This window comes from Micromonospora sp. WMMD1155, assembly GCF_029581275.1.
Classification (GTDB): domain Bacteria; phylum Actinomycetota; class Actinomycetes; order Mycobacteriales; family Micromonosporaceae; genus Micromonospora.
In genome coordinates this window covers 1,592,144-1,649,814 of sequence record NZ_CP120742.1, presented here as the reverse complement: position 1 = coordinate 1,649,814, position 57,671 = coordinate 1,592,144, and the positions used below count along the sequence as shown (strand labels likewise).

General features: G+C 70.3%; 47 protein-coding genes and 1 pseudogene (2 of these 48 running past the window's edge). 31 read left to right on the top strand and 17 right to left on the bottom strand.

Annotation, left to right across the window (positions count from 1 at the left end; genetic code table 11):
• The 6 genes from O7617_RS07235 to O7617_RS07210 form a co-directional block, all read left to right on the top strand.
• On the top strand, positions 1-889 hold the 3' portion of the coding sequence (locus O7617_RS07235) for a histidine kinase (RefSeq protein WP_282262379.1). The gene continues 356 nt to the left of window position 1, outside the view; only the last 889 of its 1,245 coding nucleotides appear in the window; its start codon lies off the left edge, out of view; its stop codon occupies positions 887-889.
• Positions 886-1,536, top strand: coding sequence for a response regulator transcription factor (locus O7617_RS07230; protein WP_282262378.1), 651 nt, complete (start codon positions 886-888; stop codon positions 1,534-1,536). Before O7617_RS07235 ends, O7617_RS07230 begins: the two co-directional genes overlap by 4 nt.
• Positions 1,537-1,612: 76 nt before the next feature.
• Positions 1,613-2,689, top strand: a complete 1,077-nt coding sequence (locus tag O7617_RS07225; protein WP_282262377.1) for a hypothetical protein — start codon at positions 1,613-1,615, stop codon at positions 2,687-2,689.
• A 272-nt stretch (positions 2,690-2,961) separates the two neighbouring features.
• A complete protein-coding gene (fxsA, locus tag O7617_RS07220) occupies positions 2,962-3,135 on the top strand; it encodes an FxSxx-COOH cyclophane-containing RiPP peptide (RefSeq protein ID WP_088986195.1) in 174 nt (57 codons plus the stop codon).
• On the top strand, positions 3,117-4,337 hold the full coding sequence (locus O7617_RS07215; protein ID WP_282262374.1) for an FxsB family cyclophane-forming radical SAM/SPASM peptide maturase: 1,221 nt from the start codon (positions 3,117-3,119) through the stop codon (positions 4,335-4,337). The genes fxsA and O7617_RS07215 overlap by 19 nt, the downstream gene beginning before the upstream one ends.
• A complete protein-coding gene (locus O7617_RS07210) occupies positions 4,334-6,244 on the top strand; it encodes an HEXXH motif domain-containing protein (RefSeq protein WP_282262372.1) in 1,911 nt (636 codons plus the stop codon). The genes O7617_RS07215 and O7617_RS07210 overlap by 4 nt, the downstream gene beginning before the upstream one ends.
• Here O7617_RS07210 and fxsT read toward each other — a convergent pair.
• Together fxsT and O7617_RS07200 are read right to left on the bottom strand one after the other, a co-directional pair.
• The gene (gene fxsT, locus O7617_RS07205; protein ID WP_282262370.1) at positions 6,213-10,256 is read right to left on the bottom strand and encodes an FxSxx-COOH system tetratricopeptide repeat protein; all 4,044 of its coding nucleotides are present in this window, start codon (positions 10,254-10,256) and stop codon (positions 6,213-6,215) included. The genes O7617_RS07210 and fxsT overlap by 32 nt on opposite strands.
• On the bottom strand, positions 10,240-11,520 hold the full coding sequence (locus tag O7617_RS07200; RefSeq protein ID WP_282262368.1) for a TIR-like protein FxsC: 1,281 nt from the start codon (positions 11,518-11,520) through the stop codon (positions 10,240-10,242). The genes fxsT and O7617_RS07200 overlap by 17 nt, the downstream gene beginning before the upstream one ends.
• 208 nt (positions 11,521-11,728) lie before the next feature.
• Here O7617_RS07200 and O7617_RS07195 point away from each other — a divergent pair, with 208 nt between their 5' ends.
• Genes O7617_RS07195 through O7617_RS07185 form a run of 3 tightly spaced genes read left to right on the top strand, consistent with a single transcriptional unit; the run spans position 11,729 to position 15,640 of the window.
• Positions 11,729-13,189 carry a sigma 54-interacting transcriptional regulator gene (locus O7617_RS07195; RefSeq protein ID WP_282262366.1) on the top strand — a complete coding sequence of 487 codons (1,461 nt, stop codon included), beginning with the start codon at positions 11,729-11,731 and terminating at the stop codon, positions 13,187-13,189.
• Between the two features lie 2 nt (positions 13,190-13,191).
• On the top strand, positions 13,192-15,144 hold the full coding sequence (locus tag O7617_RS07190) for a VWA domain-containing protein (RefSeq protein ID WP_282262364.1): 1,953 nt from the start codon (positions 13,192-13,194) through the stop codon (positions 15,142-15,144).
• A 28-nt stretch (positions 15,145-15,172) separates the two neighbouring features.
• The gene (locus O7617_RS07185) at positions 15,173-15,640 is read left to right on the top strand and encodes a hypothetical protein (RefSeq protein WP_282262363.1); all 468 of its coding nucleotides are present in this window, start codon (positions 15,173-15,175) and stop codon (positions 15,638-15,640) included.
• A 307-nt stretch (positions 15,641-15,947) separates the two neighbouring features.
• Here the strand turns inward: O7617_RS07185 and O7617_RS07180 are convergent, their stop codons facing one another.
• Positions 15,948-16,955 (bottom strand): helix-turn-helix domain-containing protein, encoded by a 1,008-nt coding sequence (locus O7617_RS07180; RefSeq protein ID WP_282262361.1) that lies wholly within the window; start codon positions 16,953-16,955, stop codon positions 15,948-15,950.
• 1 nt (position 16,956) lies between these two features.
• On the opposite strand from O7617_RS07180, the gene O7617_RS07175 reads away from it, so the two are divergent.
• A complete protein-coding gene (locus tag O7617_RS07175; protein WP_282264663.1) occupies positions 16,957-18,312 on the top strand; it encodes an MFS transporter in 1,356 nt (451 codons plus the stop codon).
• A 10-nt stretch (positions 18,313-18,322) separates the two neighbouring features.
• On the opposite strand, the gene O7617_RS07170 is transcribed toward O7617_RS07175, so the two are convergent.
• Both O7617_RS07170 and O7617_RS07165 read right to left on the bottom strand, forming a co-directional pair.
• Positions 18,323-19,024, bottom strand: a complete 702-nt coding sequence (locus O7617_RS07170) for an RICIN domain-containing protein (RefSeq protein ID WP_282262360.1) — start codon at positions 19,022-19,024, stop codon at positions 18,323-18,325.
• A gap of 58 nt (positions 19,025-19,082) precedes the next feature.
• Positions 19,083-19,553 carry a YbaK/EbsC family protein gene (locus O7617_RS07165; RefSeq protein ID WP_282262359.1) on the bottom strand — a complete coding sequence of 157 codons (471 nt, stop codon included), beginning with the start codon at positions 19,551-19,553 and terminating at the stop codon, positions 19,083-19,085.
• A 93-nt stretch (positions 19,554-19,646) separates the two neighbouring features.
• On the opposite strand from O7617_RS07165, the gene O7617_RS07160 reads away from it, so the two are divergent.
• From O7617_RS07160 to O7617_RS07145, 4 genes are all read left to right on the top strand, one after another.
• The gene (locus O7617_RS07160) at positions 19,647-21,044 is read left to right on the top strand and encodes an FAD-binding oxidoreductase (RefSeq protein WP_282262358.1); all 1,398 of its coding nucleotides are present in this window, start codon (positions 19,647-19,649) and stop codon (positions 21,042-21,044) included.
• On the top strand, positions 21,041-22,384 hold the full coding sequence (locus O7617_RS07155; RefSeq protein WP_282262357.1) for a class I SAM-dependent methyltransferase: 1,344 nt from the start codon (positions 21,041-21,043) through the stop codon (positions 22,382-22,384). The genes O7617_RS07160 and O7617_RS07155 overlap by 4 nt, the downstream gene beginning before the upstream one ends.
• Before the next feature lie 100 nt (positions 22,385-22,484).
• Entirely contained in the window at positions 22,485-23,042 is a 558-nt protein-coding gene (locus tag O7617_RS07150) for a helix-turn-helix domain-containing protein (protein WP_269680981.1), read from the top strand.
• Positions 23,035-23,904, top strand: a complete 870-nt coding sequence (locus tag O7617_RS07145) for an SRPBCC family protein (protein WP_282262350.1) — start codon at positions 23,035-23,037, stop codon at positions 23,902-23,904. The genes O7617_RS07150 and O7617_RS07145 overlap by 8 nt, the downstream gene beginning before the upstream one ends.
• 102 nt (positions 23,905-24,006) lie before the next feature.
• Here the strand turns inward: O7617_RS07145 and O7617_RS07140 are convergent, their stop codons facing one another.
• Together O7617_RS07140 and O7617_RS07135 are read right to left on the bottom strand one after the other, a co-directional pair.
• The gene (locus O7617_RS07140) at positions 24,007-24,324 is read right to left on the bottom strand and encodes a helix-turn-helix transcriptional regulator (RefSeq protein ID WP_282262348.1); all 318 of its coding nucleotides are present in this window, start codon (positions 24,322-24,324) and stop codon (positions 24,007-24,009) included.
• A gap of 10 nt (positions 24,325-24,334) precedes the next feature.
• A pseudogene (locus tag O7617_RS07135) lies at positions 24,335-24,682 on the bottom strand (type II toxin-antitoxin system RelE/ParE family toxin); the annotation flags it as partial.
• 98 nt (positions 24,683-24,780) lie between these two features.
• On the opposite strand from O7617_RS07135, the gene O7617_RS07130 reads away from it, so the two are divergent.
• The 5 genes from O7617_RS07130 (at position 24,781) to O7617_RS07110 (ending at position 31,751) form a co-directional block, all read left to right on the top strand.
• The gene (locus O7617_RS07130) at positions 24,781-25,014 is read left to right on the top strand and encodes a zinc-ribbon domain-containing protein (RefSeq protein ID WP_282262346.1); all 234 of its coding nucleotides are present in this window, start codon (positions 24,781-24,783) and stop codon (positions 25,012-25,014) included.
• Positions 25,015-25,298: 284 nt separating this feature from the next.
• Complete coding sequence (locus O7617_RS07125) at positions 25,299-27,497, top strand: tachylectin-related carbohydrate-binding protein (protein WP_282262344.1); 2,199 nt, start codon at positions 25,299-25,301, stop codon at positions 27,495-27,497.
• A gap of 189 nt (positions 27,498-27,686) precedes the next feature.
• Positions 27,687-30,008 carry an EAL domain-containing protein gene (locus tag O7617_RS07120; RefSeq protein ID WP_282262342.1) on the top strand — a complete coding sequence of 774 codons (2,322 nt, stop codon included), beginning with the start codon at positions 27,687-27,689 and terminating at the stop codon, positions 30,006-30,008.
• Positions 30,009-30,058: 50 nt separating this feature from the next.
• Positions 30,059-30,817 carry a MerR family transcriptional regulator gene (locus O7617_RS07115; protein WP_282262340.1) on the top strand — a complete coding sequence of 253 codons (759 nt, stop codon included), beginning with the start codon at positions 30,059-30,061 and terminating at the stop codon, positions 30,815-30,817.
• Between the two features lie 136 nt (positions 30,818-30,953).
• The gene (locus tag O7617_RS07110; protein WP_282262338.1) at positions 30,954-31,751 is read left to right on the top strand and encodes a hypothetical protein; all 798 of its coding nucleotides are present in this window, start codon (positions 30,954-30,956) and stop codon (positions 31,749-31,751) included.
• A gap of 7 nt (positions 31,752-31,758) precedes the next feature.
• Here O7617_RS07110 and O7617_RS07105 read toward each other — a convergent pair whose 3' ends face one another.
• Positions 31,759-33,114: a serine hydrolase gene (locus O7617_RS07105; protein WP_282262336.1), complete on the bottom strand. Its 1,356-nt coding sequence runs from the start codon at positions 33,112-33,114 to the stop codon at positions 31,759-31,761.
• 158 nt (positions 33,115-33,272) lie between these two features.
• On the opposite strand from O7617_RS07105, the gene O7617_RS07100 reads away from it, so the two are divergent.
• Positions 33,273-33,557: an antibiotic biosynthesis monooxygenase gene (locus O7617_RS07100; RefSeq protein WP_282262333.1), complete on the top strand. Its 285-nt coding sequence runs from the start codon at positions 33,273-33,275 to the stop codon at positions 33,555-33,557.
• Positions 33,558-33,579: 22 nt separating this feature from the next.
• Here the strand turns inward: O7617_RS07100 and O7617_RS07095 are convergent, their stop codons facing one another.
• A complete protein-coding gene (locus O7617_RS07095) occupies positions 33,580-35,133 on the bottom strand; it encodes a gluconokinase (RefSeq protein ID WP_282262331.1) in 1,554 nt (517 codons plus the stop codon).
• Between the two features lie 170 nt (positions 35,134-35,303).
• Here O7617_RS07095 and O7617_RS07090 point away from each other — a divergent pair, with 170 nt between their 5' ends.
• The 3 genes from O7617_RS07090 (at position 35,304) to O7617_RS07080 (ending at position 38,334) form a co-directional block, all read left to right on the top strand.
• Positions 35,304-36,449, top strand: a complete 1,146-nt coding sequence (locus O7617_RS07090) for a hypothetical protein (RefSeq protein WP_282262329.1) — start codon at positions 35,304-35,306, stop codon at positions 36,447-36,449.
• Positions 36,450-36,494: 45 nt separating this feature from the next.
• Positions 36,495-37,028, top strand: a complete 534-nt coding sequence (locus tag O7617_RS07085) for a hypothetical protein (RefSeq protein WP_282262327.1) — start codon at positions 36,495-36,497, stop codon at positions 37,026-37,028.
• A gap of 94 nt (positions 37,029-37,122) precedes the next feature.
• Positions 37,123-38,334, top strand: coding sequence for a hypothetical protein (locus O7617_RS07080; protein WP_282262325.1), 1,212 nt, complete (start codon positions 37,123-37,125; stop codon positions 38,332-38,334).
• A gap of 22 nt (positions 38,335-38,356) precedes the next feature.
• Here O7617_RS07080 and O7617_RS07075 read toward each other — a convergent pair whose 3' ends face one another.
• Entirely contained in the window at positions 38,357-38,794 is a 438-nt protein-coding gene (locus tag O7617_RS07075) for a VOC family protein (protein WP_282262323.1), read from the bottom strand.
• A 248-nt stretch (positions 38,795-39,042) separates the two neighbouring features.
• Here O7617_RS07075 and O7617_RS07070 point away from each other — a divergent pair, with 248 nt between their 5' ends.
• Positions 39,043-41,169 (top strand): MMPL family transporter, encoded by a 2,127-nt coding sequence (locus O7617_RS07070; RefSeq protein ID WP_282262321.1) that lies wholly within the window; start codon positions 39,043-39,045, stop codon positions 41,167-41,169.
• A 26-nt stretch (positions 41,170-41,195) separates the two neighbouring features.
• Here O7617_RS07070 and O7617_RS07065 read toward each other — a convergent pair whose 3' ends face one another.
• The gene (locus O7617_RS07065) at positions 41,196-44,282 is read right to left on the bottom strand and encodes a DUF3427 domain-containing protein (RefSeq protein WP_282262320.1); all 3,087 of its coding nucleotides are present in this window, start codon (positions 44,280-44,282) and stop codon (positions 41,196-41,198) included.
• A gap of 862 nt (positions 44,283-45,144) precedes the next feature.
• Here O7617_RS07065 and O7617_RS07060 point away from each other — a divergent pair.
• Complete coding sequence (locus O7617_RS07060) at positions 45,145-45,984, top strand: SLATT domain-containing protein (protein ID WP_282262318.1); 840 nt, start codon at positions 45,145-45,147, stop codon at positions 45,982-45,984.
• Positions 45,985-46,041: 57 nt separating this feature from the next.
• Here the strand turns inward: O7617_RS07060 and O7617_RS07055 are convergent, their stop codons facing one another.
• A complete protein-coding gene (locus tag O7617_RS07055) occupies positions 46,042-46,929 on the bottom strand; it encodes an aminoglycoside phosphotransferase family protein (RefSeq protein ID WP_282264662.1) in 888 nt (295 codons plus the stop codon).
• Between the two features lie 23 nt (positions 46,930-46,952).
• A complete protein-coding gene (locus tag O7617_RS07050) occupies positions 46,953-47,837 on the bottom strand; it encodes a hypothetical protein (protein ID WP_282262316.1) in 885 nt (294 codons plus the stop codon).
• 735 nt (positions 47,838-48,572) lie between these two features.
• On the opposite strand from O7617_RS07050, the gene O7617_RS07045 reads away from it, so the two are divergent.
• The 3 genes from O7617_RS07045 to O7617_RS07035 all read left to right on the top strand — a co-directional run bounded on the left by O7617_RS07045 (position 48,573) and on the right by O7617_RS07035 (position 51,400).
• Positions 48,573-49,019, top strand: coding sequence for a hypothetical protein (locus tag O7617_RS07045; protein WP_282262315.1), 447 nt, complete (start codon positions 48,573-48,575; stop codon positions 49,017-49,019).
• Positions 49,020-49,130: 111 nt separating this feature from the next.
• Complete coding sequence (locus O7617_RS07040; RefSeq protein ID WP_282260691.1) at positions 49,131-50,372, top strand: IS701 family transposase; 1,242 nt, start codon at positions 49,131-49,133, stop codon at positions 50,370-50,372.
• A 140-nt stretch (positions 50,373-50,512) separates the two neighbouring features.
• The gene (locus tag O7617_RS07035) at positions 50,513-51,400 is read left to right on the top strand and encodes a hypothetical protein (protein ID WP_282262314.1); all 888 of its coding nucleotides are present in this window, start codon (positions 50,513-50,515) and stop codon (positions 51,398-51,400) included.
• Here O7617_RS07035 and O7617_RS07030 read toward each other — a convergent pair.
• Positions 51,366-51,884, bottom strand: coding sequence for a flavoprotein (locus O7617_RS07030; protein ID WP_282262312.1), 519 nt, complete (start codon positions 51,882-51,884; stop codon positions 51,366-51,368). The genes O7617_RS07035 and O7617_RS07030 overlap by 35 nt on opposite strands.
• Before the next feature lie 223 nt (positions 51,885-52,107).
• On the opposite strand from O7617_RS07030, the gene O7617_RS07025 reads away from it, so the two are divergent.
• A complete protein-coding gene (locus O7617_RS07025) occupies positions 52,108-53,181 on the top strand; it encodes an FAD-binding oxidoreductase (RefSeq protein WP_282262311.1) in 1,074 nt (357 codons plus the stop codon).
• Between the two features lie 63 nt (positions 53,182-53,244).
• Here the strand turns inward: O7617_RS07025 and O7617_RS07020 are convergent, their stop codons facing one another.
• Positions 53,245-53,913 (bottom strand): TetR/AcrR family transcriptional regulator C-terminal domain-containing protein, encoded by a 669-nt coding sequence (locus tag O7617_RS07020; RefSeq protein ID WP_282262310.1) that lies wholly within the window; start codon positions 53,911-53,913, stop codon positions 53,245-53,247.
• A gap of 98 nt (positions 53,914-54,011) precedes the next feature.
• On the opposite strand from O7617_RS07020, the gene O7617_RS07015 reads away from it, so the two are divergent.
• On the top strand, positions 54,012-54,242 hold the full coding sequence (locus O7617_RS07015; protein WP_282262309.1) for a hypothetical protein: 231 nt from the start codon (positions 54,012-54,014) through the stop codon (positions 54,240-54,242).
• A 41-nt stretch (positions 54,243-54,283) separates the two neighbouring features.
• Here the strand turns inward: O7617_RS07015 and O7617_RS07010 are convergent, their stop codons facing one another.
• A complete protein-coding gene (locus tag O7617_RS07010; protein ID WP_282262308.1) occupies positions 54,284-55,171 on the bottom strand; it encodes a cellulose binding domain-containing protein in 888 nt (295 codons plus the stop codon).
• 936 nt (positions 55,172-56,107) lie between these two features.
• The gene (locus O7617_RS07005) at positions 56,108-57,415 is read right to left on the bottom strand and encodes a helix-turn-helix domain-containing protein (RefSeq protein ID WP_282262306.1); all 1,308 of its coding nucleotides are present in this window, start codon (positions 57,413-57,415) and stop codon (positions 56,108-56,110) included.
• A 146-nt stretch (positions 57,416-57,561) separates the two neighbouring features.
• Between O7617_RS07005 and O7617_RS07000 the strand changes: the two genes are divergently transcribed.
• Positions 57,562-57,671, top strand: the beginning of a protein-coding gene (locus O7617_RS07000; protein ID WP_282262305.1) for a hypothetical protein. The gene runs 502 nt beyond the window's last position; the window shows 110 of its 612 coding nt (coding positions 1-110); the start codon lies at positions 57,562-57,564; the stop codon falls past the right edge of the window.

Genomic DNA, 57,671 nt, shown 5'->3' with positions numbered 1-57,671 from the left:
GGTGATGATCGCGCTGTTCAGCGCCCTGCCGATGGCGCTCGCCTTCATCGCCCAGCAGTTCGGCATCGGCACCGAACTGATCAGCCGGGAACGGTTCGGGCCGCTGGACGGGCGCGACGGCGGCTGGTTGACGGTCAGCGGGGTGGTCCTGCTGGTCGGCCTCGGCTACGCGGTCGCCGGGCTCGGCGCGCTCGCCGGCTCGATGGCGCCGGTGCTGCTCGGGCCGGCCCCGGCGGAGCGGATCGCCGCCCTGGAGGCGGAGGCCGTCCGGCTCGCCGAACGCAACCGGCTGGCCCGGGAGCTGCACGACTCCGTCGGCCACGCGTTGACAGTCGCCACCCTCCAGGCCGGGGCCGCCCGCGAGGTCCTGCACACCGACCTGGAGTTCGTCCGGCGGGCGCTCACCGCCATCGAGGAGACCGGGCGGACCGCCATGGACGAGCTGGACCACGTGCTCGGGCTGCTCCGGGACACCGGCAACGGACGCCCCGTGGTGGCGCCGCAGCGTACCCTCGCCGACCTGGACCGGTTGGTCACCGACGCCCGCGCGGCCGGGCTGGTGGTGCACGCGCATCGCGTCGGCGACGCGGCGCGAGTCCCTCCGGCGGTCTCCCGGGAGGGTTACCGCATCGTCCAGGAGGGACTGACCAACGCCGCCCGCTACGGCGACGGGCCGGTGGCGCTGCGGCTGGACCTGCACCCGGAGGCACTGGAGTTGGAGCTGGTCAACGCGATGAGCCGCCCCGGTCGGACCCCGCTGGGCCACGGCGGTCGCGGTCTGGACGGCATGCGGGAGCGGGTGCTGCTGCTCGGCGGCCGGATCACCGTGGGACCGGACGGCGACCGGTGGCTGATCCGGGCCCGCCTGCCCTACGAGGAGGCCCGATGACCACCGGCGTGCTCATCGTCGACGACGACGAACTGATCCGGATCGGGCTGCGGGCCATCATCGACGCCCAACCCGACCTGCGCGTCCTCGCCGAAGCCGCCGACGGTGCCGAGGTGCCGCCGCTGGTGGCCCGGCACCGGCCCGACGTGGTGCTGATGGACGTGCGGATGCCCGGCATCGACGGCATCCAGGCCACCCGGCACCTGCTGGCCACCTCCGCCGACCCGCCCCGGGTGCTGGTCGTCACCACGTTCGCCAACGACGAGTACGTCTACGAGGCGCTGCGCGCCGGCGCCTCCGGCTTCCTGCTCAAACGGGCCCGGCCCCCCGAGGTGGTGGAGGCCGTCCGGGTGGTCGCGGCGGGGGAGTCACTGCTCTTCCCGGCCGCGATCCGCCAGTTGGTCGGCGCGTACGGGCCGGTGGGCGGCGACCGACTGCGCGCCGCCCGGCTCACCGAACGGGAGGCCGAGGTGCTGCGCTTGATGACCACCGGCCGGTCCAACCCGGAGATCGCCGCGCACCTGGTGGTCGGTGTGGAGACGGTCAAGACGCACGTCGGCAACGTGCTGGCCAAGCTGGGCGCCCGCGACCGCACGCAGGCGGTGATCGCCGCCTACGAGTCCGGCTTCGTCACCCCGTCCGGCTGACGGGTCCCTCACCCGGGGGAGCGGGTTCACCGCTTGCCGGGAGGGAATCAGGCAGCTGTCCGTCGACGCTGGGAGCATGACGACGATCACTGCGTATCCACCCCGTGCCGACTCCCGCCGGCCGGACCGGCTCGCCCCGCTGGCCGCCGGTTGGCTCGGCCTGTGGGGCGTGCTGGCCCTGGTCAGCATGCTCACCGACGGCGGCTACCCGCTCGGCCCGAACGACAGCAACGGCGGCGACGTCAGCCTGCTGCGCCTGGTCCCGGTCGAGGTGGCCACCCCGATCTTCGCCGCCGTGCTGCTCACCGCCGCGGTGGCCGCCCTGGCGATGAGCCGCCCGGCGGTGCGCCCGCCCGGCCCGCTGCGGGCTCTGCTCGCCGGGTACGGCTGGGCGGTGGCGTTCGCGCTCGTCCTGGTCGTGCCGGACGTCCGAGTACTGATCGTCCTCGGCTACCTGCCGATACTGATCGTCGGGGCGCCGTTCGGCTGGCCGCCGGTCGACTACGCCGACGTCTTCAACTGGGCGCTGTTCGCCCGGTTCGCGGCGCTGGCCGGCGGTCTGCTGCTGGCCGGGGCGGTGCTCACCTGGCAGCGCCGTACCACCGGGGCCTGCGTCGGCTGCGGTCGCGCCGACACCGGCCGACGGTGGACCACCCCGGCCGCCGCCACCCGCTGGGGTCGGTGGGCCGTGGGCATCGCCGCGGCCATCCCCTTCACGTACGCGGTGACCCGGTTCGCCTGGGCGGCCGGGATCCCGCTCGGCATCTCCCGCGAGTTCCTGACCGAGATGCAGGACACCGGGCTGGTCTGGGCCGGGTTCGGGCTGGCCGCGTTCGCCACCGTCGGCGCGATCCTCACCCTCGGGCTGGCGCAGCGCTGGGGCGAGCGGTTCCCGCGCTGGATGCTCGGTCTCGCCGGCCGGCGGGTGCCGGTGAGGCTGGCCGTGCTGCCCGCCGCCCTGGTCGCCATCTCCGTGACCGCGGCCTCGCTCGGGCTGCTCAGCAACCCGAAGTTCTGGGAACTCACCGGCGGGCTCAGCCTGACCGGGGCGCCGATGCTGCTCTGGCCGCTCTGGGGCGTGGCGCTCGGCGCGGCGACCTACGCGTACCACCTGCGCCGCCGTGGCACTTGCCGGCGCTGCGCTCGGAGCTGATCGAACGTGTCGCCGTAGCCGGTCACCGGATCGATGGTCCTTCCCGTCCGGACGCCGGATTTTCCATGGACGGATGGCCGAGAACAATGTCTGCGGGCCGCACTGTGGCGTTGAACCGGATGACCCGCCCGACCCACCGCGCAAACAGCGTGCGGCCGCTAGGATGACCCGGTTCGTCGGCGGGGTCGGCGTTGTGACGGGTCTCGGCCCGGCGGCTTCCGCACAATTCATTGCTCACTCGGGCGCGAGTCCTTTTCGCGGGTGGACGGATCATGATGGATACGACCGATGGCGCACCTCAGGGCACCCTCGTGGACCTCAGCGAGGTGAGCCTCGCCGACCTTCAGGAACTGGACCAGTCGGTGTTCGCCCACTCGCTACGCCGAATTCTCGACGAGATCGATCGCCCGCAGGAGGCGGTCGCCGGGTGGAATTCGGCGATGTGAGGATGCCGGGTGGCGGGCGCGGCTCGATGGGGGCCGCCACGGTAGCCGAGGGCGGCGTGTCCACCCGCCCACGGCCCGTCCCGTTCTCGGAGTTCATCCTCAAGGTGCACAGCCGGTGCAATCTGGCCTGCGACTACTGCTACATGTACGAACTGGCGGACCGCAGCGCCCTCGCCGACCCGCTGCTGATGGCCCCGGACGTCTTCGACCACGTCTGCCGGCGGATCCGCGAACACGTCCACGCCCACCGACAGAGCGCCGTACGGATCGTCCTGCACGGCGGCGAACCGCTCCTGGTCGGCGCTCCCAACCTGGTCCGGATGGCGAGCCGACTCCGGGAGGCACTCGCCCCGTCGCAGGCTCAGATCACCGTGCAGACCAACGGCACCCTCCTGACCCGCCACGCCCTCGCCCTGCTCGCCGACGCCCAGGTGCGGGTCGGCGTCAGCCTCGACGGCGACCGGACGGCGAACGACAGGCACCGGCGGTACGCGTCGGGCCGCAGCAGCTACGACGAGGTCGACCGGGCCCTGCGCCTGCTCGCCGAGCGGCCCGACGCGTACGCCGGTGTGCTCTGCGTCGTGGACCTCGCTGCCGAACCCCGACAGACCTACGAGGCGTTGCTGTCGTACCGGCCGCCGATGGTGGACTTCCTGCTCCCGCACGCCAACTGGGAGGCGCCGCCGCCACGGCGAGGTGCGGACCGGAGCCCCTACGGCACCTGGTTGGCGGCGGCCTTCGACGCCTGGTACGACACCTCGCCCCGACTGACCCGGGTCCGACTCTTCGAGGAACTCATCAACCTGCTGTTCGGCGGGCGCAGCCGAACAGAGTCCCTCGGGCTGAGCCCCGTGGCCGCCGTGGTGATCAACACCGACGGGGCGTACGAGCAGGTGGACACGCTGCGCTCCACCTACCCCGGAGCGGTCGGCACCGACCTGACCGTCTTCACCGACACCTTCGACGACGTACTGCACCACCCCGCTGTCATCGCCCGCCAGATCGGGGTGGACGCGCTCGCCGCCACCTGCCGTACGTGCCCGGTGCACCGGGTCTGCGGTGGCGGCAACTATCCGCACCGGTACCGGGCGGGGAGCTTCACCAACCCCTCCGTCTACTGTGCCGATCTTCTGCACCTCATCGCCCACGTCGAGCGACGCCTCCGAACGGACCTGGCAGCCATGCCCCGGGGGGGCTCGTGACGGGATACCACCGGCTCACCCCAGACGACCTCGCGGCGCTCGCGGCCGGCCTCGGTGACCAGCGGACCATCCGACTGCTGCGCGACGGCCAGGTGAGCAAACGCATGCTCCAGTTGCGCGTCCTGCTCGACACCGTGGATTCGGAGGAGACCCACCGGCACTTCGGGCTCTGGGCGACGGCGGCGGGCCGGTCACCCGAGGCGGGGCCGGCGGTGTTGGCCCTGCCGCACACCGGCGCCTGGTTGGCCGGCGCGCTCCGGCGACTGCGCTCACCGACGCCGTCCGCTCCGGCGCCCGACGCGGCAGCCGGCCGTACGACCGGCGGGTTGGTGGTGCAGACGGCGCCGGAACCGCCCGTCGAAGCCGAGTTGACTGCGCTCGGGTCGCTCGCCGCGGTGGCGGCCCTCCGGGCCGGAATGGATTTCGAGCTCAGCGTCGTGCCGCGCGACGGCGCCGTCTACCTGCCCACGCTCGGGCTGGCGCGGGTCGGGGAAGCGCAGCGGGTGACCATCTCGCGGGTGGGGTCGCGGCTTTTGATCGGGCCGGTCGAGGTGTCACCGGCTGCACCGTCGGACGCGGGGCCGGGCGCGGAGACAGCCGGTTGGTCCGGCCTGCACCGACTGCGCAGCACGGCCGACGGGCTGACGCTGCGGATCACCCTCGACGACCTCGACCCCTACCGGGACCGGCACCGGCTCTGCGCCGCCGAGCGACTCACACCCGCCGAGGTCGCCGAGTGGCAGCGGCTGCTCGACGACGCGTGGCCGATCCTGGTACGCCACCACCGCCGGCACGCCGAGGCGATCGCCGAGGGACTGGGCTGGCTCGTGCCGCTGGTCGCCGACTCGGTCAGCGCCGGGGTCAACGTCACCAGCATGGACGCGTTCGGTTCGGTCTCGATGACCCGTCCGATCGACGGGCAGGCGTTCGCGCTCGGCCTGCTGCACGAGTTCCAGCACGCCAAGCTCGGTGCGACGCTCGACGTCGAACCCCTCTACGACCGCGACGACCGCCGGTACTACTACGCCCCCTGGCGCGACGACCCGCGCCCTCTCGGGGCCGCCCTCCAGGGCGTGTACGCGTTCATCGCGGTGACCGAGTTCTGGCGGGGTCGTCGCGCGCTGCTCAGCGGCGGCCCGGCCCGGATGGCCGAGGTGGAGTTCGCCCGTTGGCGCGACCGGGTGTCCCGCACCTGCGCGGACATCGAGTCGTTCGGCCGCCTGACCCCCGCCGGCCGCGAGTTCGTCGCCGGCCTGCGGCGGGTCATCGACGACTGGCGGGACCCGGTGGACCAGGGAGCGGCCGAACTCGCCCGGGAGGCCGCCGAGGACCACTGGACGGTCTGGCGGCTGCGGAACCGCCGACCCGACCCACACGTCGTCAACCAGCTCGCCGCCGCCCGTGCGGCCGGACTGCCGTGCCCCGCCGTCACCGTCGTGCTGCGGGTGGAGCCGGCCGACGGCCGTTGGCTGAGCCTCAGCCCGCGACTCGACCTGGTCCGGCTGCGGCTGACCGATCCGGAGCGGTTCAGGCGGCTGCGTACCGGCGCGGAACCGCTCGTCGACGCACTGCCCACGGCGTCCGACGGGGACCTCGCCCTCGCCGCCGGGGATGACCTCGCCGCGCGCGAGAGCTATCGCCGGCAGGTGTGCGTCGACCCGGAACTGCTGTCCGCCTGGGTCGGACTGGCCCTCGCCGAACAGCGGTTGGCGGCGGCGCAGAAGACCGGCGGGGCCGACCCCGAGCTGTGCCGCGCGGTCTACCGCCAGCTGCGTACGGACGGGCACCCCGAGGACCCGTTGGAGCTGGCCCGCTGGCTCGCGCCGGTGACCTGCGTGGCGGCACCGGGCATCGAACCCGACGGGCAACCCTCGGTCACGTCGGTGGCGGTTCCAGATCGCAGTTGAGGCGGTTCGCCTCGACCAGAGCGATGGTGTTCGGGTGGTGCTCGCCCAGGACACGGCGGAAGAGCGGCATCACCGAGTCGCGCAGGGCGCGGGCGCCTCGGTGGTCCCCGGCGACACTCAAACTCGTGGCCAGGTTGTTCGCCACCGCCAGAGTGTCCGGGTGCGACGGGCCGAGGATCCGCTGGGCGCGCTCGTAGCAGTCCTGGTCGGTGGCGAGGGCCGCCGCGAACTCCCGACGCCCGTACCAACAGTTGGCGAGGTTGATGTTCGCGGCCAGCGTGTACGGGTGGTCGGCACCGATCTGCTCGGTGAACCGGTTGACGACCTCGTCGGACAACGCGAACGCCGCGTCCAGATCCCCGGCCTTCCGCAGGAAGATGGCCAGGTTGTTGCCGTACGCCAGGGTGAACAGATGGTCCTCGCCCATCGCATCCCGATACCAGCGGTACACCGGGCGCGCCCGGCGAAGCGCCCCCGCGTCGTCCTCCAGGGCGGACTCGTCACAGGCCAGATTCATCGCGGCGGCCTGCACGTCCGGATGATCCGGACCGTGCCGGCGGCGGGACCGGACCAGCACGTCCGCGCTCAACGCGTGGGCCCGCTCGAACTCACCCAGCTTCCGCAGGGTCACCGCGTAGCTCTTGCTCGCCCGTAGGGTCTCGCTGTCCTCCTCCCCGAGCACCTGCCGGTCCGCCTGCACGGCCGCCTCCAGGACCCGTCGGGACTCGCTGAGGTCGCCGGTGTCGCGGAGGTCCCGGCCGTACTGCCCCTCGGAGAAGAGAGTGAACGGATGCATCGGCCCGAGGGTGTCGCGGCGGCGGGTCAACGTGCGCTCGTTGAGCCGCAACGCCCCGCGCAGGTCGCCGACCAGACGCAGCGACAGGGCCAGATTGTGCGCGGCGATGAGCGCCCGCGAGTGCTCCTCGCCGAACACCTCGCGGGCCAACTCCTCCGTCCGGGTGTCCAACTCGCGCGCCCGTTCGAAGAACCCCAGCGCGCGCAGGTCCGCGGCGAGGCTGCCGGCCACGATCACCGTGTACTCGTGGTTCTCGCCGAGCGTGTCGGAGAGCCGCTGGTACACGTCCTGATCGATGTCGTACGCGGCCTGGTACTGCGCTTCGAGGCGCAGCGCGTTGGCGAGGTGGAAGCGCATCATCTGGGTCGGCGGGTCGTCCGCGCCATGCTCCGCCCGCCACGCCTCGATCGCCTTCTCGGCCAGCTCGGAGCAGGTGGCGAAGTCGACCCGGGTCCACATGTACCGGGCCACGTCCAGCAACAGTTGCCGAACCTCCGGCTGCGGTGAGTTGAGGGTCTTCGACGGCAGCAGGTGGGGCCAGAGGTCGGCGTAGATCGGCCAGTTGCGGGGCTGGTCGGGGTCCTTCGGGTTGGCGGCGGCGAGGATCGCGTGCACGTGACGCCGGTTCTCCGCCTTGACCTCGTCGGACAGCGACTCCCGGATCAGCTCCTGCACCAGTGGGTGCATACGAAGGCTGGCCTGGTTGCCGTCGTCACCGCGGTCCGAGGTGCGTCCGCGCACGTTGTCGATGCGGGCCAACGAGTATCGGCCGACATCCCGCAACGCGCGCCCCATGAGCAGGGGATCGCGAACCGAGGGATCGTAGGGGAGCAGCACGTCGATGAAGCTGTCGTCGTAGAGCAGCGACATCGGGATCGGCTCGGCGGCGAAGAACGCGCAGACCTCCAGCAGCTTCGCCGCCGCAGGGTTGCGCTCCCGCAGGCTCTCCAGCGAGACGAGCCACGGCTCCGCGCCGGTCTGCCGGTAGTCGGTGGGCAACTCGTCGGAGAGCATGCCGGGCAGGTAGCGGCGTAGCCGCCGCAGGTACTGGGTGGCCGACTCGCCCGTGGTCGCCAGCCACGCCCCGGCCTGTTCCACGGCGAGCGGCAGGTCGCCCAGGCGCGCGGCGACCATCTCCGCGTCGGCCAGGGGCAGGCGGGGAATCCGCCGACGCAGCAACGTGGTGCTTTCAGCCCGGTCGAAGGCGCCCACCTCGAGGTTGCGGGCATGCCGCGCCCAGACGTGGTTGCGCGTGGTGACGAGCACGTGCCCGGGGCCCTGCGGCATCAGGTCGTGCAACTCGGCGGGGTCGTCGGCGTTGTCCAGCACCAACAGCCACCGCCGGTACGGGTCGCCCCGACGCAGGGCGTCCAGCACCCACTGGACCCGCTCGGCGACGTTGCCTCCGAGTGGCGTGTCCGCCTTGGCGGCCAGCCGGTCGGCGAGCGAGGCCAGGGCGAGCCGCATCACGCTCGGCTGCTGTGCGGAGATCCACCAGACGACGTCGTACTCGGCGCGGAAGCGGTAGGCGTACTCCAGGGCGATCTGGCTCTTGCCGACGCCGCCCAGACCATGCAGCGCGAGCGGGGTGTGCCTGGCCTCGGCCGACGACAGCCAGTCGCGCATCTCCTCCAGGAGCGGGCTACGGCCGACGAACTGGACGTTACGCGGCAACGGCACCCGCCAGACCGGCGGTTCGTTGCCCGGGAAGCGTCGGCGTTGCCCGGCGCCCTCCGGGTCGGTCGCCGGGCGGGCGGGGTGGTCCAGCGCTTCGAGCAACCGGCTGGCGGCCTCCTCCTCGGTGGCGCCCACCAGGTCCACCGGGACCCGCTCCAGGAACACCGCCGGCGCGCGGGAGTTGTCCAGCCGGACGGGCACCAGGAAGTTGCCGCCGCTGCCCGCCTCGAAGGTGGTGGCCTGGGACCACAACTCGCCGGCGTTCGGCGACTGCATGTATTCCTGGGACAGCAGCACCACCAGCCGGGCGGCGTCCTTGAAACCGACGGCCGCCGCCGCCCCGCCACCAGGGCTGGCCGGGAAGTCGACCTCCCGCATCACCGTGTGCAGGCCTGCCGAACGGAGCTCGTCGCGGACCCATTCGGCCCAGGACCGGTCGAGGGAGACATAGCTGATGAACACGTCGGGTGTCGCACCGGACATGCGTTGCCGCTCGAACTTGGCCAACCACTGGCGGCGCAGCCGATCCTCTATCGCCGGCAGGCTGTCGACGGCGTTCTCGGTGATCGCCTTGGCGAGTCGCTCGTAGGCGGCGAGCAGGGTGCCCTCGTGGTGGGCCCGGTCGCCGAACCCCGCCAGGATCTCCTCGTACGCGTAGTAGGGCTGGTAGGGAATCTCGATCTCGCCCCAGTATCTGTCGCTCTCCTCGGGTGAGGTGCGCGGCAGCAGCGGCGCGAAGCGGCGGCGCGCGTGGTCACGTCCCGCTTCCAACTTGAGCTGCTCGGCGTTGTCGACCCGCATCGGCACCGGCAGGATCCGGATCGGTCGGTCGCCGCGTTGCCGGATGATGGAGCGGGTGACGCCGGCGGCTCCGTCGATGCTCTGGTCGTTGAGCGTGAACGACGTCACCACGGCATCGGGCAGTCGCACGGTGCAGATGCCGGCGCCGTCGCTGACCCCGGTGCGGCTGTCGATCAGCACGTAGTCGTAGTGCTCCCGCATGCTGGCGGCCAGCGCGTCGAGGAAGCTGTTGCCGCCCAACTTCTCGAAGAACGCCTGCCAGTCGAACGTGCTGACGGCCTTGGTGTACGCCGTGTCCTGTCTGCCGGCCGGCAGGAGGTCCAGACTGCCCCGGGTAGTCGGACCAGCGGAGGGCCGGACGGCCGTGGCGGGAGCCAGGAAGTCCCAGTGCAGCGAGACGGCGTGGTGCAGTACGTCGGCCGCGCTGCCCAGCCAGTCCTCGTCCTCCGTCTCCTCCAACGGTCGAACGACAGCCTCGGCGTAGTCACGGACCATGTCGATGACCCCGGTCGAGGTCCGCAGGTCCTTGTCCAGGAGGAACGGGTGAAAATACTTGTGCAGACCGGGGGATTCCAGGTCCCAGTCGACAGCGAGCACCCGGTAACCGTTGGACGCCAGGATCCAGGCCACGTTGGCGAGCGCCATGGTGCGGCCGGTGCCGCCCTTGTACGAGTAGAACGTGATGATTCGACCCTCGACACCGTCGCCGGTGATGCCCGGATCAGCGCTCGTCGTCACGGCCGTCCTCCGCTGCGGTGTCGTCGCCTTCCGCCCCCCAGGGCCCGTCGATGCGTGGCGGTCGGGAGTCGGTGGCGGGGCCCGGAGGCCGGTGCACCGCTCCTCGGCTGAACACCCGGTTACGGGCGACCTCCAGCACCTCCGGCAGCTCCTCCTGGAAGGCGCGGTGGGTGAGGATGTTGGATCGGTACAGCTCGTCGTCCGAGGCCAACTCGTCGAAGATCTCCCGACAGGCGCGGGACAGCGACTGCCAGTGCTCTCGGGTCTCGGTGTCGTCACGACTGCTCGGGATCAGCACCGCCGTGGTGCCACCGTCGCGCAGGGCGGCCGCGGCATGGGCGGTCAGCGACTGCCGCTGCTCGGGCAGGCGGGTCAGCCAGGCATCGACGATCAGCACCATGATCTGGTTGTAACGGGCCGCCTGCTCGGCGCGGCGGGCCAGCTCGGTCAGGTCCACGACCGTCGACCGATAGCTGTGGTCGGCGGCGATCTCACGCGCGTAGTCGACGACCGGGTCGGGGAACGGCGGTCCGTACGGCGCCCATGCCAATGCGCGGTCGCCGTAGGTGTTCACGTGTTGGCGTACCGTGCTCATCTCGTCCCGGTGTGAAGCCGCCACGATGAAGTGGACCAGCATCGGTGCGAACTGGTCGACGTCCGCGGTGAGTTGCCCGGCACCCGCGGGGCGGTGGAAGGCGCTGACGACGGACCGGAGATCGATGGAGCGTTGGACGTCCGGCAGCGGATGCTCCTCCACGCTGGACACGATCTGGTTGGCCAGCTCGAAGAGGAACGTGCGGTAGTCGTCGCTGTGCCGCTGGAGCCGCATCAACTGCCGGACTCCCAGCCGCTGATAGAGGTCGCCGAGGCTGTGGGAGGAGTATTGCAACGGGGACGCGACCGGATGGATGCGGCCGGGTCGGGCCGGAATCCACATCAGCGGTTTGAGGAGCGAGCTGTCCACGCCGTTCTGCTGGTCGAAGCGGGCAGTGCGGTCGGCGAAGATCTGCCATTCCTGGCCGCAGGCCTCGCTCTGGAAATACCTCGGGGTCATCAGGGCGAGGAAGGACCGGCACGTGCTCAGCGCCTCGACCAGCCGCTGCGGCCATCGCTCGCCCAGGAGGATGGTCCGATCCACGAAACCGACCCGCTCGTCGCGGGGTAGACCCGCGATCAGCCGTACCTCTGCGCTGAGGTCCTCGTAAAGACGTTGGACCAGTGCGTCCTCGTCGCCCCTCGCGTAACTGAGGAAGAAGTACAGCACCGCACCTCCGCGCCGGGAGAGGTTGACCATCGGATGGCCGGGCCGTGACCCCGTCGGTCACGACCATTGTGCGGCGGCCGTAGCGGCGGAGCTAACCGTGAGTATAGGGGCGGAGACCACGTGCCACAGCCCGCCGATCGGCGCATCCAGAGGGCGTCTCGGATATCACTTTCCGTATTGGCGTGGGTCGACTCCGGCGTGAGCTAGCGTGGGGCGGGTGACTGCGCCTAACCCGGTAAACCCGGTTCCACCGGCCGACCTGCCCGGCACGCTCGGCGCGCTGCGGGCGGCCGGTCACCAGTACCGCACCGTCAAGCAGGAACTCCGTGACAATCTGCTCGCCCGGATGCGCTCCGGCGAGGTTCGTTTCCCCGGCATCGTCGGCTACGACGACAGCGTGCTGCCCGAGGTCGAGCGGGCCCTGCTCGCCGGGCACGACATGGTGCTGCTCGGCGAGCGCGGCCAGGGCAAGACCCGACTGATCCGCTCGCTCGGCGCGCTCCTCGACGAGTGGACCCCGGTCATCCCCGGCTCGGTGCTCAACGAGCACCCGATGCACCCGCTCACGCCGGCGTCCCGTGCCCGGGTCGCCGAGGCCGGCGACGAGCTGCCGGTCGGTTGGCTGCACCGCTCGATGCGCTACGGCGAGAAGCTCGCCACCCCGGACACCAGCGTCGGCGACCTGATCGGCGACGTCGACCCGATCCGGATCGCGCAGGGTCGCACCCTCGGCGACCCGGAGACGATCCACTTCGGGTTGGTGCCTCGCACCAACCGGGGCATCTTCGCCGTCAACGAGCTGCCCGACCTGGCCGAACGGATTCAGGTCGCCCTGCTCAACGTGCTGGAGGAGCGGGACATCCAGGTCCGCGGCTACCAGTTGCGGCTTCCGCTGGACCTGCTCCTGGTCGCCAGCGCGAACCCGGAGGACTACACCAACCGGGGCCGGATCATCACTCCGCTCAAGGACCGGTTCGGCGCGGAGATCCGTACCCACTACCCGGTCGACCTGGCCCTCGAGCTGGCACTGATCCGTCAGGAGGCCGACCTGGTCGCCGACGTGCCGGAGCACGTGCTGGAGGTCCTGGCGCGCTTCGCCCGCGCGGTACGGGAGTCGCCGTCGGTGGACCCGCGCTCCGGCGTCTCCGCCCGGTTCGCCATCGCCGCCGCCGAGACCGTCGCCGGTGCCGCGTTGCGCCGCTCCGGCCTGCTCGCCGCCGCCGGTGACCAGGAGGATCGCCCCGAGGCGGCGGTGGCCCGGGTCGGCGACGCGGTGTCGGTGACCAGCACCCTGCGCGGCAAGGTGGAGTTCGAGAGCGGGGAGGAGGGGCGGGAGATCGAGATCCTCGCGCACCTGCTGCGTACCGCGACCGCCGAGACGTTCCGGGCGCACCTGTCCGGCTTGGACCTGTCCGGTTTCACGGCGCTCGTCGATGACGGCGCGGCGATCGAGACCGGCGAGTTGGTCAGCGCCGCCGAGTTGCTGCGGCAGGTCGGCACCGTGCCCGGTCTGGCGAAGGTCCTGGACCGGCTCGGCCTGGGTGACGCGCCCACCCCGGAGGAGGCGGCGGCTGCCGTCGAGTTCGTGCTGGAAGGGCTGCACCTGACCCGCCGGCTCGGCAAGGACGTCACCGACTCCGGGCGCACCGTCTACGGCGGCCGGGGCTGACCGTGGCCGGCAACCGGTTCCGGTACGGGCAGTGGACCGGCGGGCCCGACCCGCTGGCACCCCCGTACGACGTGCGGGAGGCGGTGGACGCGGTCGGCGCCGAGGTGCTGGCCGGCGGCAGCCTCCGGGAGGCGTTGCGCGATCTGCTGCGCCGTGGCCCCAAGGGGCGAGGTGGGTTGGACGACCTGGCCGCCCGGGCCCGGCGGCTGCGCCGGGAGGCGCTTCGTCGCGGTGACCTGGACGGCGCGGTGACCAGGGCGCAGGCCCTGCTCGACCAGGCCCTCGCCGCCGAGCGGGACGAGCTGCGGGGCCGCGACGACGACGGCGCGCGGTTCGCCGAGTCGGTGCTGGACAACCTGCCCCGCTCGACGGCGCGCGCCGTGGAGGAGCTGTCCGGCTACCAGTGGGCCAGCGACGACGCCCGCCGCTCGTACCAGCAGATTCTCGATCAACTCCGCGACGACGTGCTCGGTCAGCGTTTCGCCGGGCTGCGCGACGCCGTGCGGGCGTCCGCCGACCCGGCCGCCCAGCAACGGCTCGCCGAGATGATGGGCGACCTGAACGACCTGCTGGCCCGGCATGCTCGCGCGGAGGACACCACCGACGCGTTCGCCGAGTTCATGCGGCGACACGGCGACTTCTTCCCGGAGAAGCCGGAGACGGTCGACGAGTTGATCGACGTGCTGGCCCGCCGCTCGGCGGCCGGTGAGCGGTTGATGAACTCGCTGTCCGACCGGCAGCGCGCCGAGCTGGCCGGTCTGATGCAGCAGTCGCTCGGTGACCGCCTCGCGGGGGAGTTGTCCGCACTCGACGCGAACCTGCGGGCGCTGCGCCCGGATCTACGGTGGGGGCGCGGTGAGCGGGTCCGCGGCGAGCAGCAGCTGGACTACGCCGACGCGGCCGGAGCCCTGGGCGAGATCGGTGAGCTGGACGACCTGCTGGACCAGCTCGACCAGGAACACCCGGGAGCGACCCTGGACGACGTGGACGTCGAAGCGGTGGCCCGCACCCTGGGACGGGACGCGGCCGACGACGTCCGCCGGCTGCGCGACCTGGAGCGGGAGCTACGCCGGCAGGGTTGGGTGAGCCGGGACGCGGACGGCCTCACCCTGAGCCCGAAGGCGTTGCGCCGGCTCGGCGGGACGGCGCTGCGCCGGGTCTTCGCGGACCTGACCGCCGGGCCACGCGGCCAGCACGACCTGCGCTCCGCAGGAGCCGCCGGCGAGGTCAGCGGCGGATCGAGACCTTGGGAGTATGGCGACGAGCAGCCGTTGGACGTGGTCCGGACGTTGACCCGGGCGGTCCGTCGGGCCGGGCCCACTGTCCCCGTGCAGCTCGCTGTGGACGACTTCGAGGTGGTGGAGACCGAGAAGCGGGCCTCGGCGGCGGTGGTGCTCTGCGTCGACCTGTCGTACTCGATGATCTCGCAGGGTCGTTGGGGGCCGATGAAGCAGACGGCGTTGGCGCTGGCGCACCTGATGGAGACGCGTTTCCCGCAGGACGCCCTGCAGATCGTGGGTTTCGGCCGGGAGGCCATGACGCTCACCCAGCAGGAGCTGGCCGCCGTCGAGCCGGACCTGGAGCAGGGCACCAACCTCCAGCACGCGCTGCGGTTGGCGGGTCGACACCTGCGCCGGCACCCGGACGCCGAGCCGGTGGTGCTGGTGGTCACCGACGGGGAGCCCACCGCGCACCTGGACCCGGACGACGGGGAGGCGCTGTTCCACTGGCCGACGCTCCCGGAGACGATCGAGGCGACGGTCCGTGAGGTGGACCGGCTGAGTCGGTCCGGCGCCACGCTCAACCTGTTCATGCTCGGCGACGACCCGGGTCTGCGGCGCTTCGTCGACGCGGTGGCCCGCCGCAGCCGGGGCCGCATGTTCACGCCGGACACCGACGACCTCGGCGAGTACGTGGTTTCCGACTACCTCCGCTCCCGCCAATCCCGCCGCTAACGTCCCGCGTTGCGGGTTGACTGGGGGCATGGCGGAGAGCGGAGGGTTGCGGCGGGCCTACGGGGCGCTGCTCGCCGAGGTGGACGCCGGCGGTTTCGGTCCGGCGCCGGAGGGGCAGCTCAGTGCCGAGCAGATCGTCGCCCACCTGGTCGCCAACGACGAGCTGATGATCCAGGCCACCGAGGCGCTGCTGGCCGGGTCGCCGTTCGCGTACTACGAGATGGAGGAGGACGTGCACCGCCCGCAGCTCGACGCGTTGGCCGCCGAGCAGGGCGGTCTGCGGGGCCTCACCGCGCTGCTGCACGGCACCAGCGAACGGTTGTGCGGGCTGGTCGACCAGCTTGGCCTGGCGGCGGAGACGCCGGTCGAGACGCACCTGCGTGAGGGCTTCGACCTGATCGTGGACGAGTCGCTGCCGTGGTCCCGCACCCTGGACCTGCACACCCGGGTCCACCTGCCCAAACATCAGGCCCAACTCCAGATGCTCCGCGCCTGAGCGCTCGGCCATGTTCGGCCCCGGCCGGTGGGTGGCCCGGCCCTTGGGCGGCTCCGGCATGTGGGCGGCTCCTGCGTGTGGCGGCTTCAGCCTCTGGGTCGACCGGTCGGGCTCGTCGTCCGGCGGAGCGGGCGGCCCCGGGGTATCGCTCATCGCTGCGATGCCCGCTGCCGCGCCGATGCCAGCAGCATCGGCGGGGGCGGCGTGGCCGGTCGTGCGGTGGGGTGGTGCGGTCGGACGCAGCGGCGGTGGGCGGCTGCTGGTGGTGGTGAGCGGCTGCGCCGGTGGTTTGGCGGCAGGGCTCGGCTCAGGTGTCGATCAGCTCGGGGCGTGGGTGGAAGGTGCGCCGGTAGGTCGACGGCGCGACGCCGATGCGGTGGTGCAGTTGCTGGCGCAGGGCGGCGGTGGTGCCGAAGCCGCAGCGGTGGGCGATCTGGTCGACGGTGAGGTCGGTCGTCTCCAGCAGCAGTCTCGCGTGGTCGGTGCGTTGTTGCAGCAGCCACTGCGCGGGGCTCAGGCCGGTCTCCGACCGGAAGCGCCGGGTGAAGGTGCGCACGCTCATCCGCGCCTGCCCGGCCAGGTCTCGCAGGGCGATCGGCTCGTGCAGTCGCTGCCGCGCCCATTCCCGGACGCCGGCGGTGCTGGTGTCGGTGGCCTTCGGCACCGGCCGCTCGATGTACTGCGCCTGGCCGCCGTCCCGCCACGGTGGCATCACGCAGCGACGGGCCGCCCGGTTGGCCACCTCGCTGCCGTGGTCGAGGCGGATGACGTGCAGGCAGAGGTCGATCCCGGCGGCGACCCCGGCCGAGGTGAGCACCGGACCGTCGGCGATGAACAGCACACCGGGGTCGAGGTCCACCCGGGGGTGCAGGCGGCGGAACCGCTCGGCGTACGCCCAGTGGGTCGTCGCCCGACGACCGTCGAGCAGCCCGGCGGCGGCGAGCACGAACGCTCCCGTGCAGATCGACACGATCCGGACACGCCGCTCGTGCGCCGCGCGCAGCGCCTCGGTCACCTCCGGCTCGATGATGCCCGCTGTCAACGCGTTACCGGCCTGGATGCCCGGCACGATCACCGTGTCGGCGGTGTCGAGCAGCTCCAGGCCGTGGTCGGGGACCACCTGGAAGCCGGCGGTGCTGCGGACCGGCCGCCCGCCCGGGGTGCACACCCGCACGTCGTAGAAGTGCGTCTGGTCGGCGGCCCGGGCGGTGCTGAAGACCTGGGACGGGGTCCCGAGGTCCAGGCCGACGACCTGGTCCAGGGCGAGTACGGCGATCCGGTGCGGGCGAACGGTCATGGCCCGATTATTGCGCATGATGGCTTTCCGGCCACTCGTCGCCGCGGTGGGGCGCGCACAGACTGGTCCGGTGACCACGTACCGCCGTCTGCACCCCGCCTGGCTGGTCGCCGCCGCCGCCTTCGTGGCGCTGGTCGGCGCGGCCGGTTTCCGCGCCACACCCTCGGTGCTGCTGCACCCCCTGCACGAGGAGTTCGGGTGGCCACTGGCCACGATCTCCGCGGCCGTCTCGGTCAACCTGCTGCTCTACGGGTTGACCGCGCCGTTCGCCGCCGCCCTGATGGACCGCTTCGGCATCCGCCGGGTGGTCTCCGCGGCGCTGCTGCTGGTCGCCGCCGGCAGCGGGCTGACCGTCTTCATGAACGCGAGCTGGCAGCTCCTGCTCTGCTGGGGAGTGCTGGTCGGGCTGGGCACCGGCTCGATGGCGCTGGCGTTCGTGGCCACCGTCACCGGGCGCTGGTTCGTCCACCGAAGGGGCCTGGTCACCGGGGTGCTGACCGCCGGCGGGGCCGCCGGGCAGCTGGTGTTCCTGCCACTGATCGCCATCCTGGTACGCGACCACGGGTGGCGGACGGCGGCACTCGTGGTGGCCGGAGCCGCCCTGGCGGTCGTACCCCTGGTGGTGTGGTTCCTGCGCGAGCACCCGGCGGATCTCGGGCTGCCCGCCTACGGCGCGACCGAGGTCGTCGCGGCGCCACCGGCGACCGGCGGCGCGGCCACCCGGGCCCTCGGCGCGTTGGCGACCGCGGCCCGGACCCGTCCGTTCTGGCTGCTGGCCGGCGGGTTCGCGATCTGCGGCGCGACGACGAACGGCCTCGTCGGTACGCACTTCGTGCCGGCCGCGCACGACCACGGCATGCCGCAGACCACCGCCGCCGGGCTGCTCGCCCTGGTGGGGCTCTTCGACATCGTCGGCACCATCGCCTCCGGCTGGCTGACCGACCGGGTGGACAGCCGGTTGCTGCTCGGCATGTACTACGCGCTGCGCGGGCTGTCCCTGCTGGTGTTGCCGAGCCTGTTCACCGGCACCGCCCAGCCGAGCATGCTGGTCTTCATCGTCTTCTACGGGTTGGACTGGGTGGCCACCGTGCCGCCGACCGTGGCGTTGTGCCGGGAGTACTTCGGCGGGGCCGGAGCGGTGGTGTTCGGGTGGGTGTTCGCCGCGCACCAGTTCGGCGCGGCGCTCGCCGCGACCGGCGCGGGACTGGTCCGGGATCGGCTCGGCGACTACGCGATGGCCTGGTACGTGGCGGGCGCGCTGTCGATCGGCGCGGCCGGACTGTCGTTGCTGCTGCGTCGGCGACCCGGCCGTCCGGTCTCGGAGGCCGTGCTCGCGGCCGCGACCGCGCCCAGGGCGTGGAGCTTCCGGGGCTGAGGCCGGGCCGTCAGCCCAGGGTCCACTGCTGGGCCGGTCGGCCGTCGCAGGACCGCTGCCGCACCTCGTCGCCCGCCTCGACGCCGTCGTCGTCGGCCTGCGCGCACCGGCCGCTGTGCACCGCGACCAGCAGCACCGGGCCGGTGCCGGTCGCGGCGAGCCGCCACTGCTGGTTGGCCTCGCCGTGGCAGGGGTACTGCAGGATCTTCGCGCCGTCGTCCCGGCTGCCGCCCTCGACGTCGAGGCACTGCCCGTGGGCGGCGTTGGTGAGCGTCACCACGTCCGCGCCGATCGGGTTGACCACCCACTGCTGTTCCGGGCCGCCACTGCACCCGGCCACCTGCGCCTCGGCCTCCTTGCCGTCGCCGTCCAGCCCGAGGCAGAGCCCGGAGGCGACCCGGAGCACCCTCGGCCCGGTGGGCGGCCCGGCCGGGGTGGTCGGTGACGGCTCGGTCGGCTCGGTCGGGCTCGGCTCGGCTGCCGGTTCGGTCGGCTCCGCCGGGATGGACGGCGTGCCGACCGCCGCCGGAACCTGCTGCTCGTCGTCCCCGTCGAACAGCCCGGTCGCGAAGAGCACCCCCAGGAGCGCGCCGACGACCCCGACCGCCACCGCGACCCGCAGCAGCGGATCGGACAGCGGCCCGGGGCGGGGTGCCGGTCGCCCGCCGTAGACGGTGCCGGCGGGTTCGGGGCGTTCCTGGGGCGCGGACATAGGCGCCATCCTCGCCCACGGCGGCGCGCCGGAGCCAGTCCGGCGGCGACGGCAGCGCTCAGCGGGCGGGCTGCGGGTCGGTCACGTCGGCCACGGTGGCGTCGAGCGCGGCGATGGCGGCGTCGGCGTCGACCGCGACGGCGAGACCACGAACGCCGGCCCCCAGACTGATCTCCCGGCCGCGCAGCCGCTCGTCGGCGATCACCGGCCAGGCCGTGCTCGCGCCGAACGGGGTGATGGTGCCGCGTTCGTAACCGGTGGCGGCCCGTGCCCCCGCCGCGTCGGGCATGGAGAGTCGCTGCACGCCCAGCAGCGCGCGCAGCTTGGGCCAGGAGATGACCCGGTCGCCGGGGGTGAGCACGAACAGGTGATCATCCGCACCCCGACGGACCACGATCGTCTTGACCACGTCGGAGACGGCCACGCCCTGAGCGGCGGCGGCTTCCGCGAGGCTGCCGACCTCACCGTGGCTGACCAGCCGATACGGCAGTCGGGCGGCGTCCAGGGCGGTGATCGCGGGCGATGGCATGCCCGCCACGGTAACCGCCTCACCCGGGGCCGGACGGGAAACTGCCCTCGTCGACATCCCACGGTTTCCGAAACGCGAGCGTAAGGTGATCACATGCGCGCTGAGCGTGTGGATCACCCCATTGACCATGATCAAGCGGTGGACACGCTGCGACGGTCGTACGCCGCGGTGCCCACGGGCGAGCCTGTCCGGCTGGCCAAACGCACCTCCAACCTGTTCCGCCCCCGGTCCGCTCCCCGGACCCCGGGCCTCGACGTGAGTGCCCTGAACGGGGTGCTGTCGGTCGACCCGACCGGCCGTACCGCCGACGTGCAGGGTATGTGCACGTACGAGGACCTGGTCGACGCGACGCTGCCGCACGGGCTGATGCCGCTGGTGGTGCCGCAGTTGCGCACCATCACGCTGGGCGGCGCGGTGACCGGCCTCGGGATCGAGTCGACCTCGTTCCGCAACGGCCTGCCGCACGAGTCGGTCCGCGAGTTGGACATCCTCACCGGCTCCGGCGAGATCGTCACCGCCCGACCCGACGGGGAGCACGCCGACCTGTTCACCGCGTTCCCCAACTCGCTGGGCAGCCTCGGTTACGCCACCCGGCTGCGCATCGAGCTGCAACCGGTCGGGCGGTACATGGCGTTGCGCAACGTCCGGTTCACCCGACTGGAGGCGCTCACCGACGCGATCGCGAAGGTGACCGCGACCCGTTCCTGGGCCGGGGAGCCGGTCGACGCGATGGACGGGGTGATGTTCAGCCCCGGCGAGGCGTACCTGGTGTTCGCCACGTTCACCGACGCCGCCGGTCCGCCCAGCGACTACACCGGTCAGGAGATCTACTACCGGTCGCTGCGCCGGAGCACCCGCGACGTGCTCACCGCGTACGACTATCTGTGGCGCTGGGACACCGACTGGTTCTGGTGCTCGGCGGCGTTCGGTGCGCAGCACCCGGTCGTACGTCGGCTCTGGCCGGCGCGTTACCGGCGCAGCGACTTCTACCACCGGCTCGTCCGACTCGAACACCGACACCAGGTGGCGGCCCGGATCGACCGGCTGCGCGGCCAGCCGGCCCGGGAGCGGGTCGTGCAGGACGTGGAGATCCCGCTGGACGAGACGGCTGACTTCCTGCGCTGGTTCGCCAGCACAGTGGGGATGAACCCGGTGTGGCTGTGTCCGTTGCGCCTGCGTGAGCCGGCGGGGCCCGGTTCGGCGCGGTCCTGGCCGCTGTATCCGCTCCGGCCTGGGCAGGACTACGTCAACATCGGGTTCTGGGGGAGCGTGCCGATCGCGCCGGGCGCCGCCGACGGCGACGTCAACCGCACGATCGAACGCAGGGTGTCGGAGGCGGGCGGGCACAAGTCGCTCTACTCCGACGCGTACTACGACCGGGACGCCTTCGACCGCCTGTACGGCGGCGACACGTGGCGGGCGGTGAAAGACCGCTACGACCCGGACCACCGGCTGACGGGACTGTACGAAAAGGCGGTAGCACGAGCATGAGCCTGACCGACAGAGATCAAGGGGCGGCGAGCGTTCCCGCCACCCCGCCGGCGGGGGGCCGGCGCACGGGTCCGACCGTCGCGGACATCGTCCGCGCGGTCACCACGGGACCACTGCCGATTCGGATCACCGGGTACGACGGCAGTGCCGTCGGCCCGTCCGACGCCGGCATCACCCTGGCGATCCGTTCCGAGCGTGGCCTGTCGTACCTGCTCACCGCCCCTGGCGACCTGGGCATGGCCCGGGCCTACGTCAGTGGCGACCTGGCGTTGCAGGGGGTGCACCCGGGTGACCCGTACGAGGCGTTGCGGGTGCTCAAGGACGAGCTGCGGTTGCGCCCGCCTTCGCTGGCCGAGGGGCTGACGCTGGTCCGTGGGCTGGGCTGGGAGCGGCTGATGCCGCCACCGGCACCTCCGCAGGAGGCGCAGCCTCGGTGGAAGCGGGTGATGAACGGGCTGCGGCACTCCCGGGTTCGGGACAGCACGGCGATCTCGCACCACTACGACGTCTCCAACGCCTTCTACGAGAAGGTGCTCGGCCCGTCGATGACGTACACCTGCGCGGTTTTCCGGTCTCCCGACGACACGCTGGAGCAGGCCCAGGCGGCGAAGTACGACCTGGTCGCCGGCAAGCTGGCGCTGAAAAAGGGGATGCGGCTGCTGGATGTGGGGTGCGGCTGGGGTGGCATGGTGCGGCACGCCGCCCGGGAGTACGGCGTCAAGGCGCTCGGGGTGACCCTGTCGAAGGCGCAGGCGCAGTGGGCGCAGGCGGCGATCGAGCGGGAGGGGTTGACCGGGCTGGCCGAGGTGCGGCACCTGGACTACCGGGACGCGCCGCCGGAGCGGTTCGACGCCATCTCGTCGATCGGGTTGACCGAGCACATCGGGGTGCGCAACTACCCGAGCTACTTCGGGGCGTTGCGCGGTCGGCTGCGCCAGGGTGGGCGGCTGCTCAACCACTGCATCACCCGGGCGGACAATCGGGCGCCGCACCGCTCCGGCGCGTTCATCGACAGGTACGTCTTCCCGGACGGTGAGTTGGCCGGTCCGGGCCGGCTGGTCAGCGAGATCCACGACGCCGGGTTCGAGGTGCACCACGAGGAGAACCTGCGCCGGCACTACGCGCTGACGTTGGCCGCCTGGTGCCGCAACCTGGTCGAGCACTGGGACTTCTGCGTGTCCGAGGTGGGTGCGGGCACCGCTCGGGTGTGGGGGTTGTACATGGCCGGGTCGCGGATGGCGTTCGAGCGCAACGGCATCCAGCTGCACCAGGTGTTGGCCACGCACAACGGCCCGGACGGGGTGAGCGGCTACCCGCTGCGTCCCGACTGGTTGCCCTGACCATCCGCTGAGCGTCGCCGGAGGTCGCGTCGAGAAAGTCGGCGCGGCTTCTCGCGAACCGATTGACAAACAAGTTTTGTACGTACAAACTGATTTTGCCATGAGAGACGTCCTGTACCTGGAGCAGATCGAGCAGGCCGAGGTCCTGCTCAAGCCGCAACGCGTCGAGGTGTTGCGGCAACTGGCCGAACCGCGCACCTGCACCGAGGTCGCGGCCCGACTCGACCAGACGCCGCAGCGCGTCTACTACCACGTCAAGCAGCTCGTCGCGGCCGGCCTGGTCGAGCTGGTCAACGAGCGCAAGGTCCGCGGGATCACCGAGGGCATCTACCAGGCCGCCGCCCGTTCCTACTGGCTGTCCCCCCGGCTGGTCGGCCGGATCGGGCTACGCCGGGCCCGCGACGAGCTCAGCCTGGGCTACCTGCTCGACCTGATGGAGGAGGTCCAGGCCGACGTCGCAGCCCTGGACCGGGCCGCACCCGAGCTGCCCTCGATCGGCGTGTCCGGCGAGATCCGGGTGCCGGCCGAGCTTCGCCCGCAGTTCCTGCACGACCTGCAGACCGCACTTCAGGACCTGTTCACCCGCTACGGCGGCAGCGAGGGAGATGCCTTCAAGCTGGCCGTCGCCTGCTATCCGAAAGGGAACGACAATGAGTGAGCCGATGAAGCTCAAGGCCCGTCTCACCGCGCCCGTCGGGCGTGTCCGCAAGGCCCTCACCGACCCCGCCGAGCTGCGGGTCTGGCTGGCCGAGCACGCCGAGGTCGAGCTGCCCCAGCGGTACGAGTTCTGGGGTCGCTACACGCCCGAGGGTGACGCCCCGCATCAGCGACTGCTGCACGCCGACGACGACACGCTGCGCTTCGGCTGGCTGCTCGACGGGGTGGAGACCACCACCGAGTTCCAGTTGACCGCCGAGAGCGCCGACAGCACCGTGCTGACGCTGACCCAGAGCCACTTCGACTTCGCCGAGGCGATGAGCGGCTCCAGCATCCGGGGCGTGCTCCAGACCTACTGGTCACTGGCCATCGCGAACCTGGCCAGTCACCTGGAGGGCAAGCCGCTGCTGCCCCGCACCGACTTCACCTCCGCCGACCTGCGCGGTGAGCTGGTCATCGCCGCCCCCGCCGACAAGGTGTGGGAGTCGCTCACCGACTCGGAGCAGGCCAGCGCCTGGTTCGGTTACCCGATCGGCATCGAGCCCTGGGTCGGTGGCCGGTACGCCATGGGCGGCTTCGAGACCGGCTACGCGGCCAAGGTCGTCGACCTGGAGCCCGGTCGCCGGATGTCCGTCGACTGGGGGCCGACCGGCGTGACGAGCTGGGAGCTGGCCGAGTCCGACGGCCGGACCACGCTGACCTTCGTGCAGAGCGGCTTCGACGAGGCCAACCCCCCGTACGGGGCGTGGAGCGGGTCGGTGTCCGGCCTTTACGAGCTGCGCCGCTTCCACGAGGTGCCGAACTGGCAGTCGATCTGGCTCGCCGCCGAGGTCCCCGGCCTGGAGCCCCAGCCGACCCTCTGAGCCACCACCCGCGGACCCGAGATCCGAGCACCATCAGGGGAACTGCTGCCTCCAGCCGGCCGGAGGCAGCAGTTCCCCTGTTCTTATGCGGATCTTGCGATCTCAGGCGATGGCTGCGATGTCGCCGTCATCGAAGTAAATGGCCTGGTGTAGCCGACCTCCGAGGGCGGCGGCGTAGCGGGCCACAACGTCTTGACCTGAAATCCGGCCCTGCTCGATCTGGGAGACCCGACCCTTGGTGACGCCCATTCGCTCAGCGATTTGTTGCTGAGTGAAACCGCGAGCGCGTCGCACCTCGGCGAGGCGGTGACCGACGATCTGCGCGAGCAACTCCTGCTTGCCCTCTTCGACAGCCGCCTCGCCGCCGGCGCGCTGCACGTACTCCGCCCGGATATCGGTCCACCGCACGTGACCGCTCACCGCTGTCCCCCTCCTGCTGTGCGCGTTCCTTCAAGTAAATCTCGTAACGTTGCTCCGCGAGCGGGATGGCCTGCCGGTACCAACTCGTCCACTGGCCCGCCTTGTCACCGGCGACGAGCAGAATGCTCGCCCGCCAGGGGTCGAAGACGAAGAGGATGCGAACCGTGCCGGGGCGTAGCTCCTTGAGATTCGCTATGGACGACCCGCTGATCGTGTCTACCAGAGGGCGTCCCAGACCCGGCCCGGCTTCGGCGAGCGCGTCGATCGCCTGGACGACCCGGGCGAGCGTCGCCTTGTCCAGGCTGTCGATCCAGGCTCGCACCTCGTCGACGACGAAGACGTCCCACTCCTCATGCACTCTCGGAGTATATCAATTGCTATACCACCTTCGCGGTTCCACTGAAGGGAGGGTCTGAATTCGGTGACTTCTCGGGTTCGAGTGGGTACTGCCGGGCGATGTTCTTCATCTTCGGTCTGCGTACCAAGGTCGACCGGTCCGGTGTCGTGCAGCAGGTGTGCCGACACTGCGGCAACCACGCCGCGCAGGTGATCACCCGGCGGGTGACCAAGTTCACCCTCTTCTTCATCCCGCTCATCCCGGTCCGCACCCGGTACGCGCAGCAGTGCACGTTCTGCGGGGCGGAGTACGGGATCGCCAAGGCCGACGCCCAGCGCCTCCCGGTCGCCTGATCCGTCGATGGAACGCTTCCTCTGCTGGCTGATCGGTCGACCGACGCCCCCGGTCGACGTGGCACCGCACTCCGTGGCCCGCCCGCCCTGCACCCCGGGTCGGCGCAGACGCCGCCGCGTACGCCGCCCGCTGGCCGGCACCACTTTGCCCCGATCGCCCTGGAACCGTTCCGCCGGCCGCTGAACGAGGGACAACGCGTCGTCCGACGATCGATTACCGTCGTTGCGGTCAGCCTGCTGACCGCCCAACCGAGGCGGTCATGTCGCGACACGGGGGGTCCACTTTGTCAGCACACCGTGGGCGTCGGTGGGGCGCAGCCCTGCTCGGTGCCACCGTCCTCGCCGGCCTGTTGGGCGGCGGATCAGCGCACGCCGTCGCCGGCGCCCAGCCGGTCCCGGACGGCAGCTACCGCTTCAACGTCAAAATCAGCTTCGGTGCCGAGCTGGCCTGCTCCGGCGCGCTCGTCCACCAGGACTGGGTGGTGACGGCGAAGAGCTGCTTCGCCACCGCGACGACGCCGGTCGTCGCGGGTCCGCCGAGCCGGCCGAGCACCGTCCTGGTCGGCCGGACCGACCTCACCGGCACGACCGGTCAGCAGCGCTCCGTGGCGTCGCTCAAGCCGCATCCGGATCGCGACCTCGTGCTGGCCCGCCTCTCGGCGCCGGTGACCGACGTCGCCCCGGTCACGCTGGCCGGCACCGCCCCGGCCACCGCCGACACACTCACGGCGACCGGTTACGGCCGGACGGCGACCGAGTGGGTTCCCGACCGGCTGCACCAGGGCGCCTTCACCGTCGACGCCGTCGCCGCGACCACCGTCGGGCTGAGTGGCGCGTCCAGCGGCGCGACACTGTGCCGGGGCGACGCCGGTGCGCCGGTGTTCCGCGAGACCGCCGACGTCACCACGCTGGTGGCCGTGGTCTCGTCCTCCTGGCAGAAGGGCTGCCTCGGCGAGGTCGAGACGCGCGACGGAGCGACCGCCACCCGGGTCGACGACCTCGCCGCCTGGGTCGCCGAGCAGACCGCGGACGTCCAGATCTTCGGTGTGCAGGCCGACGGGCGGCTGACCTACAGCGTCATCGACTCGGCGACCGGTGACCTGCGCGCCAACCGGATCTCCACCGCCGCCCTCGGCTTCGCGCCGAAGGCGATGGCCACGTTGAACGAGAACACCATCCTGATCACGGACACCGGCGGCACGATGTACCGGGTGGACGTCACCGGCTACGACCCGCTGACCTACACCACCACGAACATCGCCACCGGCTACTCGCCGTACGACCGGTTGACCTACGACGGCTACGGCTCGCTCTACTACATCCACGGCACCACGAACGAGCTGTACCGCCGGACGGTGACCAAGACCAAGCCGGTCGGCGCGGACATCAACCGGTCCACCCTCATCTCCTCCGGCTTCGGGCAAAGGACCATCACCTCGCCGGGGGCCGGCCGCATCATGGGTACGGTCGCGGACGGCCGGCTGCTGTCGTACCGCATCTACGGCAACGGACCCAGCGCGTGGACGGTCGGCGAGCTGGCCAAGACCGGTTGGGCCGCGCCGACGCACCTGCTCTCGCCCGGCGGCGGTGTCTACTACGCCCGCACCTCGGCCGGTCGGCTGGACCGCTACCGCGACGCCAACCCGTTCGACGGCAGCGGCACCGACATCGCGTCCTTCCCCACCGACCCGGTCAGCACCAGCGGGTGGAACCAGGTCCTGCTCTCCGCCCGTCCGTGGACCGGCCTGGTGTCGGTCTTCGGCGCAAAGCCGGACGGACGGCTGTCGTACACGGCCTTCGACCCGGTGACCGGCGAGAAGCGGATCACCACGGTGTCCACGCAGACCCTCGGGTTCGCCCCGAAGGCGATGGCGACGCTGAACTCGGACACGCTGCTGGTGACCAACAACAGCAGTCTGTACCGGGTGGACATCACCGGCACCGACCCGCTGACCTTCACCCGTACGGCCGACCCCATCGGCGGCGGGTGGAGCCACGACCGGCTGGTCTTCGACGGCTTCGGCTCGCTGTTCGGCCAGGCCAACAGTGTTCTGCGGCGATACACGGTGACGAAGGCCAAGCCGGCCAACACGACAACCGACATCACCGCCAACACGGTGGTCATCGAGAGCGGGTTCGGCGTGCCCTCGCTGGCCGCCACCGGCAAGGGTCGGCTGCTCGCCACGACGAACGCGGGCGTCCTCGCCGCGTACACGATCCCGGCGGCGGGCGGTTGGAGCCGCGAGGATCCGGCCGGCAGCGGCTGGGGCGGCGTCACCTCGCTCTTCTCGCCGGGTGGCGGGCACTACTATCGCCGCGACGCCAGCGGCGTGGTGACCGGCTGGTTGGACAACAGCCCCTTCAACGGCAGCGGCACCGACCTCACGGCATACGTCCCCGCCGGCAGTACGAGCACCGGTTGGGATGCGCTGCTCTCCGCACAGCCGTACGACTCGTGGCCGGACAGCACCCGCCGATGGTGAGGCGCTGACAGTCGAAGCGCGGTGACGGTGCGGGCCACCCGGTGACGGGTGGCCCGCACCGTTCGTCATCGACGGGCCTGCCGTTCGGCTCTGGCGGGTCATCCGGGCGCTGGCTAGGCTTTGCCAGGTTTGCCGGGACCGGACCTCAGCGTCGAGGGTGCACCACGAGAGAGAGCCGAAGCGTTCGCCGTGTCACCGCAGGACGTGAGCCAGGCCGTCGTGGTGTCGACCCCGTCGGCACCGCCCACGCGTCCCGACCCCGCCGACCGGCGGGTGCCGGCGACGTCCCGGGCGGGCCGTCTCGGCCTGCTCGTCGCCGGCGCGGTTCTGGTCGCGGAGGCGGTCTGGCTGGTCGCCGCCCTGCCGGGTGCCGCGCTCGTCAGTGACCTGGGCGCGATGCTGGTGGCCGGTTGGGCGACGCTCGCCTGCGTCGGGGTGGCCCGTCGGCATCCGGCGCCGCTGCGGCGTTTCTGGACCCTGCTCGCCGTCACGATGGCGCTGGCCGCGCTGGGCCGGGCGATCTGGACGGCGCAGCGCCTCGTCGGGGGCGACCTGCCGCACACGCCGGTGGTCGGGGTGGTCTTCGGCGCCGGCATCCTCACCGGTACGGCCGCGCTGCTCAGCTCGCCGTCGGCGCCCCGCTCGGCGGTCGGCCGGGCCCGGACCCTGCTGGACGGGATCATCGTCGCCCTGGCCCTGGTGCCGATCGCCTGGGTGCTCGTCTACCGCGGGGTCGCCGCTGCCGAGTTGGCCGACACGGCGCGCACGCTGGGGCTGCTCTACCCGATGTTCGACCTGATGCAGCTCACCATCCTGGTCGCGGTGTCCGGCCCGGTCCGACCGATGTGGCGGCCGATGAGCCTGCTCGCGGCGAGCCTCACCATGCGGGTCGTCGCCGACGTCGTCTACGTGTCGCTGGTCGCCCGCGCCGACTACGCCGCCGGTCATCCGATCGACCTGTGCTGGCCGTTGAGTTACCTGCTGATCGGCCTGGCCACCCGCAAGCCGCCGCCGCCGGACTGCGACGGCACCGACGACACCGCCGAGTCTCCGTTACCGCCCTGGTGGCGGGGTGCGTTGCCGTACCTGCCGGTGGGCGGGGCGATCATCGCGGTGGTGCTGGCCCGTCGACCAACCGGGCAGACCCCGCAGCTGGTCTTCGTGACCATGATGGTGTTGCTGGCCGCGCTCGCCGTTCGGCAGGGCCTGGCGGCCAACGAGAACCTGCGGCTGGTGGCCCGGCTGCGCCGACTCGCGTACGACGACCAGCTGACCGGGCTGCCCAACCGCCTGCTGTTCAACCGGAGGCTGCGCCTGGCCCTGCGTGACGGCCGACCGGTGGCCGTGCTGCTGCTCGACCTGGACGGGTTCAAACAGGTCAACGACCGGTTCGGGCACGCCACCGGTGACACCCTGCTGACCGGGCTGGCGGCCCGGATGCGGGCCGCCGTGGACGGCGACGGGACGATCGCCCGCCTCGGCGGTGACGAGTTCGCCGTACTCGTCGACGGCGACGGTCCGGTCGCACCGGAGCGGCTCGCCGAACGGCTGCTGGACGCGCTGCGACCCTCCGACGACGAAGAGGACGTGGGGGTGCACCCGTCGGCGAGCATCGGTATCGCCGAGTTCGGCCCGCAGCACGCCTCCCACACCGACCTGCTGCGCGACGCCGACATCGCCATGTACGCGGCGAAGGCGGCCGGGAAGTCCGCGTACCGGACGTGCACCCCGGCACTGCGTGAGTCGGCGGTGTCCCGCGCCGAGCTGATCGCCGACCTGCGCCGCGCGGTGGACGAGGACCAACTGCACCTGGAGTTCCAACCCATCGTGGACCTGTCCACGGGTGCGGTCCGCAGCGCCGAGGCGCTGGTGCGGTGGCGGCACCCCCGGCTGGGGACGTTGCCACCGGCGAAGTTCCTGCCGTTGGCCGAGGAGACCGGGCTGATCCTGCCGATCGACAGGTGGGTGATCCACGAGGCGTGCCGGGCCGCCGCGACCTGGCGGGGCCGTGCGCCGGAGGCGACCGTCGCGGTGAACATCGCCGCGGCGCACCTGCGTCGCCCGGATCTGATCGCCACTGTCACCTCGGCCGTCAGCGCCGCCGGGTTGGCGCCCCGGGCGTTGACGTTGGAGCTGACCGAGTCGGCGTTGATCGAGGGCACCGAGACGGTGTTGGAGCGGCTGCACCAGCTCCGCGAGCTGGGCATCAGGATCGCCATCGACGACTTCGGCACCGGCTACTCGTCGCTGAGCTACCTGCACCGCATCCCGGCCACCGAGCTGAAGATCGACCGGTCGTTCGTGGCCCGCCTGGGTTCGGACGACCGGGCGTACGCCACGGTGGAGATGGTCACCCGACTGGCCGGCGCGTTCGACCTGGCGGTGGTCGCCGAGGGGGTGGAGACCGAACGCCAGCACGAGGCGGTCACCGCGATCGGCTGCCCGCGTGGTCAGGGCTATCTGTACGGGCGACCGGACGGCGCCGCCACGGTGGGCCAGAATCGGGCTTGACCCTCACGTAGCGGCAGGCGGGAGCCTGGTTCCCGGAAGGGAGGGAACCCATGGCGTACACGGTGGGTCAGGTGGCGAAGCTGGCCGGCGTGACGGTGCGGACGTTGCACCACTACGACGAGGTCGGGCTGCTCTCGCCGAGCGGGCGGACCCCGGCCGGTTACCGCCGCTACGACGACGCGGACCTGCAACGGCTGCAACTCGTCCGGTACTACCGGGAGCTGGGTTTCCCGCTTGAGGAGATCGCCGCGATCATCGACGACCCGGCGGCCGACCCGGCCGCGCACCTGCGCCGGCAGCACGAGCTGCTGACGGTACGGATCAAGCGGTTGCAGGAGATGGTCACGGCGATCGAGTTCGCGATGGAGGCGAGCAAGTTGAACATCCAACTCACCCCGGAGGAGCGGTTCGAGGTCTTCGGTGACTTCGACCCGGAGGCGCACGAGGCCGAGGCGGAGCAGCGGTGGGGGAACACCGACGCGTACCGGGAGTCGAACCGGCGGGTCTCGCGCTACGGCAAGGAGGACTGGCTGCGGATCAAGGCGGAGAACGAGGACTGGGGCCGACGGATCGTCGCGGTGCTGGCCTCGGGCGCCCCGGCGGACAGCCCGGAGGCGATGGACCTGGCCGAGGAGCACCGGCAGATCATCAGCCGCTGGTTCTACGAGTGCTCGTACGAGATCCACACCGGCCTGGCCGACATGTACCTGGCCGACGAGCGGTTCACCGCGCACTACGAGAACATCGCCCCCGGGCTGGCCGCGTACCTGAACGAGGCGATCCACGCCAACGCGATCAGCCGCGCCTGATCGGCCGGGAGGCCGACCCGGAGCACAGCGGCCGGGAGGCCGACCCGGAGCACAGCGACCGGGAGGCCGACCGGAGCACAGCGGCGTGCGGTCCGGCTAGTCTGGCCGGACCGCACCCGCCCCCGGGGAGATGACAGTGCAGAAACCGAAGCTGATCGCCGCCGGTGCCGTCCTCGCCGTGGCGGTGGCCGCCGGGGTGTGGGCTCTGGTCGCCGCGGGCGACGACCCGGACGTGGCTCTGCCGACGGCGTCGGCGGACGCGGCTCGGCCGACGGCGTCGGCGGACGTGGCCGACCCGGTCGGTGTGCTGAAGGCCGCCGCCGCGAAGGCCGACGACCAGCCGTACAAGCTGACGGTGGGCAGCGGCGGCGTGGACGGCGACGCCACGGTGCTGCTCTGGGACCCGACGGCGAAGCGGGGTCTGGAGACCACCTCGCTGAAGGTGCCCACCGGTGTGGTGAAGATCGAGCGGTTGACCACCGGGGCGGACGTGTACGTGCGGGTCACCGCCCCGGACCGCCGCGTACCGGTGTGGGACGGCAAGACCTGGTGGCACGTCGGCACACCGGGCGCGCCGGCGGTCAAGCAGGGCCTGGACAACACCCGACTGGCCAGCACGCTGGGCGCGCCGTCGGGGGTGCGGCAGACCGCCGCGCGGGAGTACGCCGGCACTCTGGACCTGCGCGAGAGCGGCGCGGTGCTGGGCAGCGGGGTCAGCAAGGTGCTCGGTGACCGGGCCGGGGCCGTGCCGTTCACCGCGGCCGTCGACGAGCAGGGGCGGTTGGTCCGCTACCGCATCGAGTTGGCCAGCGAACAGTCGCAGACCGCGCAACTCGACCTGACGTACTCGGACTTCGGCCTGGCCGTGTCGGCCGACCCGCCGGCGGCCGACCTGGTCGGCGAGGATCCGCCGGCGAACATCCCCGGCGCCTGACGCCGGGTCACTCCTCGACCGCCCCGTCGGTGGGGGTGACCAGGAAGTCGTAGACGGTCCGGGCCATCCGGCGGACCGTCTCGTCGCCGGTGGCCATCGGCCCGGCGGTGAGGAACGCGACGGCGGTCTCGGTGCCGGGGATGAGGTAGTAGCCGACGTCGTGGGAGGCGTCCGGCAGGTCACCGGTCTTGTGGGCCACCGGGACGCCCTGTGGCAACGCGGCCGGGATCTTGGTGTTCAGGGTCTGCTCCCGCATGAATCCGATCATCAGGTCGCGGGAGGCCGGGGTGAGGATCTCGCCGTCCCAGACCGCGCCGAGCAGGGACACCACGTCGTCCGGGCTGGTGTAGTTCTCCTCGCCGCGCTGCGCGGCGGCGCTGTCGAGCATCCGGCGGGCCAGGATGGTGGACCGCTGGTTCATCGAGTCGATCAGCGCGTTGACCGGGGCGAACCCGCCCAGGTAGGTGATCAGCACGTTCGCGGCGACGTTGTCGCTGTATTTGATCAGATACTGGGCGAGCCGGTGCAGGCTGACCACCTGCGGGAACGTCTCGAACTGTAACTGCCCGGTGCCGCCCACGACGTCCTCCGGGGTGACCAGCACCCCGTCGTCGAGGGAAACCTGTCCACAGTCGACCCGGCGGAGCAGCTCGACGAGGATCCACAGTTTGATCACGCTGGCGGCCTTGGGCCGGAGCGAGCCGTTGACGGCGATCTGCTGGTCGCCGTACCGACCGGACAGATCCCGGACGGTGACGCCGGCCGGGTTGAGGCTCGCGTCCGCGACGACCCGGGCGAGCTGCCCACTGAGCGGAAAGAGCCGGGCTCCCGCGACCGGGTCGGTGGGCGGCTGCGGGCTGGTGACCACGACACCGGTCAGCTCCACCGGCGGGCGGTGCCGGGGGATCACCTCAAGGGTGCCCTCGCTGCGCCCGACCAGCGGGACTCGGTAGCGGTAGGCGACGCCCCCGACCACGACCGCGCCGCTCGCCACCCCTGCGGCGACCCGCATGGTCGGGTCGGCGACCCGGCCGGTGTCGCCGTCGCAGGCGCGGTAGCGCACCGTGTGCCCGAGCGAGTCCACAGCGAACACCCCGCCGGGAAACGACAACCAGGACACCTCGCTGGTCGGCGCCCGCTCCTGCGTCGGGTCCAGGCCGGGCTCGTGGCCCTCGCTGTCCGCGTACCCCGGCTCGGTCTGCTGCGCCGGGTCCGCGCCGGGCCCGTGGTCCGGGCCGTCCGCGGTGGCCGGCCCGGTCGTCGCGACCACGGCGAGCGCGACCGCCGCCGCCAGCCACTTCAGGGGTACGCGGACAGGGCCCAGCAGCAGGGAAGATGAGCGCCTCTTGTCGCTTTTTCTCACGTTCGCACGATATGAAGCGGCGGGGGCGGGTGGGGTCGCTGGGACGGGGTGTCATCCGTCCGGGCGGCGATGCGCCCAGGATCGACACACCTCAGCTGTATGAATATGACAGTGCCGTATCAGCCGCATCAGTAGCACCCCCATCCAAGGGAGTGGCCATGTTGATCATCGCCGGCAGTCTGCGCGTCGAACCTGACGCGCGCGACGGCTACCTCGCGGAAAGCGCCCAGGTCATCGCGCAGGCGCGCGACACCGCCGGTTGTCTCGACTTCCTGCTCGCCGCCGACCCGCTCGACCCGGGCCGGATCCACATCTACGAACGCTGGGAGTCCCCGGAACAGTTGGCCGCGTTCCGCGGCGCCGGGCCGAGCGACGCCCAGACGGCGGTCATCCTCGACGCCGACGTCCACCGCTACCTGATCTCCGGCGTCGAGGCACCCTGACCGGGTCACCACCGTCGAACGGTCACCTCGGCTTACCGTCCGACGGTTCGGGCTCGGCGGGCAGGCCGGGCGCCATCCGGCGGATCGAGGTGAAGGCGGGCACCAGGGCGTCGTACAGCTCGGCGAAGAGCGGCAGCAGCGACGCGTAGGTGGCCGAGGCGGCTGGATCGGGGCGGATGGTCTCCTCGATCCGCACCAGGTCAGCGGCGACGTCGATGCTGGGGATCAGCCCGAGCGCCTCCATGCCGAGCAGCGCCGCGCCGAAGCTCGACCCCTCGTGGGCGGCCGGGAAGCTCACCGGCATGCCGAGCACGTCGGCGAGCATCTGCCGCCACAGGCCGCTGCGGGCGAACCCGCCACCGGCCCGGATCTCCCGGACCTCGTTGCCGGCCGCCCGCACCGAGCTGAGCACCAACGCGAGCTGCTGACAGACCCCCTCCAGGGCAGCTCGGACCAGATGTTCACGGCGGTGCCCGTGGGTCAGCCCCACGTACGCGCCGCGCGGCAGGGCGCTCCAGTGTGGGGCCCGTTCGCTGTGCAGGTACGGCAGCATGAGGAGCCCGCCCGAACCGGCCGGCGCGCGCGCGGCGAGGGCCACCAGGTCCTCCTCGGAGTGCTCGCCCAGATCCGGGGCGAGCGCCGCACCGGCCCACTTGAGCACGATGCCGCCGTTGTTGATGGCACCCCCGACCGCCCAGCGTTGCTCGGTCAGCGCGTAGCAGAAGACCCCGCCGAGCGGGTCCACGCCGGGCCGTTCGACCATCACCCGCATCGCCCCGCTGGTGCCGATCGAGCAGGCCACCATGCCGGGGTGCACCGCGCCCAGACCCAGGTTCGCCAGCGGCCCGTCGCCGGCGCCGACCACCACCGGCGTGCGCTGCGGCAGGCCGGTCTCGGAAGCGGCCTGCGGCGTGAGGTCGGGCAGCACGGCGGTGGTGGCGACCAGTCGGGGGAGTTTGTCAGCGGTGATGCCGGCGATGCTCAGCGCCTCGCTGTCCCACTCCAACCTGTGGATGTCCAGCAGGCCGGTGGCCGACGCGATCGAGTGGTCGGTGACCAGCGTGCCGCAGAGTCGCAGCAGCACCCAGTCCTTGATGCCCACCCAGTGCGTGACCTTCTCGAAGAGCTTCGGCTCCTGCTCGGCGAACCAGAGCAGCTTGGGCAGCGGTGACATCGGGTGCATGGGCGTGCCGGTGCGCCGGTGCAGGGCCAGCCCGGACGGCACCGCCCGCAACCGCTCGGCCTGCCGCGTCGAGCGTGAGTCGGCCCATGTCAGCGACGGGGTGAGCGGGTTGCCGTCCGCATCAAGCCCGATCAGGCTGTGCATGGCGGAGCTGAACGACAGCCCGGCCACCGGCTGGACCAGCTCGGCCACGACGATGCTGATCGACCTGAGCACCGCGTCGAGGATGAGCTGCGGGTCCTGCTCGGCGTAGCCGGGTTGCGGGTCGTCCAGCGGGTAGCCGAGCGAGTGACTGCCGAGCTGCTTGCCATCGGTGTCGTACGCGACGGCCTTGGTGCTGGTGGTGCCGATGTCGACCCCGATCACGACCCCCGGCACGGTGACTGGCGGCACGACCGTCACCCCCTCGGAGAACGTGAACGCCGGCAACCAGTATCGCCCTATCGTGCGGGATGCTCCGCCGATCGGGTACTTTGCCCGTTTCGGCGTGTCCGAGCGCCACGCCGCCCCGGTTAGACCTCGTGACAACCCAGATTGGTGGTCTGCGCGGCGAAGGAGTCGGCGTGGCAAAAACTGATTCGACGGGTTCCACATGGCGGTACCGGTGGGCGCACCGGCAGAACGTGCGGCGGGTCAGCACGTACCGCGGTGCCGAGGCGGCGTGGCGGCGACGCGCCGACGAGTTACGGCGACTACGCGCCCTGGCCGCCGACTTCCAGGGCTCGGCAGCGGCCGGTGCCGGGCTGCCCCTGGAGTTGGCCGCCGACGAGGTGGTCCTCTGGGTACTGCCCGCCGCGCAACTGATCGAGGTACGCCACACCACGGTCCTTCCCGCGCCGGACCTCACGATCGCCCGGTCGGCCGGGCCGCTGCGCCCGCGCCGCCCCGACGGCGTACGCGTCATCGACGCCGGCATGGCCGTGATCACCAGCCGACGACTGGTGCTGCTCGGCGGTCGCGGCCGGCGCGACTGGGCGTACGGCCGGATGACCGGTCTCGCCCACGACCCGACGGCGCCGGTCACGCTGATCCAGGTGCTCGACCGGCGGGACACCTCCGGGTTGCTGTTGCCCGTCGACGCCGCGGCGGACTTCCGGTTCAAGCTGACCCTGGCCTTCGCCGACGCGATCGAACAACGCGCGGCGGTGCTCACCCAACTCGACGAGCTGATCGCCGAACACGCCCAGCTCAAGCCGTTCCGCCCGGCGGTGGCCACGCCGGGGCAGGCCCGGCTGTCGTCGTTCGTGCCGGGCGGCCGACGAACCATCGCGGTGGCGGCCGCCGTCGCCTTGCTGGTACCGGCGGCGCTGATCGAGTCGAACCCGTCCGACCCGACGGAGGTCGCCGTCGCCGCCACCCCGGCGCCCACGGTCGGCGTGACGTCCACGCCGAGCCGCCCGGCGACCCCGGGGCTCGCGTTGAAGCCCCCGTCGCCGAAGCCGACGACGTCACCACGCCCGTCGCCCAGCACGACGACCCAGGGGCCGCGCTGCGGGGCGCCGGAGAACCCACTGGGGTACGACTTCTGCGGCGGGACCCGGATCCGCAAACCGGCGGCCGAGGTGTGCGACTGGTTCGACTGCGTACCGCAGTTCTGGGCCGGTCGGGGTTACCTGGTGCAGTGCCGCGACGGTGCGGTCAGCCTCACCGGCGGCCGGTCCAACGCCTGCGCGGAGCACCGAGGCGTTCGGAGAGCGGTTACCAAGTGACCGATTTAGGGGTCTAAGTCCGCTTTGATCGGCCAGAATGATCGAGTGGAGATCCGGTCTGACGATGGCGCACGGGTGCGGATACGCCCCGTCGGCTACCAGCCCGGCATCGATCCACCCGACGACCCCGACGGGGCCACGCCCGGCTGGCACGACTGGCTGCTCATCGAGGTCGACGCCCGTACCTCCGACGGTCAGACCTGGTCACACCACTACCCGAGCCTGATGGTCGAGGAGGCCCGCGCGCTCGGCGGCTGGCTGCACGGCCAGGCCGCCGCCGCCCTCGGGCCGAGCGCGCCACCGGCGCTGGTCCGCTTCACCGAACCCAACCTGGCCCTGCGCACCCGGGTGCTCCGTCGTCGCCGGCTGGAACTGATCGTGGAGTTCTCCGCCGAGTCACTGCCCCCATGGATGCGCCGCCCGTCCAGCGCCATCTACCCGCTGATCCTCACCGTCTCCGCGGACGCCCTCGCCACCGCCGCCGAACACTGGACCGAGCACTGCGAGGCGTACCCGCCACGAACCCGGTCGCGGTTCCCGGTCCGCGACCCGATGACCGACCGCCGCCGGGCCGGCTGATCACCTGCAATTCTCTCCTTTCGGGCGCAACGGGATGCATCGATCCTGCTCGCGTTCCCTGTCACGTACGCGAGCGGTTGTAACGCATGTGAACGTGACCTCTGTGGCCTGCGCCCCCTGGCGGATCGCCTGGGCCGAGCGCGAGAACGAGCGCCGGCAGCGCGCGTACCGCGACGCCACCGCCGCCTGGCGACGCCGCGACGACCACCTGGCCCGGCTCCGCGTCGAAGCCGCCGGCTTCCTCGGGTGTACGCAGCCCCGCACCGGCCTTCCGGTGGACCTCGCCGACGACGAACTCGTCTTCCGCGTCCTCCCCGTCGCCACGCTGGTCGAGGCCGAGGCGCGGCACGTCCCCGGCCTACCCACCCCGGGCGGCTCCTGTTCCTTCGCTGAGGCCTGGTCCGAGGCCCTGCCGCCGGGCCTACGGGCCGTCGACACCGGTATGGCCGTCGTGACCAGTCACCGGGTCGCCTTCGGCGGGCGTGAGCACCGGCGCGAGTGGCGGTACGAGGATCTGGTCGGCCCCGCCCACCACCCCGACACCCCGTTCACCCTGCTGCCCGACCACAGTCGACTCTCCGGGCTGCTCGTCCCCGCCAACGCCGCGGTGAACTTCCGCTTCTACCTCACGCTCGCTGTCGCTACGGATCGCGCGGCCGTCCTGGCGCAGGTCGACGCGCAGCTGGCCGCGCACCGGGCAACCCGGCCTGCGCCTCCCGTACCGGCGGAACCCGACGACGCGCCCCTGACGGCGGTACGCCCCGACCGGCGGGCGCTCGGTGCCGCGGCCATCGCGGCGGTGGTGTTCGCGACGGTCGGCCCCGGCGCCCTCGGCCCGGACCCGCACCTGTCGGGGTCCGAGCCCGTGCCGCTGGCGGAGACCATCGCCCTGAACGTGCCGAGGGCCGGAGTAGTCCTCGTTCCGACCGTTCCCGTCGGGCCGGTGGCGCCCCGGTCGCGGGTCGGTTCGGCCGACAGCGCCGTCTGGAGCCCGCCACGCGCCCCGGCCGCCCGGCCGTCGGCTAGGGCAGCCGTCTCCAGAGTGGTGTCACCTGCCGTCACGGTGGCCGAAGCGCCGGCAGTCACCCCGTCGGTCGCCCCTGCTCCGTCGCCCAGCTCGGTGCCGACCCCTGGGCCCACCACGGAACTGTCCACGTCAGCCGTCCCGACGCCGCCCGTCACGTCGACCTCTCCGACGCCGACCCCCACCGCGACGCCGTCGCCGAACTCGCTGCTGGCGGTCTGCCTGGATCCTCTGCAACTGCCGTTGCTGGACCCGCTGCTCTGCCCGCCTCCGACGCCCTGATCCGTGTTCGCGCCTGCGCAGCTCAGCCCATGGCGCTGAAGTCAGGGACGGTAAGGGTGCCGTCGTCCGCGAGAGCGAAACCGGGATTCCACGCGATCTCCCAGACGTGCCCGTCCAGGTCGGCGAAGTAGCCCGCGTAGCCGCCGTAGAAGGTCTCCCGGGCCGGTTTGGTCACCGTGGCACCAGCCTTGGTCGCCGTGGCGATGATCTCGTCCACCTCTTCGCGCGATCGGACGTTCTGGGCGAGGGCCATCCCGCCGAAGCCATCGGTGCCCGAGTCGGCGATGCCCGCGTCGTCGGCGAGTTTGTCGCGGCCCCAGAGGACGACCGCCAGGCCGCCGGCCTGGATGAAGACCGTCTCCTCGACCTCCTGGCCCCGCCAGCCGAGCTGCTCGTAGAACGCCTTCGCGCGCGCCAGGTCGCTGACGCCGAGGGTGATCAGGCTGATCCGCTGCTCCATGCCCCCAACCTAGTGCGTGATCAGTCGCCGGGTGTGGTACCCGGACGGCTGCCCGGTCATCGGCAGCGAGGCTGAAAAGCACGCGCCTGACACTCCCGTGCGTCCGAAAAGGATTAGGCCGTGACGGTACGCTGCACATCGGTAGCGCAGGGTGGTGATCGGGGCGTCTGTGGGCGCCTCGGCCACCAGACGTCGGTTGTGCCGGAATCACGGGGGGAACCATGTTCGAGCGGCTGGGCAGATTCGTCGTGGGCAGAGCGTGGTGGGTGATCGCCGGTTGGGTGGTCGCGGCAGCCGCCATCATCCTCACCACACCGTCCCTGAGCGACATCACCTCCGCCGACCAGGAGAGCTTCCTGCCTCGCTCCTACGAGTCGGTGCAGGCCACCGAGCTGGGGCAGAAGGCGTTCCCGCAGCAGGCCACCGCGACGGCGACCATCGTGGTCAAGCGCGCCGACGGGCAGAAACTCACGTCGGCGGACGAGGCGAAGGTGGGCCAGCTCGCCCAGTCGCTCAAGGCCAAGAACATCCCGCGCACGTCCGGCTACCTGACCGGCCCGCCCGCGGTCGCACCGGACAAGTCGGTGCAGATCATTAATGTCGGGCTCGACGCCCCCACCCCCGACGACCCGGCACTGCTCGACGCCGTGCGCGACCTGCGCGCGGACATCGGCCCGGAGTTGGCGAACAGTGGGCTGACCGCGGGCGTGGCCGGTGACGTGGCGAGCTTCGTCGACAACGAAGACACCTTCAACGACGCCTTCGCCGTGGTCGGCGTCGCGACGATCATCCTCATCATCGGACTGATCCTCGTCATCTTCCGCAGCCCCATCGCGGCGCTGCTGCCCGTGGTGGTCGTCGGCGTCGTCCTGAGCATCACGACGGGTCTCGTCGCCGCCGCGGGCAAGGCATTCGACCTCAGTGTCAGCCAGGATCTGCAGACGATCTTGTTGATCGTGCTTTTCGGCATCGGCACCGACTACATCCTGTTCCTGCTTTTCCGCTACCGGGAGCGGCTGCGCGCCGGCGACGACAAGCGCACCGCGATGATCGTCACCGTCCAGCGGGTCGGCGAGGTCATCACCTCGGCCGCCGGAGCGGTCATCGTCGCGTTCCTCGTGCTGCTCCTCGCCTCGCTGGGCTTCTTCGGCTCCCTCGGTCCGGCGCTCGCGATCGCGGTCGGCGTCATGCTGGTCACCTCGCTCACCCTCATCCCGGCGGTCGTCTCCCTGCTCGGCCGGTACGTCTTCTGGCCCTCGAAGGCGTGGCAGCGTGCGCCCAAGGCCACCATCTGGCACCGGCTCGGCAACACCGTCGGGCGCCGGCCGGCGCTTGTCGCGGCGGCCTCCGGCGTTCTCCTGGTCGCGCTCGCCGCAGGCGTGCTCGGCTACAAGGCCGACTACGACTTCAGCGCCGGCTTCCCACAGGACACCGAGTCGGCGAAGGCCGCACAGGACCTACAGCGCGGGTTCGCCGCCGGTGCGCTCGCCCCTACCGAGGTCTACCTGACCACCAGCAACGGGTCGCCGCTGAACGAGCAGCAGGTCAACGACTTCGCGGCGGCCGTGGCGAAAGCCCCGGGTGTGGGCCAGGCGCAGCCCCCGGAGCGCAGCACCGACCCGAGTGTGGCCCGGGTCAACCTGCTGCTCAACGAGAACCCGGTCTCCAACGAGGCGATCACCCTCGTCCGCGACGACCTGCGCGGTGTCGTGCACGCGGCGGCCCCGCCGGGCACCCGGGCACTGGTCGGCGGGACCACCGCGATCTTCGCGGACATCAACTCGGCCAACAACCGCGACCTGTCGGTGATCCTGCCGGTCGCGGCCGGCCTGATCGCGCTCATCCTCGCGCTGCTGCTGCGCAGTCTGGTCGCGCCGATCTACCTCGTGATAGCGGTGCTGCTCAACTTCGCCGCCACGCTGGGCGCCACTGTCTACCTCTTCCAAGGGCTGCAGGGCGAGCCCGGTGTCACCTTCCAGCTGCCGATCATCCTCTACCTCTTCGTGGTGGCGATCGGGACCGACTACAACATCCTGATGATCGCCCGACTACGCGAGGAAGCGCGGGAGGGACACGAGCCGCACCAGGCCGCCGCCATCGGGGTCGAACACGCCGGCCCGACGGTCGCGGCGGCAGGCTTGATCCTGGCCGGGACGTTCGCGGTGCTGCTGCTAGCCCCGATCTCGTTCCTGCAGCAGATGGGCTTCGCGGTGGCGATCGGCATCGTACTGTCGGCGTTCGTCATGTCGATGTTCTTCGTGCCGGCGCTGACCGCGCTGATCGGGCACAAGGCGTGGTGGCCGGGCCACGGCGACGAGCGACCGCCAGGCGGGCCGCACGTCCCGCCGGATCCGGAGGCCATGGCGAAGGGGTAGCCGGGCGAGCGGACGGACGGCCGATATCAGGCGGCGATGGCCCGAGCTGCGGCGTACATGTCGGCGGGCAGCGCGTGGTGCAGCTTCCAGAGGATGCGCATGGGTCGGTCGCCGGTGTGCTCCTGGTACGTCATCGGCCCCGCGTAGAGGTACGGCGGCGCGCCCAGGTCGCGGTCGGGGATCCGGGTTTCCCGGACGAAGAGGTGCACTGTCGACCCGCCCGACGTGTAGCGCTGCCCGGTCGCTGACGCCGACGAGGTGGTGCTCTGCGACTCCCACTGGAAGAGGGTGTCGGTGATGGCCCGGTCGGCGTACATGGTGGTGGGGGAGTAGTGCGCCTCCGACTTGACGAGGGTGACGAAGAACAGGTCCGCCCGCTCCGACTCAAGCCACTTCACGCCCTCCCGCAGCGACCCCGGGTTCGGCATTCCGAACGCCGCACATGCCTCGTTGCGGCTGTACCGGGCGTGCACCCGCAACGGCACCGCCCCCGGCGTGAGGGTGGGGGTGACCCGGTGGATGCGGTCCCGCAGCACCTCGGCGACCTGCCGCAACTCGGCACAGCGAGCCGGTTCCTTCCACAGCCGTGCCAGCCGTTCGTCCCGCCCGGCGAGGGGTGCGCTCGGTCCCCAGAGGCTGAAGTGCAACATGTCCAGCAGTCGGCCGCTGCCCGCGTACACCTGCTGAGCTGGCGCGGGCGGTCCGGCCGCGACCCGGGTCAGCAGCTCCAGCCGGTCCACGTCGTCGGTGTGCAGCATGCGCCCGATGGCGCGGCCCAACTCCCGGTCGTCCGGGCCCGGCGTGGACGTCTCGATGCCGGCGAGCCGGCGCAGGCCGGTCCAGCCACCGATGCTGGCCGACCGGTATACGTCCTCGATCTCCAGGCCGGTCTCGCGGAGGAACGTGGCGAGGCTGACATCACCGAGGTGCCGCAGCTCGGACACCAGGCCGGCCTTCGAGGTGGGCAGTGCCGACCGCAGGTTGGCGAGCACGACCTCCTTGGCCACCCGGTCCAGCTCGACGTGGCACCCGCTCGGCAGGTTCGGGAAGTCATCCCGTACCGCCTCGGCGATCGCTCGCCGACTCACCCCGGTCAGGGCACGCCAGCGCAGGTCGAACCGGAAGTTGGCGTTCTGCCCGCCGATGAAGTCCAGAACGGTGAGACAGGGCTTGCCGTCGTCTAGCCGCAGACCACGGCCGAGCTGTTGCAGGAAGATCGTGGCGCTCTCGGTGGGCCGCAGCATCAGGATCGTGTCGACCATCGGCAGGTCGACGCCCTCGTTGAACAGGTCCACTGTGAAGAGGACCCGCAGCTTGCCGGCCTTGAAGTCTCGCAGCATCCCTTTCTGCGTCAGGCGGTCGGCCCCGGAGGTCACCGCTGCGGACGGTACGCCGTGGTCGTTGAACCACCTGGCCATGAACTCGGCGTGCCCGATGCTCACGCAGAACCCGAGCGCCCGCATCCGCCCGACGTCGACCTTGTCGCTGACCGCGCGCAACACCGACCGCGCCCGGGCGTGGTTGCCGGTGTACACGACGTCCAGCTCCGCCGGGTCGTAGCCCTGGCCGCGCTTCCAGGCGAGGTGCGACAGGTCCACGTCGTCGTGCAGCCCGAAGTACTGGAACGGCGACAACAACTGCCGCTCCAACGCGTCCCACAGGTGCAGCTCAACCGCCGCGCGGCCGTCGAACCACCGGCGCACGTCGCCGCCGTCGGCGCGGTCGGGGGTCGCCGTCAATCCGAGGAGTACGCGGGGACGCAGCCGCTCCAACAGCCGCGTGTACGTCGGCGCCTCCGCGTGGTGGAACTCGTCCACGATCACCATGTCGTACGCCTCGGGGTGGACCTCCCGGCGGTGCAGCGACTGGATGGAGGCGAAGACGTGCTTCCAGCCGTTGGGCTTCTCGCCCGCGACAAGCGTCTCGCCGAAGCTGCCGTCGCCCATGACCTGCCGGAACGTCGACAGGCTCTGCCGCAGGATCTGCTCCTGATGGGCCACGAAGAGCAGCGAGTCTGTTCGTCCCGCCTTGTGCAACCGGCGGTAGTCGAGGGCTGCGACCACGGTCTTGCCGGTGCCGGTCGCCATCACGACGAGGTTGTGCCAGCGGCCGTGCACCAGCCGCTCGGCGTCCAGGTCGGCCAGGATCTCCGCCTGATACGGGTACGGGCGCACGTCCAGATTCGAGATCTCGGTAGGCGCGTCGATGCGGCGCTCCCCGGTGAGCGCCTGCCGTAGCCGCTCGGCATCCCTGGCCACGTCGTACGCCTCGAACGCCGGATCGTTCCAGTAGTCCTCGAACGTCGCCGTGAACGTGTCGATGACGTGCGGCTGCTCGATGTTCGAGATGCGGACGTTCCACTCCACGCCGTCGACCAGCGCGGCCTTCGACAGGTTGGACGAGCCGACGTACGCGGTGGTGGTGCCGTTGGTCCGGCGGAACAGCCACGCCTTGGCGTGCAGGCGGGTGGTCCGCGTCTCGTAGGACACCTTGACCTCCGCGCCCAGCTCCTTGAGCCGGTCGAGTGCCCGTTGATCGGTGGCACCGAGGTAGGTGGTGGTGATGACCCGGACCGTGCCACCCCGGGCGATCAACTCCCGGATGGGCTTCTCCACGATGCGCAGGCCGTACCACTTGATGAACGCGCAGAGCAGATCGACGCTCTCGGCCGAGGCCATCTCGTGGTTGACCTCGTGGCCGATGCGGGGCTGGTGGCGGCCGTTGACCAGCAGCGCGCCGGTGGAGAGCGGTGTGCTCGGGCGGTCTGGGAACGCTGGTAGCGCGGGCGGGATTGGCGGGGCGGCGATGGCGTGGAGCAGGTGCTTCGCGTCGGTCACCTGGTCTTGATCCGTTGCGGCCTTCGGGCTCAGCTCGGCGATCGCGTCGGCGATCCGGTTCGCCATCTCGACCTGGTGGTGGAGCTTGTCGTCGCCGTTGGGGAGGGCTTGCAGGGCTCTCGCTGCCAGGGTGGCGATGTGGCGGGCGAGGGTCGTGTGCGCGTCGGCGGGGTCGAGTTTGTGGTGCTGGATCAGGGCGGGATCGACGTGCTGAAGACGATCGGCCAGCTCACGAGTGATCAGATGCTCGTAAAGCCCTCGCTCAAGATCCGTCATCCGAGCAAGATAGCTGCCGCATCGAGTTATGAGCGTTCCTGATCTGGCGGAAGGGTTGTAGGTGTCACATATTAGACAGTCGCATTTACCGACCGGGCAGACTCCGTAATCCCCTCGCAGCAAGTCTCGGGATGAACGGCGATCGCGGTTACTAGGTGCCGCAGCTCTCTTGGCAACAGGCTGCAACGTTGCGTCGGCTCCTGGTGCGAAGGTGATGCGCCGGTAATGACCTTTATGTACCGGTCAGTCACCCAGGACAGTAATGCTTGCCCCTAACCGTTAGCCTCGCGGGGTGCCGGGGTGCTGAGTGACACCGCATGCTCGCCTGGAGAGGCTGGCGACGGTTCACTCTGGAAGACGGTTGAAGGAATTTCCGGTTCGGCGGATGGTCGAAGTTGAAGCTTGTGGAAGAGTTATCACTAGGGATCCTCGTTGTTGCGGCGCTAGTTGCTCTTGTCTTTGCAATGCACCTCGTGGAAATTCGTCGTTCAGCAGTCCGGGTGAGGCGCGCAGATGTAACCCGGGTGTGTCGCCGGGATCATGGTCTCGATCTAGAGCGATCCCTGGACGCGGCAGTTCGTGCAAACTCATATAGAGTTGATCGCAACACGGCGCCCGGAGTGCGATTGGAATCCGCAGTCCGTGTCACACCGGGTGAGTTTGCCGTCGCTGCACCGGAAATAGCTAGCATTCTTCAAGCGGGCAGGGTCGCCTCCATCGACCTGTCCCGCATGGAACTGCACGAGGCGGCCCGGCTGGTGGATTACTGTCGCGGACTGACCGTTATGGCGAATGGTTGGATCTATCAGTTGGCACGTAGTGTGATCGTCATTACGCCCGGATCTTAATTAGGGGTTTTGAATTGCCCGAGAATGGTCATCAGCAAGAACAGTTGCTGGTGTTGAACCATGAAATCCGTCAAACCGAGCATGAGCTGCGGTATGCGCAGAATCGCCGACGTTGGTCGAACTTGTCGATGGCTTTCGGCCCGGCGCTACTCGCTGTTCTATACGCGTTGTACTGGTTGCCTTGGCTAAGCATTTTTGCGAAGAAGGTAATTCTCATACCCGCAGCCATGATTGCCTTGCTGTTTGGGGTGGCTGCGTTTTGGCTCAAGCGCTATCCTGGCGGCCATTTGCTCGACGAGGCGATCAGTCAAGATCAGCGCCACTCGGAGAGTGATCTCGAACTCAAGCTCGCACGCCTGCGTGACGAACGCAAGCTTCTGGTTGCCAATTTAGAGGGGGACCTAAAGGTTCGGCGAGTCGCCTATAAAGAGGATGCCTATTCGGACATTGATCAACTGCGAGGTGAGAGTAGGCGTTATCGGCTGGTCAATAATATGTTTCAAGGTTTCCTGATTATTGGCTCCTTGGCTGCAACTGGGATTGCCGGCATTTCCGACAAGATGACTTGGGATCGCTGGACCATTCTCGGCCTTACTTTCCTTGTTGGTACAGCAAGCGGCTTCATGGGTTATTACAAGTACAAAGAGAGAAGCTTCTACTTGCAGCAGACCGCCGATGCGATCGAAGCGGAGTGGGAAGCCGTCGAGGTTGGGGTCGGAAGATATAAGAGGATTCCTTCCGAAACTGAGCAGCTTGCCGAGTTTGTCGAAGAGGTTCATCGCCTCAAGTCGGAGCAGAAGAAGCGTCAGCAGAATCTTGAACAACCGCCCGAATCGCGCCACCAAGGGGACTAGGTGGTTTGTCCCCTTTGGGAGTGGTTTGTCGACCTACCTTCGGCGAAGGGTAAGGGGTCAGTTGCGGTGCGGAGGTCTGAGCGCCGAAAACGGTTTCCATGCCGCCTTGAGGTCTTTTTCCCGAATCGAAAGGATGCGCCTATTGAACTCGTTGGCGACGTCCTCAGAGGTTGCAATAATTGGAACGGCTGCGACGATCATTTTGAGTTCGCGAGCCTCGCGAAGTGTTCCCCAGTTGGGATCGTACGTGACGTCAAAGTCGTACGATAGTGCCAACGCGCGCTGTGCGCCGGTAGTTCCGAACCGGCGCTCGCTAACTGCAACCGCTGCCAAATCAACCTGCCATGGTCCAACGCATGTAGCGTCGAAGTCGCACATGACTGCCCGGCCAGAAGGCTCTCGTAGAAGATTGCCGACGTGGGCGTCTCCGTGGATGAGTGTCCGCATCTCGCGCTCGCTGAGCGAGGCGATTTCCGGCTCCAGACGGTTGCACCAATCGACAAGGAAGTCATAGTCTGATTTATTGAGCCCGTCGGCGTCGGCAAGTCGACGCCGTGCGTCGCCAATAGGGTCCCAAAGGGGCAGCGGAAATGGAGGTGTGCCGAGGGTATGAAATTCGCGCAGCGCCATGCCAAGGTCCTCGGCTTTCGAAGCAGGTAGATTCCGTGGAATGTATCGCCATAGCGAAGCGGCCAAACCTCGGACTTGGATTGGCTGCTCAATATAAGGCGCCAGCCGGGTCGTGGGGGCGTTGACTTCGGCGAACCAGTTCCCAAGCCGGACGACCTTGGTCACCCGATCCAGTAGCTGATGCGTCCGGGCGATCCGGATGACGAGTCCAGCATCCGGCAGAGCGAAGACGGCGTTATTGGTCATTTGGAGCAACTGGGCGCCCTCGGCAGAGACGCCCAGGGTTGCGGCGATTTCCCGCATCGCTGCCGTCATCGTCTCCTCGGAGAACCGCCCGCTCACGTGGCCATCACAGCCCAGGCGATCACGGTCCGCTTGAACTCGGCCACCTCTGGTAATTCCCGATGCCGAACGAGGTCGCGACGCAGATTGACAACCCGGTCAATAACCCGCTTGGAGCTCATTGTCTGTGCCTGCTCAAGCACGCGGGTCCCGACGGCGAGCGCCTGCTCGGGTTCATCTGACAAGAACAGAGCGCTGCACAATCCGACCTCATTGAGTACGGTGCTGCGCACGTTCGTCGTGCCGAACGCCGCAATGGCATCTCTGCCCCAACGCACCGCCTCGGACGCGTGCTTACGGTCTCGCCGCGCCATGTCCCGGTACACCCGCCCGTACTGAGCGAACAACTCACCCCGGTCGTAGAAGCCCATACCGTCCGGCTCGCGCTCCTTGTCGATGCGCTCGAACTGGTCGCTCGCTTCGCCGAGGGTCCTCACCGCAGTCTGGTGGTCGCCGAGCGCCGCGAGTGAGGCTGCCTCCGCGCCCCAGAGGAGGGCTTTGGCTGCCGGCGTCGAGTGTGAACCGAGCTGTGCGTGCGTAAGTTGCAGCGTCGCGAGTGCATCGCGGTTGTGTCTGAGATGTTGGAGCTGCTTGGCCTGCGCGTACCTAATCAACGCGACCAGCGGCGCGTTGTCAGCAGCCAGCGCGGCGCGTTCCCCGGCGACGAAGTGCCGCTGCGCGTCGTCGTGCCTTCCCGCATCGAGCGCTGTCCAGCCCGCCAGTTGTCGAGCTGTTGCCACCGCTGCGATGAGCGGCGGTGTGAGCCTTGCTGGGTGCCCCCAATCAAGCATCCGGTACACCGACTCAGCGAACCGGGCCACCTCCCCGTACAGCAGACCGCCGCCAGATTCTCGGTCCACCGACCGGTACAGCTCCAGCACTGCGTTCAGCCGTGCGATGTCCGACGTGCCGATTCGCCGGGGCTGGACGAGCTCGTTACCACCAAGTAGGCCCGCCCCAGCAGCAACAGCAGCGATTCCGGCCAACAACGCCCGTCGGCTTTGGGCCGGCCCAGCGTCCTCGCGACGAGTTGAGGGGGTGGTTGTCCGGACCGGTCGGTGAGGCTGTCCGGGAAGGGCGAACCAAAGATATGCGGCGGGTATGGCGAGCAGCTTGGCCCAGTGCGTCAGTCGGTCCAGGTGCACGAGCGGTGGCCCGTTCTCAACCCGACTCAACTGCGCCTGCGTTATCCCCAGCCACCCCGCCACGACGGTCTGCGGCAAGGCGACTCGCCCGTGGTACGGGTGGCACCGGTAGGCCCGGATGACCCGCCCGAGATGCCGCTCAGCGAGGGCCCGTCGCACAGGTTTGTGATCCCAGAAACTCGCCGGCACAACCGGCGGCGCGCTCAATCGGTCCCGTTCGGCGGCCTGGCATGGCGTGCACCGTCCGCTGTCGTTGTCCCGAGCCAGCCGTCCGCCGCATCGGGGGCAGTTCGAGTGGGTCACCGGCGGCTCCGTCCATCCAGCTCCATCGAGCCTATCCATTGAACCCGCTGGGTGGGGGAGCGGTATACGCAGCGCGCATATCTCTGATGCCCGCGCTGTCATCCACCGCCGGGCTGCTGGGCCGCACGGTCGGTGAAAGCCACCGGAAGGAGCACCATGTTGCTGAGCATGTCCCCACGGAGCACGGGGAGGGCACTCGTCTCCGACGAACTCTTCGCCCGGCTGTCCGCCCACGATCACCCCGAGCTGGATCCCGACCTGCCGCCCCGGATCCTGGACCAGGCGCTCGCTTTCCTCGCCGCTTGTGGCGTCACCGCCGCGCCGATCGGTCCGAGCGCCCTGGTAGATATCGGCTGGCACACGTTCATCCTTCACACCCACGACTACGCGGAGTTCTGCCACCGCATCGCCGGCCGCTTCATCCATCACGAACCGGAGCCCACACCCGACGATGACGTGCCGCAACCGATCGGCGCTCCGATCTCGCGGACGGTCGATGCGATCCGAGCGGCCGGCTTCGTTGTCGACGCCTCGCTCTGGGCGGGTGAGGGCGCGGCCGAGTGCACGCAGTGCCATGCCGGGTGCACCGACAGCCCGACCGGATCGAGCGGCTGAACAGCGGTCCCAGACATAGACTGCCTGGGACCGCTCGTCGTTCCTAGTAGTGCTTTGTTAGGTCGGCGTGTCGTGGGGTCATCGGGGCGGTCTGAGTAGTTCGATGTTGCGGTGACTCCTGACGAGCTTTTGGTTGTGCGGCAACGGCTTGAGGCGTTCGCCGTGGATGTGTTCACCCCTTTGGTGCGCTCGGATCAGCGGGCCAAGGGTGAGACGTATCTGCGAGGGCTGTTGCTGGACGGGCGGCGTAAGTCGATGCAGCCGATGGCGGATCGGCTTGGGGTGGATCATCAGGGGCTGCAACAGTTCGTGACGACCTCGACGTGGGACACCGAGGCGGTGCGGATGCGGTTGGCCCGTCGGGCGGTCGAGGTGGTCGCTCCGGTGGTGTGGGTGGTCGACGACACCGGTTTCCCGAAAGACGGCAAGGGCTCGCCGGGCGTGGCCAGGCAGTACTCCGGCACGTTGGGCAAGGTCGCGAACTGCCAGATCGGGGTGAGTGTCCACGCCGTCACTGACGCCGCGTCGTGTCCGCTGGATTGGCGGTTGTTCTTGCCGACGTCGTGGGACGACCAGGCTGTTGACGAGGCTGACCGCCCTGAGGTGATCGCTCGCCGGTCCCGGTGCGGGATACCTGCCGATGAGCATCACCGGCCGAAGTGGTCGATGGTCGTGGAGATGCTCGATGAGCTGGCCGAGCAAAATTTACGCCCGCCGTTGCTGGCAGCCGACGCCGGCTACGGCGATAACAGCCAGTTCCGCGGCGCTTTGGACGAGCGGTCCGTCGACTACATCATGCAGGTCAAAGGCGATGCCCTCGCCCACACATCAGACGTGCAGCCGGTGACGCGGGTGTGGTCCGGGCGGGGTCGCCCACCGACGCGCACCGACCCGCGCTACTCGAAGACTGCGGTCAGCCTGGTCGAGCACATTCGCGCCGCTGGACGAGCGGCCACGGAAACGATCACCTGGCGGGAAGGCTCGAAAGGCACGATGAGCTCCCAGTTCATCTTCCTACGAGTCCGCCCGCCCGGACACCGCGTCGCCCGTGACCCCAACGGGCTCCTGCCGCAGCGGTGGCTGATCGCCCAGTGGCCCGACGACCAGGCCGAACCGGTGAAGTACTGGCTGTCCAGCCTCCCTGCCACCACCAGCCACACCGACCTGATCCGCTACGGCAAGATCCGCTGGCGCATCGAACATGACTACCGCGAACTCAAGACCGGCCTCGGCCTGGACCACTTCGAAGGCCGCTCCTGGATCGGCTGGCACCGCCACGTCACCCTGGCCACCGCCGCGCACCTGTTCATCACCGAACTGCGCCTCGACCCAAAAGCGGATGCGCCGGCCTGACCCTTTATGCGGTCATCCGCGAGCTGCAACGACTCCTCGCGACCTGGACCGGCGCCTGCCTCACCTGCCACCAACCCGTGAAACCCTTACACCGCAACAAACGCCACAGAACCTAACAAAGCACTACTAGGGGCCGCCGCATGTCACGCCGTCGCCATTGGCACGAGCTGCCCGAGTCGGTACGGACGGAAGTCGAGCGGCACACCGGCAGGGTCAATTCGGTCGCGACGATCCCCACCGGGGCCTCGTGCGACGTGGCAGTCACCCTCGACACGGCCAGCGGTCGAGTTTTCTGCAAGGGCGGAATCGCGGCCAGCCCATCCGCATGGCTCTATCGCAACGAGGCTCGCGTCAACCCGTGGCTGCCAAAGGTGGCTCCCCGCCTGCTTTGGAGCGTCGAGCGCGACGGATGGCTGCTCTTGGGCTTCGAGCACGTCGCGGGTCATCACCCCGATCTGGTGCCCGGATCACCCGATCTGCCGCTGCTGGCGGCACTGCTCGCCGAGCTGAGCGGGCAACTCACGCCCTGCCCGCCGCCGGCTGTGCGACCTTTCGCTGGTCGGTGGCATTCCCTCATCGCTTCTGAGCTGGTCCACGGCGACACTCTCCTGCACACCGACATGACGCCCCGGAACTTCCTGGTCCCTCAGCAGGGAGCAGGATCCGCGGCGAGGATCCGACTGGTCGACTGGTCTAGCCCTGCTCAAGGGGCCGCCTGGATCGATATCGCCTTCCTGCTGCTTCGACTTGTTCGCGCTGGCCACACGCCGTCCGCCGCCGAGGCTTGGGCGGTACAGATTCCCGCCTATGCCTCGGCACCCCAGCATGCCGTGACCGGGTTTGCGGATGCTCTGGTGCGGCTTTGGCGACGCAAACAGCTCACCGCGCCTGCGCTCCATCACGGTCCGCTTCTCGACGCAGCCCAGCGATGGGTCGCCTACCGAGGACGCCCGGAGCGGGTCGGCGGCCTGGCAACGTCGAGAGGCAAGGCCTTCAAGACGGTCGAGTCGAGCGCAGCGCCTCGATGACCACACCCCAACGCCCCGGTCCGTTCATCGAGTTCAGCGGCTTGCCGTCCGCCACCACCACTCCGGCAGCGCGCAGCACCTCTAGGTGACTCGCATAGGCGGGATGCGCGGCCAACTCATCCTTGGTGTGCGGGAACGCGATGATCGGCAAGCCCGAGCCCAGTGACTCGTTGAGGACGCCGAGCGCCAGCGTGTCGTTGATGCCCAGCGCCCACTTCGTCACCGTGTTGAACGTGACCGGCGCGGCCACCACCACATCAGCCGGCGGGTGCGGCTCGGGGTCGCCGGGCATGCGCCACTCGACGCGTACCAGATAACCGGTTTTGTTCTGCAACGCCTCCCGGTCGAGCCATGGCGCGGCGGTCGGGCTGACGATCATGCACACCTGCCACCCGTCGGCGATAAGTAGATCGACCAGCTCGTGGATGTGTTCCGCCGGACCCGCGGCGCAGACGACCAGATACAGCACCGGACGTTCCGTCATGCCCGCAGTCTGCCCGACTCGGCCGAAGCTTCGTCGCGCGCATACCGATTGCGCATGCTGCCAACGATCACCGTGACATGCCGTATCGCCTGGTCAACCGCGAGAGTCGGCGCATCGCCCGGGGCGGGTGCTCGCGTCCCCAGGGCTGCGCCGACCCCCATCGGCGCAGCCTCGTCCCCGCCCGCCCCGGCGCCACTGGATTCGCCAACATCCTGGAGCCGCCATGCCCACCCTGACCGCCGCCTGGGCTTCGGTCGACGACCGGGCCGCAGGCGACTTCTGGTGCACACTCGAAGATCGCCGGCCGGGCCTGCTCCCGCACCGGGACGCGCCGCTGTTCTTCACCGCGCTGGGCCGCCTCGTGGTCGGTGGTGACGACCCGGCCAACCGGGCCGCGCTGCTCAGGGTGCTCGGCCGCGCGTACCGTCACTTCGACCTGTTCCCGCACGCCACCACCATCGGCGACGCGCTGCTCGCCACAGTCGCCCGCCACACCCTCCCACTGTGGACGCCGCAGCTCGCGGTCGTCGCCAAACCTGCGGTGCGTCGCGCCACGCACGACCTGCGCCGCGCCGCCAGCCAGGCCGGTGACGGCCGGGCCTGGTGGCACGTCCAGGTGATCGGCCACGACCGGCCGTCGCCCGACATCGCCATCCTGACGGTACGTCCCTGGCGGCGACTGCCCTTCCAGCCAGGTCAGGCCGTGCCGGTCTGCACACCCCGCCTGCCCGGACACTGGCGCTGGCTCTCACCGGCCAACGCCCCACGCGCGGACGGCACCGTCGAGCTGCACGTCCGCGCCGTGCCCGGCGGCACCGTCTCCCACGACCTGGTCCATCGGGTACGCCCCGGCGAGCTGCTCTGGCTCGGCCCACCCGGCGATGCTGGTCTGCGCCTCGACCGGAAGCGTGCCGACGATCTGTTGCTCGTCGCCGGTGGCACCGGCCTGGCCCCACTGCGCGCCCTGGTCGAGCAGGTCGCCGCCGACCGGGCCAGCCGACGGGTGACGCTGGTCGTCGGCGCGCGCACGTTCACTGACCTGTACGACGCGATCGCCCTCGACAAGCTGCAATGCGCCCACGACTGGCTGACCATCGTGCCGGCCTTCTCCGACGACCCCTGCGCGGAGCCGCCCGAGCAGGGCGACGCCCTGACCATCGCCCTCCGCCATTACGAGCCGGGCCAGGAGATCTACCTGTGCGGACCGCCCGCGATGCTGGCCGGCGCGCGGCCACGGCTGCTCGCGCTCGGCATCCCCGCCGCCCGCATCCACGTGGCCGGGAGCTTCGCTCGGTGACGGCTGTCTCCCGCGGCCGAAAAGGCACCTGCTATCCGCACCACGCCAATCCAGCGGCCGCCGTCATTCCAGCGACGCGGTGCGGAGAATGCCGTTGAGGCCCTCCTCGAACAGCAGGTCGTCGTCCCATCGGGCACCGTCGAGGTGGCCCGAGGCGTGGAGAGTCGGGTAGGCGTCGGCGTTCGCGGCGACATGGGCGCGGGCTGCGGATCTCGCGTCCGGGTCCGAGGTCTGGTGCCACGTGGCTTCGGTGAGCGCAGCGCCGATGACGTAGTTGGCGAGCATTCGCGTGGCCACCGCCAGTTGGAGTCCGGAGCAGCCGCCGCGCACCAGTGCCGATTGCAGGAACTCGGTACGGGCCAGGACGTTCGGTCCGACCATCGGGCGTCCGATCAGCCTCGGTGCCCAGGGGTGGCCCAGCATGGCGGCGCGCCAGCCTCGGACGAGGACGCGGATGTCCTCAAGCCAGTCGTCGCTTATGGCCGGAATCGGTACGCCGCCGAAGATCCGGTCGACGGCCAGGTCCAGGACGTCGTCCTTCGTCCGCACATGCCAGTACAACGCCGTCGCCGTCACGTCGAGGTGTTGGGCGAGGCTGCGCATCGTCAGCCCTTCGATGCTGTGCTCGTCCAGCACGGTCACCGCTGTGCCCACGATGCGGTCGAGGGTGAGCGGCGGTTTGCGTCGTGGTCGCGAGGGCTCCGCACGTAGCCAGATGGGCGGTGAGCTCATGAGAGCCAACTCTAAGCCAGTGGACAGGCAACTTAACATCGGTAAGGTAATGGAAGGAGAAAAAGTTTGCCTTTGTCGGTCGGCGAGGAGAGCAGCTCATGCCTCTGCTGCGAGTCCACCTCGACAGCGACCGGAGCACGTCCCGTCGCGTCCTGCAACTGCACCAGGAGGGCAAGATCCATCATGAGTCGCGGGAAGCCGCTCGGGAGCAGGCGTGGCGTCGGGGCCACACCCCAGCCGGTGACCCGATCTTCGTCGGCATCACGAACGGCCGCCGTGACGTGCAACTGCTCTACGACGTCGAGGTCTACTCCGACACGGTCCCGTGAGCGCTGCCGAGCCGGCTCGCACTCGCCGTTCAAGGGTGCGGTCAGGTGTTCGTGTCGCCGAACTCGCGTACCTCGTCGACGTCCAGCGTGATCCGACCGTTCTCGGTCCACTGCCCGGTGGCGGCGAGCCAGCTCGGGTCGTCGCGCTCGTCGATGGTGCTCCAACTGTGCCGGTGATGCCGTAGCTGGATCGGCCCGGTCGACTGGCCCGGCGCGAGCGTCCCACCGGTGAAGGTCAGCTCCACCCAACCCGGGACGGGCGTGCCCGGCGGGGGGTACGGCGGGGCCGGCGTCGACATCGCGGACGGCGGCCCGCCCGGTGGGACGAAGAACTGCACGGTCTGCTGGATCCGGGCGCAGCCCAGCGCCGCCCAGTCACAGTTCGGCACCAGCGAGGTGTTGCCGCCCTCGAAGCGCAGGTGGTATCGCACTCGCACGGTGCTCAGGTCGAGCGGCCCGGTGCCGGTGTTGGTGACCCGCAAGAGGTACTGGATCTGGTTGTTCGTCGGGGACCAGTCGAGATTGAGGTAGCTGACCGTCGCGCGACCGCTGGCCGTGCGCACTGTGGTGGCGGCCGAGGAGTCGGAGTAGCCGCCGAGCGCGCGGGCGGCAACCGCGATCCGGTACGTCGTGCCGGGCGCCAGGTCCGTCAGCGTGATCGTGGTGTCCTCGGTGGTGCCGAGCCAGCGGTACGTGTTGGGGCCCAGTGGCACCTGCACCTCGTAGTTGATGGGCTGCCCGGTGCCCTGCCCGTCGACCCAGGCGGACGGCGTCCAGGTGAGCGTGAGCTGGTGCGGTTCGTTGACCACCACCGTCGGGCTGCCGGGGGTGCTGATCGCCGGGCCGTCGTCGGCATGGGCGACGTTGACGGCGAGCAGGCTCGCCAGCGCGGCGACGGCTACGACGGCGATGACGCGACGAGCTGACATGAGGCGAATGCTAGGGCCGCGCTCGCGAAACTGATAGTTAACAGTCAATATGTGGGCTCGGGTTCACGCTGCCCGTCCGCTACGCGACGTAGTCGGTTTGGGGATAACCCCTGGTCGGGTGGCTACCTACCGTCAACCCGTCGATTGCGAACGGCCTTGATGTCGGCGGTACGACATCTGCTGACCGGGCCTCAGACGGGAGAAACATATGCGTACTCGGAAACAAGCCCGCGCCGTCCTACTCGTGCTGGCTCTCGTCGCGGTCGCTGCGGTGGTCGCCCCGGCGAGCCCGGCGTCCGCCGCGGTCCCCGGCCTGGTGCGGGTGGCCGCGACGAGCGTCAGCGACTCGGCCGACTTCCACAGCGCCACGGCGACCTGCCCGGTCGGCAAGGTGCTCACCGGCACCGGCTACGAGTTGAACGGCGTCACCGGTGAGGGCGTCGTCGACGACCTGCGCCCCAACGGCGGCCCGGCCACCGCGCCGACAGCGGTCACCGTCGGCGCGTACGAGACGGAGGCTTTCGCCGGGAACTGGTCCGTGACGGCGTACGCGATCTGCGCCAACCCGGTGCCCGGTCTGGTGCGGGTCTCCACGGTCGGCACGAGCAGCTCGGCCGACTACCACTCCACCAGCGCGACCTGCCCGGCCGGGAAGGTGCTGACCGGCACGGGCTACGAGTTGAACGGCGTCACCGGCGAAGGGGTCGTCGACGACTTCCGCCCCAACGGAGGCGTCGCCGCCGCGCCGACAGCGGTCACCGTCGGCGCGTACGAGTCGGACGCGACGACCCTCAACTGGTCGGTGACCGCGTACGCCATCTGTGCCAACCCGCTCCTCGGCCTGGTCCGGGCGTCCACGGTGGGGGCCAGCAACTCGCTCGACTTCCGCAGCGTCACGGCCACCTGCCCCGTCGGGAAGGTGCTGACCGGCGGCGGCTACGAGCTGAACGGGGTGACCGGCGAGGGCATCGTGGACGACTTCCGCCCCAACGGTGGCCCGGCGACCGCGCCGACATCGGTTGCCTCCGGCGCGTACGAGGAGGACGCGTTCGCCGGGAACTGGTCCGACACGGCGTACGCCATCTGCGCCACGGCCTGACGACGCGCGTCACGTGTGGCCGTCCCGCCACCGGACGGCCACCACGCTGCAGGTGTTAATCCGGGGCCCGCACGGTCGCGTGTTGGTAGGTCGTCCAGGCCGATCTGGCCATGGAGCAGTTCGACCGCGCGGGCATCCGAAACGAGGTAGCGACGCCACGCCTGCATCACCGCGTGCGAATAGCCAGGCGGCACACGAATGGCGTCCAAGTCTCGCTGCGGCGCCCAGCCAACTGCATCCATGATCTCCGCCCGGGTTGGCGTGGTTCGGCACCAGCGGGCCGACGAAACATCGAGCCAACCAGCGTGCTCCGCCTGGCGTACCGCGAGCGACCACGACGTGCGGTAGCGGGCAGTGAGAAGGATCAGATCTTCTCGAGACATCGGGCGGCTGAGGACGTCAGCGAACGCCGCCACCGGGAGGAGTAACTCGGCGGCAAAGGCGTTGATCAAACTTTCCCGGTCGGCGCGGGAGACGTGTACGGCCAGATCGCTGGAATATTCGTCGCCCAACACCATGTGGCCCAGCTCGTGGGCGGCGGTTGCTCGCCGCCGGCCAGGGTCTCCCTCGACGCTGACGACCGACACCGCCAGGTAGCCGTCCACCATTGATGCGCTCTCGCCCGGAAGATCGCTGATCAGGACGTACTGGCCGCTGCGCTCACAGAAATCCATCAGAGTGTCGATCGGCTCTGTGCCAATGCCCCGCACGTCACGCAGCCAGCGCGCCGCAGTGCGGGCGTCCTCGTCGGAGGTGATGGTCCCTTGGTAACGGACCGGGGAGATGAGAGTGAGCGTGCCGATGTCAAGGAGTTGACGGACGTCCCTGAGCCACGAGGCGAGCGCGATCTCCAGGCGTTGAGAGCGTCTCGCCGCGTCTGTGTCGGTGTCCTCGGCGATGACCTCCGAGCGGTGCGAGATCACCGCTGGTCGACGATGAAGCAGGTGATCGATGGGTACGTCGAGCGCGGCTGCGAGCCGGATCAGCTCCAGCGCGTCCACGCGTCGAACGCCTGACTCGATCTTTGCGATCATCGTGCGATCGAGGCCGAGCTGTGCACCCAGCTCGGCCTGAGAAAGGCCAGCCCCCAGCCGCGTCTGGCGTACCTGCTCGCCGACTGTCGCCCAGTCGCCGGTTTCGGTCATGGTGCGAAAATCGCACGCCCTCCTGCCCTACGTCTCGACCAGAGCGAATCGGCGTTACGAATTCGATGGTTGGTTGCTGCTCGTCGATACCCCGACATGGCGGTACGGGGCAGTCGACGGGAGCACCCAGCCATAGCGTTCGGGTCATGAAGACAAGGACTGAACACCATCCGGTGACCGTGCGGGTCGACCGGTGGCGGGCGGGGCTCCCACCGGACGCGTGGCCCGACCTGCTCCCGGCGAGCGGCGAGATCCG

Bases quoted from the DNA above. Each gene is read 5' to 3' on its own strand.
- O7617_RS07155 (WP_282262357.1), top strand. From the start codon at position 21,041: ATGAGCCTGACCGACAGAGATCAAGGGGCGGCGAGCGTTCCCGCCACC.
- O7617_RS07185 (WP_282262363.1), top strand. From the start codon at position 15,173: ATGGCGGAGAGCGGAGGGTTGCGGCGGGCCTACGGGGCGCTGCTCGCC.
- O7617_RS07045 (WP_282262315.1), top strand. From the start codon at position 48,573: ATGTCCCCACGGAGCACGGGGAGGGCACTCGTCTCCGACGAACTCTTC.
- O7617_RS07055 (WP_282264662.1), bottom strand. From the start codon at position 46,929: ATGACGGCAGCGATGCGGGAAATCGCCGCAACCCTGGGCGTCTCTGCC.
- O7617_RS07065 (WP_282262320.1), bottom strand. From the start codon at position 44,282: ATGACGGATCTTGAGCGAGGGCTTTACGAGCATCTGATCACTCGTGAG.
- O7617_RS07005 (WP_282262306.1), bottom strand. From the start codon at position 57,415: ATGACCGAAACCGGCGACTGGGCGACAGTCGGCGAGCAGGTACGCCAG.
- O7617_RS07165 (WP_282262359.1), bottom strand. From the start codon at position 19,553: ATGCCATCGCCCGCGATCACCGCCCTGGACGCCGCCCGACTGCCGTAT.
- O7617_RS07075 (WP_282262323.1), bottom strand. From the start codon at position 38,794: ATGGAGCAGCGGATCAGCCTGATCACCCTCGGCGTCAGCGACCTGGCG.
- O7617_RS07150 (WP_269680981.1), top strand. From the start codon at position 22,485: ATGAGAGACGTCCTGTACCTGGAGCAGATCGAGCAGGCCGAGGTCCTG.
- O7617_RS07025 (WP_282262311.1), top strand. From the start codon at position 52,108: ATGCCCACCCTGACCGCCGCCTGGGCTTCGGTCGACGACCGGGCCGCA.
- O7617_RS07035 (WP_282262314.1), top strand. From the start codon at position 50,513: ATGTCACGCCGTCGCCATTGGCACGAGCTGCCCGAGTCGGTACGGACG.
- O7617_RS07010 (WP_282262308.1), bottom strand. From the start codon at position 55,171: ATGTCAGCTCGTCGCGTCATCGCCGTCGTAGCCGTCGCCGCGCTGGCG.
- O7617_RS07230 (WP_282262378.1), top strand. From the start codon at position 886: ATGACCACCGGCGTGCTCATCGTCGACGACGACGAACTGATCCGGATC.
- O7617_RS07180 (WP_282262361.1), bottom strand. From the start codon at position 16,955: ATGCGCAATAATCGGGCCATGACCGTTCGCCCGCACCGGATCGCCGTA.
- O7617_RS07100 (WP_282262333.1), top strand. From the start codon at position 33,273: ATGTTGATCATCGCCGGCAGTCTGCGCGTCGAACCTGACGCGCGCGAC.
- O7617_RS07030 (WP_282262312.1), bottom strand. From the start codon at position 51,884: ATGACGGAACGTCCGGTGCTGTATCTGGTCGTCTGCGCCGCGGGTCCG.
- O7617_RS07015 (WP_282262309.1), top strand. From the start codon at position 54,012: ATGCCTCTGCTGCGAGTCCACCTCGACAGCGACCGGAGCACGTCCCGT.
- O7617_RS07175 (WP_282264663.1), top strand. From the start codon at position 16,957: ATGGCTTTCCGGCCACTCGTCGCCGCGGTGGGGCGCGCACAGACTGGT.
- O7617_RS07160 (WP_282262358.1), top strand. From the start codon at position 19,647: ATGCGCGCTGAGCGTGTGGATCACCCCATTGACCATGATCAAGCGGTG.
- fxsA (WP_088986195.1), top strand. From the start codon at position 2,962: ATGATGGATACGACCGATGGCGCACCTCAGGGCACCCTCGTGGACCTC.
- O7617_RS07145 (WP_282262350.1), top strand. From the start codon at position 23,035: ATGAGTGAGCCGATGAAGCTCAAGGCCCGTCTCACCGCGCCCGTCGGG.
- O7617_RS07115 (WP_282262340.1), top strand. From the start codon at position 30,059: ATGGCGTACACGGTGGGTCAGGTGGCGAAGCTGGCCGGCGTGACGGTG.
- O7617_RS07225 (WP_282262377.1), top strand. From the start codon at position 1,613: ATGACGACGATCACTGCGTATCCACCCCGTGCCGACTCCCGCCGGCCG.
- O7617_RS07020 (WP_282262310.1), bottom strand. From the start codon at position 53,913: ATGAGCTCACCGCCCATCTGGCTACGTGCGGAGCCCTCGCGACCACGA.
- O7617_RS07130 (WP_282262346.1), top strand. From the start codon at position 24,781: ATGTTCTTCATCTTCGGTCTGCGTACCAAGGTCGACCGGTCCGGTGTC.
- O7617_RS07170 (WP_282262360.1), bottom strand. From the start codon at position 19,024: ATGTCCGCGCCCCAGGAACGCCCCGAACCCGCCGGCACCGTCTACGGC.